The organism is Ruegeria sp. D6 (assembly GCF_056534365.1).
Window position 1 is genome coordinate 1 of record NZ_JBQFPH010000008.1, and the last position, 56717, is coordinate 56717.

At 55.2% G+C, this 56717-nt stretch carries 54 protein-coding genes and 1 tRNA gene (1 of these 55 running past the window's edge); 27 read left to right on the forward strand and 28 right to left on the reverse strand.

Annotated features, from left to right (window positions below; genetic code table 11):
- Nucleotides 1-472 precede the first annotated feature (472 nt).
- The 5 genes from ACR0A1_RS19355 (at nucleotide 473) to ACR0A1_RS19375 (ending at nucleotide 5392) form a co-directional block, all read left to right on the forward strand.
- The gene (locus ACR0A1_RS19355) at nucleotides 473-1222 is read left to right on the forward strand and encodes a 5-oxoprolinase subunit B family protein (RefSeq protein WP_480868869.1); all 750 of its coding nucleotides are present in this window, start codon (nucleotides 473-475) and stop codon (nucleotides 1220-1222) included.
- On the forward strand, nucleotides 1219-2214 hold the full coding sequence (locus ACR0A1_RS19360) for a 5-oxoprolinase subunit C family protein (RefSeq protein ID WP_480868871.1): 996 nt from the start codon (nucleotides 1219-1221) through the stop codon (nucleotides 2212-2214). The genes ACR0A1_RS19355 and ACR0A1_RS19360 overlap by 4 nt, the downstream gene beginning before the upstream one ends.
- A gap of 12 nt (nucleotides 2215-2226) precedes the next feature.
- Nucleotides 2227-2988: a 5-oxoprolinase subunit PxpA gene (locus tag ACR0A1_RS19365; RefSeq protein WP_170514124.1), complete on the forward strand. Its 762-nt coding sequence runs from the start codon at nucleotides 2227-2229 to the stop codon at nucleotides 2986-2988.
- 206 nt (nucleotides 2989-3194) lie between these two features.
- Nucleotides 3195-3980, forward strand: coding sequence for a hypothetical protein (locus tag ACR0A1_RS19370; RefSeq protein ID WP_480868874.1), 786 nt, complete (start codon nucleotides 3195-3197; stop codon nucleotides 3978-3980).
- Nucleotides 3981-4144: 164 nt separating this feature from the next.
- Nucleotides 4145-5392 carry a hypothetical protein gene (locus tag ACR0A1_RS19375; RefSeq protein WP_170408887.1) on the forward strand — a complete coding sequence of 416 codons (1248 nt, stop codon included), beginning with the start codon at nucleotides 4145-4147 and terminating at the stop codon, nucleotides 5390-5392.
- Nucleotides 5393-5458: 66 nt separating this feature from the next.
- Here ACR0A1_RS19375 and ACR0A1_RS19380 read toward each other — a convergent pair whose 3' ends face one another.
- Both ACR0A1_RS19380 and ACR0A1_RS19385 read right to left on the reverse strand, forming a co-directional pair.
- Nucleotides 5459-6829 carry a D-alanyl-D-alanine carboxypeptidase family protein gene (locus tag ACR0A1_RS19380; RefSeq protein WP_480868876.1) on the reverse strand — a complete coding sequence of 457 codons (1371 nt, stop codon included), beginning with the start codon at nucleotides 6827-6829 and terminating at the stop codon, nucleotides 5459-5461.
- A 281-nt stretch (nucleotides 6830-7110) separates the two neighbouring features.
- A complete protein-coding gene (locus tag ACR0A1_RS19385; RefSeq protein WP_170423897.1) occupies nucleotides 7111-7812 on the reverse strand; it encodes an HAD family hydrolase in 702 nt (233 codons plus the stop codon).
- Nucleotides 7813-7906: 94 nt separating this feature from the next.
- Between ACR0A1_RS19385 and clpS the strand changes: the two genes are divergently transcribed.
- Genes clpS through hemF form a run of 4 tightly spaced genes read left to right on the forward strand, consistent with a single transcriptional unit; the run spans nucleotide 7907 to nucleotide 10948 of the window.
- Nucleotides 7907-8248 carry an ATP-dependent Clp protease adapter ClpS gene (gene clpS / locus ACR0A1_RS19390; protein ID WP_170396046.1) on the forward strand — a complete coding sequence of 114 codons (342 nt, stop codon included), beginning with the start codon at nucleotides 7907-7909 and terminating at the stop codon, nucleotides 8246-8248.
- Nucleotides 8249-8257: 9 nt separating this feature from the next.
- Nucleotides 8258-9220, forward strand: a complete 963-nt coding sequence (locus ACR0A1_RS19395; RefSeq protein ID WP_480868878.1) for a class I SAM-dependent methyltransferase — start codon at nucleotides 8258-8260, stop codon at nucleotides 9218-9220.
- 37 nt (nucleotides 9221-9257) lie between these two features.
- Nucleotides 9258-10058, forward strand: a complete 801-nt coding sequence (locus ACR0A1_RS19400; RefSeq protein WP_170408883.1) for an SDR family NAD(P)-dependent oxidoreductase — start codon at nucleotides 9258-9260, stop codon at nucleotides 10056-10058.
- Nucleotides 10059-10063: 5 nt separating this feature from the next.
- On the forward strand, nucleotides 10064-10948 hold the full coding sequence (gene hemF, locus ACR0A1_RS19405; RefSeq protein ID WP_170664081.1) for an oxygen-dependent coproporphyrinogen oxidase: 885 nt from the start codon (nucleotides 10064-10066) through the stop codon (nucleotides 10946-10948).
- Between the two features lie 3 nt (nucleotides 10949-10951).
- Here hemF and ACR0A1_RS19410 read toward each other — a convergent pair whose 3' ends face one another.
- Complete coding sequence (locus ACR0A1_RS19410; protein ID WP_170627327.1) at nucleotides 10952-11368, reverse strand: hypothetical protein; 417 nt, start codon at nucleotides 11366-11368, stop codon at nucleotides 10952-10954.
- A gap of 188 nt (nucleotides 11369-11556) precedes the next feature.
- On the opposite strand from ACR0A1_RS19410, the gene ACR0A1_RS19415 reads away from it, so the two are divergent.
- Together ACR0A1_RS19415 and ACR0A1_RS19420 are read left to right on the forward strand one after the other, a co-directional pair.
- Nucleotides 11557-12069, forward strand: a complete 513-nt coding sequence (locus ACR0A1_RS19415) for a toxin-activating lysine-acyltransferase (RefSeq protein WP_480868881.1) — start codon at nucleotides 11557-11559, stop codon at nucleotides 12067-12069.
- A complete protein-coding gene (locus tag ACR0A1_RS19420) occupies nucleotides 12066-12989 on the forward strand; it encodes a Hint domain-containing protein (protein WP_480868883.1) in 924 nt (307 codons plus the stop codon). The genes ACR0A1_RS19415 and ACR0A1_RS19420 overlap by 4 nt, the downstream gene beginning before the upstream one ends.
- Nucleotides 12990-12992: 3 nt before the next feature.
- On the opposite strand, the gene modC is transcribed toward ACR0A1_RS19420, so the two are convergent.
- The 3 genes from modC to modA are packed head-to-tail and all read right to left on the reverse strand — an operon-like array spanning nucleotide 12993 to nucleotide 15542.
- The gene (modC, locus tag ACR0A1_RS19425; RefSeq protein WP_480868884.1) at nucleotides 12993-14084 is read right to left on the reverse strand and encodes a molybdenum ABC transporter ATP-binding protein; all 1092 of its coding nucleotides are present in this window, start codon (nucleotides 14082-14084) and stop codon (nucleotides 12993-12995) included.
- Nucleotides 14081-14773, reverse strand: coding sequence for a molybdate ABC transporter permease subunit (modB, locus tag ACR0A1_RS19430; RefSeq protein WP_170423885.1), 693 nt, complete (start codon nucleotides 14771-14773; stop codon nucleotides 14081-14083). Before modB ends, modC begins: the two co-directional genes overlap by 4 nt.
- 4 nt (nucleotides 14774-14777) lie before the next feature.
- Entirely contained in the window at nucleotides 14778-15542 is a 765-nt protein-coding gene (gene modA / locus ACR0A1_RS19435) for a molybdate ABC transporter substrate-binding protein (protein WP_170514106.1), read from the reverse strand.
- Nucleotides 15543-15950: 408 nt separating this feature from the next.
- Between modA and ACR0A1_RS19440 the strand changes: the two genes are divergently transcribed.
- The 3 genes from ACR0A1_RS19440 to ACR0A1_RS19450 all read left to right on the forward strand — a co-directional run bounded on the left by ACR0A1_RS19440 (nucleotide 15951) and on the right by ACR0A1_RS19450 (nucleotide 18298).
- Nucleotides 15951-16026: transfer RNA gene (locus ACR0A1_RS19440), tRNA-Val, on the forward strand.
- An 80-nt stretch (nucleotides 16027-16106) separates the two neighbouring features.
- Complete coding sequence (locus tag ACR0A1_RS19445; RefSeq protein ID WP_480868886.1) at nucleotides 16107-17699, forward strand: hypothetical protein; 1593 nt, start codon at nucleotides 16107-16109, stop codon at nucleotides 17697-17699.
- A gap of 314 nt (nucleotides 17700-18013) precedes the next feature.
- The gene (locus ACR0A1_RS19450) at nucleotides 18014-18298 is read left to right on the forward strand and encodes a hypothetical protein (RefSeq protein ID WP_480868888.1); all 285 of its coding nucleotides are present in this window, start codon (nucleotides 18014-18016) and stop codon (nucleotides 18296-18298) included.
- Between the two features lie 629 nt (nucleotides 18299-18927).
- Here the strand turns inward: ACR0A1_RS19450 and ACR0A1_RS19455 are convergent.
- Both ACR0A1_RS19455 and ACR0A1_RS19460 read right to left on the reverse strand, forming a co-directional pair.
- Nucleotides 18928-19647 carry a hypothetical protein gene (locus tag ACR0A1_RS19455; protein WP_480868890.1) on the reverse strand — a complete coding sequence of 240 codons (720 nt, stop codon included), beginning with the start codon at nucleotides 19645-19647 and terminating at the stop codon, nucleotides 18928-18930.
- A 347-nt stretch (nucleotides 19648-19994) separates the two neighbouring features.
- Nucleotides 19995-20174 (reverse strand): hypothetical protein, encoded by a 180-nt coding sequence (locus ACR0A1_RS19460; RefSeq protein ID WP_480868891.1) that lies wholly within the window; start codon nucleotides 20172-20174, stop codon nucleotides 19995-19997.
- A 185-nt stretch (nucleotides 20175-20359) separates the two neighbouring features.
- Here ACR0A1_RS19460 and ACR0A1_RS19465 point away from each other — a divergent pair, with 185 nt between their 5' ends.
- The 4 genes from ACR0A1_RS19465 (at nucleotide 20360) to ACR0A1_RS19480 (ending at nucleotide 23700) form a co-directional block, all read left to right on the forward strand.
- Nucleotides 20360-20560 (forward strand): hypothetical protein, encoded by a 201-nt coding sequence (locus ACR0A1_RS19465; protein ID WP_480868893.1) that lies wholly within the window; start codon nucleotides 20360-20362, stop codon nucleotides 20558-20560.
- A gap of 197 nt (nucleotides 20561-20757) precedes the next feature.
- Nucleotides 20758-21393, forward strand: coding sequence for a recombinase family protein (locus ACR0A1_RS19470; RefSeq protein WP_480868895.1), 636 nt, complete (start codon nucleotides 20758-20760; stop codon nucleotides 21391-21393).
- 133 nt (nucleotides 21394-21526) lie between these two features.
- The gene (locus ACR0A1_RS19475; RefSeq protein WP_480868896.1) at nucleotides 21527-22321 is read left to right on the forward strand and encodes a DUF4145 domain-containing protein; all 795 of its coding nucleotides are present in this window, start codon (nucleotides 21527-21529) and stop codon (nucleotides 22319-22321) included.
- A 32-nt stretch (nucleotides 22322-22353) separates the two neighbouring features.
- Nucleotides 22354-23700 carry a KAP family P-loop NTPase fold protein gene (locus ACR0A1_RS19480; protein ID WP_480868898.1) on the forward strand — a complete coding sequence of 449 codons (1347 nt, stop codon included), beginning with the start codon at nucleotides 22354-22356 and terminating at the stop codon, nucleotides 23698-23700.
- Between the two features lie 56 nt (nucleotides 23701-23756).
- Here ACR0A1_RS19480 and ACR0A1_RS19485 read toward each other — a convergent pair whose 3' ends face one another.
- From ACR0A1_RS19485 to ACR0A1_RS19500, 4 genes are all read right to left on the reverse strand, one after another.
- Nucleotides 23757-23957, reverse strand: a complete 201-nt coding sequence (locus ACR0A1_RS19485) for a hypothetical protein (RefSeq protein WP_480868900.1) — start codon at nucleotides 23955-23957, stop codon at nucleotides 23757-23759.
- An 18-nt stretch (nucleotides 23958-23975) separates the two neighbouring features.
- Nucleotides 23976-24335 (reverse strand): GIY-YIG nuclease family protein, encoded by a 360-nt coding sequence (locus ACR0A1_RS19490; RefSeq protein WP_480868902.1) that lies wholly within the window; start codon nucleotides 24333-24335, stop codon nucleotides 23976-23978.
- 136 nt (nucleotides 24336-24471) lie between these two features.
- Nucleotides 24472-25587, reverse strand: coding sequence for an FRG domain-containing protein (locus ACR0A1_RS19495; protein WP_480868904.1), 1116 nt, complete (start codon nucleotides 25585-25587; stop codon nucleotides 24472-24474).
- A gap of 805 nt (nucleotides 25588-26392) precedes the next feature.
- The gene (locus ACR0A1_RS19500; protein WP_170566497.1) at nucleotides 26393-26983 is read right to left on the reverse strand and encodes a TetR/AcrR family transcriptional regulator; all 591 of its coding nucleotides are present in this window, start codon (nucleotides 26981-26983) and stop codon (nucleotides 26393-26395) included.
- Between the two features lie 118 nt (nucleotides 26984-27101).
- Between ACR0A1_RS19500 and ACR0A1_RS19505 the strand changes: the two genes are divergently transcribed.
- Complete coding sequence (locus ACR0A1_RS19505) at nucleotides 27102-28046, forward strand: alpha/beta hydrolase (RefSeq protein ID WP_480868905.1); 945 nt, start codon at nucleotides 27102-27104, stop codon at nucleotides 28044-28046.
- Nucleotides 28047-28493: 447 nt separating this feature from the next.
- On the forward strand, nucleotides 28494-29378 hold the full coding sequence (locus tag ACR0A1_RS19510; RefSeq protein ID WP_480868907.1) for a hypothetical protein: 885 nt from the start codon (nucleotides 28494-28496) through the stop codon (nucleotides 29376-29378).
- A gap of 229 nt (nucleotides 29379-29607) precedes the next feature.
- Here the strand turns inward: ACR0A1_RS19510 and ACR0A1_RS19515 are convergent, their stop codons facing one another.
- Nucleotides 29608-30576, reverse strand: a complete 969-nt coding sequence (locus ACR0A1_RS19515; RefSeq protein WP_480544667.1) for a LysR family transcriptional regulator — start codon at nucleotides 30574-30576, stop codon at nucleotides 29608-29610.
- Nucleotides 30577-30673: 97 nt separating this feature from the next.
- Between ACR0A1_RS19515 and ACR0A1_RS19520 the strand changes: the two genes are divergently transcribed.
- Complete coding sequence (locus ACR0A1_RS19520) at nucleotides 30674-32197, forward strand: trimethylamine methyltransferase family protein (RefSeq protein WP_480754246.1); 1524 nt, start codon at nucleotides 30674-30676, stop codon at nucleotides 32195-32197.
- Here ACR0A1_RS19520 and ACR0A1_RS19525 read toward each other — a convergent pair.
- Complete coding sequence (locus ACR0A1_RS19525; protein ID WP_170396015.1) at nucleotides 32182-32934, reverse strand: sulfotransferase-like domain-containing protein; 753 nt, start codon at nucleotides 32932-32934, stop codon at nucleotides 32182-32184. The genes ACR0A1_RS19520 and ACR0A1_RS19525 overlap by 16 nt on opposite strands.
- Nucleotides 32935-32981: 47 nt before the next feature.
- On the opposite strand from ACR0A1_RS19525, the gene ACR0A1_RS19530 reads away from it, so the two are divergent.
- Genes ACR0A1_RS19530 through ACR0A1_RS19540 form a run of 3 tightly spaced genes read left to right on the forward strand, consistent with a single transcriptional unit; the run spans nucleotide 32982 to nucleotide 39054 of the window.
- Nucleotides 32982-35360, forward strand: coding sequence for a GcvT family protein (locus ACR0A1_RS19530; protein ID WP_480563026.1), 2379 nt, complete (start codon nucleotides 32982-32984; stop codon nucleotides 35358-35360).
- Nucleotides 35357-37738, forward strand: a complete 2382-nt coding sequence (locus ACR0A1_RS19535) for a GcvT family protein (RefSeq protein WP_480868909.1) — start codon at nucleotides 35357-35359, stop codon at nucleotides 37736-37738. The genes ACR0A1_RS19530 and ACR0A1_RS19535 overlap by 4 nt, the downstream gene beginning before the upstream one ends.
- Nucleotides 37735-39054, forward strand: a complete 1320-nt coding sequence (locus tag ACR0A1_RS19540; RefSeq protein ID WP_480754242.1) for an aspartate aminotransferase family protein — start codon at nucleotides 37735-37737, stop codon at nucleotides 39052-39054. The genes ACR0A1_RS19535 and ACR0A1_RS19540 overlap by 4 nt, the downstream gene beginning before the upstream one ends.
- 312 nt (nucleotides 39055-39366) lie before the next feature.
- Here ACR0A1_RS19540 and ACR0A1_RS19545 read toward each other — a convergent pair whose 3' ends face one another.
- The 9 genes from ACR0A1_RS19545 to ACR0A1_RS19585 form a co-directional block, all read right to left on the reverse strand.
- Nucleotides 39367-39645 (reverse strand): YdeI/OmpD-associated family protein, encoded by a 279-nt coding sequence (locus ACR0A1_RS19545; protein WP_480868911.1) that lies wholly within the window; start codon nucleotides 39643-39645, stop codon nucleotides 39367-39369.
- 21 nt (nucleotides 39646-39666) lie between these two features.
- Nucleotides 39667-41160: a cryptochrome/photolyase family protein gene (locus ACR0A1_RS19550; RefSeq protein WP_170396006.1), complete on the reverse strand. Its 1494-nt coding sequence runs from the start codon at nucleotides 41158-41160 to the stop codon at nucleotides 39667-39669.
- A gap of 9 nt (nucleotides 41161-41169) precedes the next feature.
- A complete protein-coding gene (locus ACR0A1_RS19555) occupies nucleotides 41170-42411 on the reverse strand; it encodes an FAD-binding domain-containing protein (RefSeq protein ID WP_480868913.1) in 1242 nt (413 codons plus the stop codon).
- Entirely contained in the window at nucleotides 42408-42506 is a 99-nt protein-coding gene (locus ACR0A1_RS19560; protein WP_480868965.1) for a DUF2256 domain-containing protein, read from the reverse strand. The genes ACR0A1_RS19555 and ACR0A1_RS19560 overlap by 4 nt, the downstream gene beginning before the upstream one ends.
- 34 nt (nucleotides 42507-42540) lie before the next feature.
- Nucleotides 42541-44055 carry an FAD-binding domain-containing protein gene (locus ACR0A1_RS19565; RefSeq protein ID WP_480868915.1) on the reverse strand — a complete coding sequence of 505 codons (1515 nt, stop codon included), beginning with the start codon at nucleotides 44053-44055 and terminating at the stop codon, nucleotides 42541-42543.
- 421 nt (nucleotides 44056-44476) lie between these two features.
- Complete coding sequence (locus ACR0A1_RS19570; RefSeq protein ID WP_480563032.1) at nucleotides 44477-45805, reverse strand: sensor histidine kinase; 1329 nt, start codon at nucleotides 45803-45805, stop codon at nucleotides 44477-44479.
- Nucleotides 45805-46464, reverse strand: a complete 660-nt coding sequence (locus ACR0A1_RS19575; protein ID WP_170395997.1) for a response regulator transcription factor — start codon at nucleotides 46462-46464, stop codon at nucleotides 45805-45807. Before ACR0A1_RS19575 ends, ACR0A1_RS19570 begins: the two co-directional genes overlap by 1 nt.
- A 38-nt stretch (nucleotides 46465-46502) precedes the next feature.
- Nucleotides 46503-47159 carry a PepSY domain-containing protein gene (locus ACR0A1_RS19580; protein WP_480868917.1) on the reverse strand — a complete coding sequence of 219 codons (657 nt, stop codon included), beginning with the start codon at nucleotides 47157-47159 and terminating at the stop codon, nucleotides 46503-46505.
- A 134-nt stretch (nucleotides 47160-47293) separates the two neighbouring features.
- The gene (locus tag ACR0A1_RS19585) at nucleotides 47294-47869 is read right to left on the reverse strand and encodes a hypothetical protein (protein ID WP_170566465.1); all 576 of its coding nucleotides are present in this window, start codon (nucleotides 47867-47869) and stop codon (nucleotides 47294-47296) included.
- Nucleotides 47870-47900: 31 nt separating this feature from the next.
- Here ACR0A1_RS19585 and ACR0A1_RS19590 point away from each other — a divergent pair, with 31 nt between their 5' ends.
- Nucleotides 47901-48464: a coiled-coil domain-containing protein gene (locus tag ACR0A1_RS19590; protein WP_170566463.1), complete on the forward strand. Its 564-nt coding sequence runs from the start codon at nucleotides 47901-47903 to the stop codon at nucleotides 48462-48464.
- A gap of 253 nt (nucleotides 48465-48717) precedes the next feature.
- On the opposite strand, the gene ACR0A1_RS19595 is transcribed toward ACR0A1_RS19590, so the two are convergent.
- Nucleotides 48718-48906 (reverse strand): hypothetical protein, encoded by a 189-nt coding sequence (locus ACR0A1_RS19595; protein WP_170424798.1) that lies wholly within the window; start codon nucleotides 48904-48906, stop codon nucleotides 48718-48720.
- Between the two features lie 329 nt (nucleotides 48907-49235).
- Here ACR0A1_RS19595 and ACR0A1_RS19600 point away from each other — a divergent pair, with 329 nt between their 5' ends.
- Nucleotides 49236-49622: an excinuclease ABC subunit A gene (locus tag ACR0A1_RS19600; protein ID WP_480868920.1), complete on the forward strand. Its 387-nt coding sequence runs from the start codon at nucleotides 49236-49238 to the stop codon at nucleotides 49620-49622.
- Between the two features lie 238 nt (nucleotides 49623-49860).
- Here the strand turns inward: ACR0A1_RS19600 and ACR0A1_RS19605 are convergent, their stop codons facing one another.
- Nucleotides 49861-51297 carry an arylsulfatase gene (locus tag ACR0A1_RS19605; RefSeq protein WP_480868921.1) on the reverse strand — a complete coding sequence of 479 codons (1437 nt, stop codon included), beginning with the start codon at nucleotides 51295-51297 and terminating at the stop codon, nucleotides 49861-49863.
- Nucleotides 51298-51651: 354 nt separating this feature from the next.
- On the opposite strand from ACR0A1_RS19605, the gene ACR0A1_RS19610 reads away from it, so the two are divergent.
- Nucleotides 51652-53496 carry a DUF3604 domain-containing protein gene (locus tag ACR0A1_RS19610; RefSeq protein ID WP_170818646.1) on the forward strand — a complete coding sequence of 615 codons (1845 nt, stop codon included), beginning with the start codon at nucleotides 51652-51654 and terminating at the stop codon, nucleotides 53494-53496.
- Nucleotides 53497-53693: 197 nt separating this feature from the next.
- Here the strand turns inward: ACR0A1_RS19610 and ACR0A1_RS19615 are convergent, their stop codons facing one another.
- The 3 genes in view from ACR0A1_RS19615 to ACR0A1_RS19625 are tightly spaced (at most 51 nt apart) and all read right to left on the reverse strand, a layout consistent with a single transcriptional unit that may run on beyond the window.
- Entirely contained in the window at nucleotides 53694-54935 is a 1242-nt protein-coding gene (locus tag ACR0A1_RS19615) for a dipeptidase (protein ID WP_170626120.1), read from the reverse strand.
- A 51-nt stretch (nucleotides 54936-54986) separates the two neighbouring features.
- Entirely contained in the window at nucleotides 54987-56165 is a 1179-nt protein-coding gene (locus ACR0A1_RS19620) for a carbohydrate porin (RefSeq protein WP_170408876.1), read from the reverse strand.
- On the reverse strand, nucleotides 56162-56717 hold the 3' portion of the coding sequence (locus tag ACR0A1_RS19625; protein WP_480772042.1) for a DUF3299 domain-containing protein. 209 nt of this gene lie beyond the right edge of the window; only the last 556 of its 765 coding nucleotides appear in the window; its start codon lies off the right edge, out of view — the gene reads right to left on this strand; the stop codon is at nucleotides 56162-56164. Before ACR0A1_RS19625 ends, ACR0A1_RS19620 begins: the two co-directional genes overlap by 4 nt.

Genomic DNA, 56717 nt, shown 5'->3' on the forward strand with positions numbered 1-56717 from the left:
AAAAACCTCAGATGCCCCCAGTCTCTCCCGAGCGTCTCCGCAGCTTCCACCGCGTCCCAGCACCTCAGCAGCGCCGGTGAAGGGCGTTCTATGCCTTACGCATTCAACGCGCAAGTGGAAAATTCAAGAATATCGCAAAAAACTTCAAATTCATTTTTTAAGCAATAGTTTCAAATAGTTGAGCGGCACTCACCTCATAGAAATCGGCGAAAATCATCCTTCAAGCACACCAGATATACCGCCTAGGTTTCAGTGCTTGTTGGTTCAAACCCAACATATAGTGAGAACACTACAGTCACCCACAAGACCATACCGACTCGACGGCAATCAGCGATTCATTTCCAATCCCGGAATCGCACCCGATATCGGCGCCGCCAGGCGCAATGCAAGTTGGCCTTACAGGGCCTTGCGCATTGTCTATGGATAGGCTCAGGTCTTTTCAAAGCAAACCCGATACGCCTGTGACCTTGATATGACGAATGACATTAAGTTTCCCTTGCTGCGAACCGTTGGATTTGACGGTCTCTTGGTGATCTTTGCGCAAACCATGTCCGAGCCGTCGAACCGCGCCGCCCTGGCGTTTCGGGGCGCAGTCGAGGCGCAGCAGATTGACGGCGTGCTTGAGACTTCGGCCTCGCTGGCATCTGCATTTATAAGGTTTGATCCATTAAGCCTGTCGCATCATGACATCGAAGAGTTACTGCGGGCTATGCTGGTCAGTCGCGATTGGTACGCTGCACCTTTGCCTGCGGGGCGACGATTCTGGAAAGTGCCGACGGTCTACGGTTCCGATCTTGCGCCACAGCTAGAAGACGCGGCATTGGCAGCAGGGTTGTCACCAGCGGACGCCATTGATCGTCTCAGCCAATCGCGTGTGCGGGTTTTAACCATCGGATTTGCGCCGGGCCAACCTTATCTCGGGCCACTCGGACCCGAATTCAACATTCCACGCCTGAAAGAGCTGACGCCGATGGTACCTGAAGGGGCGTTGGTTTTGGCAATTTCGCAATTTGTCCTGTTCTCGGGGCCAACCCCAACCGGATGGCGTCATGTTGGACAAACCACGTTTCGTTGCTTTCGTCCGGACATGGAGCAAAGTTTTGCCCTCAACCCCGGTGATGAGATGCAGTTCATCTCAGTCTCGCGCGAAGAGCTTGAGGATATCCGTACAACCTGCACTGATGGCTCTGGAAGTGCGAGTTGCGAGGAGATCAAGACATGACGCTGATCGTCCACCGCATCGGCCCGGCTTGCACGGTTCAGGATCAAGGGCGCACCGGGTATCTGGATCAAGGCCTGTCGCGTTCGGGTGCCGCAGATATAGTGGCACTTTATGAAGGGGCCGCGTTGCTTGGTAATACCCCAACGAGCGCCGCCCTCGAAATGGCGGGGATGGGTGGCGAGTTTGAGGCAACCGCACCAACCGCCATCGCGCTGACCGGCGCACCGATGCAGGCCAGTATCGATGGCAGCGCCGTCTTGTGGAATGCCTCGCATCAGATGGAGGCTGGGCAGCGGCTGGTAGTCGGGTCGGTGCTGCAGGGCAGTTACGGGTATCTGAATCTGGGTGGCGGGATCGGGACCGACATGACGCTCGGCTCACGCGCGGCCCATCTGACCGCAAGGATCGGGCGCGCCGTTCAAGCGGGTGATCACCTGCCTTCGACGGAAACCGGCAAGACCGGCCTGAAGCTGCGTTCGGAGGATCGGTTTTCGGGTGGGACGTTGCGGGTTGTGGCCAGCTTTCAAACTGCACTGTTCGATGACGAGACGCTGGCACGGTTTACGCAAACGACATTCCGCCGCGGCGCCCGAGCCAACCGGATGGGCATGCAGCTGGATAGTGAAGGTGACGGCTTCGCGGCCAAGGGTCAGTTGAACATACTGTCCGAAGTCATAACCCCCGGCGATATACAGATGACCGGCACCGGTGCGCCCTTCATCCTACTGCCCGAGTGCCAGACCACCGGAGGTTACCCGCGCATCGCAACCGTTCTGCCCTGTGATCTGCCCCGCGCTGCACAGACCCCGGCGGGAGGCGAGGTGCGCTTCGAATTCGTAACACTGGAACAAGCCATCGCGCTGCAAGCCGCATTTAAGGCCGACCTTGCCCGCCTGCCCGCCCGTGTTGAACCCTTGGTCCGCGATCCGCATGACATCCCGGACCTCCTGTCCTACCAACTGATCAGCGGAATGATCTCTGCCACCGAATAAGGAGTTATTGCGATGCCGAGCGTCGATCTGAATGCCGATATGGGCGAAAGCTTTGGCCCGTGGAAGATGGGTGACGATGAAAGCCTTCTGAAGATCATCACATCAGCCAATATCGCCTGTGGCTTTCATGCGGGTGACCCTGATGTGATGGCCAAGACCATGGCTCTGGCAGCCCAGAACGGTGTGGGCATCGGTGCGCATCCCGGTTTTCCTGATCTGCAGGGATTTGGGCGTCGAAACATGAAAGTGCCCCATGACAGTTTGCGCAATCTGGTACGCTATCAACTGGGATCGGCAATCGGCATGGCCAAGGCGGTGGGCACTGAAGTACGGCACCTGAAATTGCACGGGGCGCTGGCCAACATGTGTTCGGTCGATATCGATATGGCGCGGGCCTGTTATCAGGGTGCATTGGACGTGGACCCGGACATCATCATCATGGTGCTGGCGGTCACCAAACAAGAAGAAGCGGTGCGCGAGCTGGGCTGCAAATGGGTGGGCGAGATTTTTGCCGACCGTGCCTATAACGACGATGGCACTTTGGTGGATCGGTCACTGCCGGGAGCCGTGATCCATGATCCGGCGCTGGCCGGACCACGTATTCTGGAAATGGTGAAGGAAGGCGCCATCATCACCAAATCCGGCAAACGCCTTGAGACCTCAATCGATACGATCTGCCTGCATGGTGATGGCCCGACGGCAGTTCAGATCGCGCACTCGGTGCGCGAGAACCTGATCGCGGGCGGAGTCGAGGTCACAAAATTCATCCGTTAGAGCGTCATGTTATTTACCTGAAACTGCGCTTATCCTTGATCGATCATTCGCCTGCTCGGATATATCTCAGCTTCAATGGCCGTGTTTAGATGCACAAGCATGCTATTTCATTCAGAAAGTGCGTTCTTACTTGCCCCCGCGAACATGGCTACTAATGTTGACCAACATTCCCTGAATGTCCCGGATGCATTAAATCTTCGATCGAGGTGGCGGTGAAAACAGTTGGATTTCTGTGGCTTGGCAATGAACTGCCATGGTTCAACAAAGTCGCGATCAAAACATTTCAGGAAATCGGGCATCCCGTAGAACTGTTCTGCGAGGAGTCGCTGCGCGAAACCGAGAGCGACCTTCCGCTCCGAGACTATCGGGAGGTTTTGGATTCGCAGATTCTGACCAAGCTTGGCACGACTCCTCGTGTGGCATCCGACATATTCAGGCTCATTCTAATGCGGGACACTAATTATATCTGGGCAGATTGCGATTGCGTGGCGCTTCAGCCCCTGCCGGATACGGATATCATTCTTGCCAGGACGGACGCGGAATCGAAGCTATTGAACAACAATATTCTGCGAGTCCCCTCGGAGTCTCAGGAATTGTCAGAACTGCTTGAGATTGCTCTGGACCCCGAGGCTATTCCCGATTGGGTTCCACCGCGCCGCGCCAAAAAGGCAAGACAATTCTCTGGCCGCGAACGCCGCGAAATTGTGACCAGCAGACAGACTACATTCGGGCCCGATCTTCTTAATCATGTTTTCCAGAAATCCGATAATATCGATAAAGCCTTCAGCCACGAGGTTTTCAATCCGATTGGGAACACCAAAGGCTACATGCTTTTCTCTGAAGGGATATCGATAGGCGACGTATCGACTCCCAAAACCTGTGTGACGCATTTCTATCAGGCCAATGTGAGACGTTTCTTTCACGCAAACGGACCACAGAAAGGCACAGTTCTTGGCGACTTAGCCTTCAAGTACGGGATTACTGCCGATTAGGCGTGCCCGACCCGAAGTTCACATTCGCACGTGTAAACCAAGCATTCCATCTGATGCTTCTCTGAACAGGCTGTTGCCCAAGCAAAGCTTTGCGCCTAGCATCGCGGCAAGTGCATGATCTGACTACCACAAATCCAAGCAACGCGCCGCAAGGAGGTGAGCCTATGTCTTTTGATCTGATGTCCTACCAGCCAAGGGGCGACAAGAAGAACTCGGACTTCTTCACCGAATATCTTCCCAGGATTTACGAGCGCCGCATCAGCTCGGGCATTGCGGATCAGGTCGGTGCGATGCGGGCCATTGTCATTCAGGTCGAGACAGATGCGCTGTTTGACACGCTGGTCGAGCTTTATGTGATGACCCCCTATCGCCACACCGCAAGCTATTTGGGACAGACACACAAGTTCTCGGTGATGCATTCACATGCCGATTATCCGGCGCTGATCCTGATGGCTCCGCTCAGCCCGGCATTCGAGGATTTCATCCCGCGTATCAATCGTATGTACCCGCTGGCGCGCGGTAAGCCGCAGACGCGATATGTAGGTGAGATTTACGGTGCCACCGACCTGAAGGCGCTGACTGGATCGCTGGAGGATCAGAACATTCGGTTCGAATATTCTGGGGACACCGAAAATCCGTTCTACACGCTGGAAGGATACCGCTTTACGACGCCATCGGATTTCACGTGCAATCGCGTCGGCTATTCCACGCTGGATTTCAACGACACAGACAGTTTGGGGTTAGGCGACCGTGTTTTGCTGAGCGATGTGGAACAAGCCAAGCTGGATCAGGCCGCTGCGTTTGGGACGGATAGCAAAATCGCACCCCTGATGCTGGGGATCGACCATCTGGCGACACGCATTCTGGCCGGGGAACGTGAGGACGCGATCCTCGAATTTCTGACAATGGTGCCTTATTACTTCTGGGGGGCGTACAACATCTTCGACATGAACTCGTCGACCAATGTGAATCGCAATGCCAATGTGGACGACGACAAGAAATCCCCTGCCAAGGTCTTTACTGCTAACAACACGCCGTCGTTCGTGAACTCTTTCGAGCAATTACCGATGCCAACCGAGGATTTCGTGCGTAATTTCGGACGACGCTTGCACCACATGGCGGTTGAAATCCAGGACGGCGACCATGGCGCGGGTGAGAAAAATGTCGATTTCGTGGTCAACACTCTTAAAGACAAGGGCGTTCCGTTCCTGGCCCATGTGGTCGGGGAATGCAAAGATGATCCGAACCTGAAACAGATCTTCTCAAAGCACTCGAAACACACGCTGCTGATCACCGAATACATCGAACGTTGTCATCACTACGACGGTTTCTTCACCAAGGATAACGTTGCAGCCTTAACTGCGGCGGCCGGGCAAGATGAACAGTACAAGCACGGCCACGTCTTCGATTGATTTGCCAAAAAAAATAGGCTGCGAGGTCATCGCAGCCCAGGCCCATCCAGGAGAGAATGCCGGGTCTTATGACGGCCCGATCATGAAACACGTGACATTGCGCGCCTGTAACCGACGACAGGCCAGATCAGCCTGTTCGCGGGTCATGCCCTGAAATGTCGCGTCAAACCCACGCGAGCTTTGATTCACCTTACGCAAAGTGCCTTCCAAAGAGGTCATTTCCGACAGCGCAGTTTTCAACAGAACCTTCTCGGCCTCATACCGTGTGGTGTAGCGGCCAACATTGACGCCCCAAAGGTGACCGCCGGAAGTGGACAAGCGGGTCACAACTTCGGGTTCAGGCTCGGGCTGTTTGGCCGGTTCGACCGAGGCCAGCACCACGTTTTCGGAAGGCTTGGCGCCATCCGACGGTGCTATGTCTGCTGCTGCAATCGCAGCAGCGATTCCGTCCTGAATCCGGGTGTTGTCTTTTTCAGCCGTTGCGGCGACCGACCCCGCGACCTGAACCGTTTCGCTCGCCACTGGGCGCAACACCGGGCGCAGGCTCTTTTTCGGCGGGCCCGCTTGGGCGACCACTTGTGCACTACCAAGACCTGCATTCCCTGCATAGGCCGGGCGGGCGGGCTTACGGATTGGCGCACGCGAGGGGGCACGGCGGAAACCCATATCCAAAAGCTCGGCCACCCGGGCGTTGCGCGATGCACCTGATTTGCCACCGAAGACCGTCGCGATGATACGTTCATCCTTGCGCTTGGCCGAAGCAACCAGATTAAACCCTGCAGCGCGGGTATAGCCGGTCTTGATCCCATCGGCGCCCCGATAGGCTGCCAAAAGGCGGCGGTTGGTGTTCGGTACAGTCTTGATCCCGGCATTCGTCGATTGGCGCGAGAACAGGTTGTAGTACTGCGGGTAATCATACAGCAGGTGACGGCCCAGCGTGGTCATATCCCGCGCGGTCGACAAATGCCCCGACTCGGTCAGACCATGGGCATTCTTGAAGGTGGTCCGGCTCATCCCCATCGCTTTGGCGGTGCGGGTCATGCGACGAGCAAACGCCGCCTCGGACCCGCTGAGGGCGATGCCGATCGCGGTTGCCGCGTCATTGGCGGATTTCACCGCCGCCGCCCGGATCAGATAGCGAAACGCGATTCGCTGCCCAGTGCGCAAACCCAGCTTCGAGGGCGGCTCAGCCGCTGCCGCCTTGGTGATGCGCACCTGAGTGTCCAACGTGATCTCACCATTCCGCACGGCCTCAAACGCAATATACAGCGTCATCATCTTGGTCAGAGATGCCGGATGCAACCGCGTGTCGGCATTGCGGGAATGCAGCACTTCTCCGGTGCGTGCGTCGATCACCATGGCCGCGTAAGGGGCCGCCATGCCCTGAAGTGGTGCAAATGAAAGCAGCCACAGAAATGCTATAAGTAATAAGCCCATTCGGGCCGGAACTGTCCGCCGAATCTGCACGATCTTTGCCTCTGTCTGCCTCGCGCCGCCGGGTTTTCCCGGTCAGCAATTTTTATTTTGATATTCCTCAGGCTAACACAGGGACGGGTTTAAAGAAACTGAAAGCTGCGTTTGAGTGGATCATATGCACGATCAGATTCACGCTACATATGGTGTTTCATGCGCGCCCGGACACCATACCGGCGATTGTGCCGAATTTCAGGCAAGCCGTGTCATCGAATTTTTTGTGACTGATGTCAAACGGCAACAGGTCAGGAAATCTGATCAATCAAAGCTGAAAGATCACCCAAATCCTTCAACTCGCGGAACCGTGGGTTGGAAGTTGGGACCTCGGCCTGCTCGACCTCCCATACCAACCCGTGCGGGACATGCACGCCCCAGCACCCGGCTTCGATTGGGGCCACCACGTCAGAACGCATCGAGTTTCCGATCATCATCGAAGCGTCGGGTCCATCACCGTACTGGTCAAAAATCATCGCATAGGTCGCCGCCGTTTTTTCACTCACGATCTCGACGCCATCGAACAGCTCACCCAATCCGGATTGCGCCAGCTTACGCTCCTGATCGATCAGGTCGCCCTTGGTGATCAGCAGAACCTTATGCGTCTCGGCCACCGCCTCGATGGCCTCGCGCGCATGGGGGAGCAGTTCGATGGGATGTGCCAGCATCTCCTGCCCCGCTTCAACAAGTTGGCGGATGACGCGCGCCGGTACGCGATCTTCCGTCACCTCAATCGCTGTCTCGATCATCGACAGGGTAAAGCCCTTGATGCCATACCCATAGTGCTGGATGTTGCGCTTTTCGGCGGCAAGTAGACGTTCCATCAGGTGATCGTGATCGGCGTGATCGGCCAGCAATTCGGCAAAATATGCCTGAGTCAGCTGGAAGAAACGCTCGTTATGCCAAAGGGTATCGTCTGCATCGAACCCGATTGTTGTCAGCTTGTCCCGCATCGCATTTCCGTCCGGTTGCTCTTTTCTCTGGCCACCGTGACGTTATATAAGCCGGGAAACAATTCGTAGTGTTAATCGAGATTCTCTTACAGCAATGCGCAAACACCAGTGGATCATGTCTGAAAAGGACGACGAAGACGACGACACGTCGGTCCTGGTGCAAACGCGCCCCAAGACCAAGCGGCCGCCGCTGTATAAGGTGTTGTTGCTGAATGACGATTACACGCCGATGGAGTTCGTGGTGCATGTGCTGGAACGGTTCTTCGGCATGACCCATGCGCAAGCGTTTGAAATCATGCTGACCGTCCACAAGAAAGGTGTCGCCGTGGTTGGCGTGTTCAGCCATGAGATTGCCGAGACCAAGGTCGGGCAAGTCATGGATTTCGCGCGCAGGCATCAGCACCCGCTGCAATGCACCATGGAACGCGAAGAATAACGCGCGGCCATGTCCTCTCGCCTTGATCTAGCCTTGAACAGCGGGCTCAGCCTGTCGCAATCGCTGACTGTTTTGGCGCCTACCCCGGACCACGATTTGTCGGACCTTCCGCGCGAGGCGCAGATGGTGCAGCCGTTCAAACCGTTCCACGATCACTTTGCCACGCAGGGCTTTGTCGCAACGCCCAATAGTGACGCGCCTTGCCAGGATGCGGTCGTGTTTCTACCGCGCGCCAAGGCGCTGGCCCGGGCGCTGATCCATCAGGCCTGCAGCCGCGCCAGCGGGGTCATCGTGGTGGACGGGGCCAAAACCGATGGCGTCGACAGTTTGCTGAAAGACATCCGCAAGCGGGTCGCGATCGAGGGTCCAATCTCGAAGGCACATGGCAAGATTTTCTGGTTTCAGTCTGATGCGGACGCCTTTGCCGACTGGGCTGCGCCTGAAAACCAAATGGTTGACGGCTTCCATACCGCGCCCGGTGTGTTTTCCGCCGATGGTATCGATCCTGCCTCGGCCCTGCTGCTGAAGTCTCTGCCAACCAAGCGCGGCACGCGCATCGCTGATCTGGGTGCAGGTTGGGGCTTTCTGTCCGCAAAGCTGATCGACGACACCTTGCGCAGCCTGCATCTGGTTGAGGCCGACCACACCGCCCTTACTTGTGCCCGCGCCAACGTCACCGACCCCCGTGCGCAGTTCCACTGGGCCGACGCCACCAAATGGAGCACGCCCGAGCCGCTGGACATGGTGATCATGAATCCGCCCTTTCACACCTCGCGCAGCGCCGACCCGACATTGGGCCAGGGCTTTATCACCAGTGCTGCACGCAACCTCACCCGCAACGGTCAACTCTGGATGGTTGCAAATCGCCACCTGCCTTACGAGGCCACGCTGGCCGAGGCTTTCGCCCGTGTTGACGAAGTGGCAGGAGACAACCGCTTCAAGGTTTTCCATGCCTCTCGCCCTCGGGGCTGAGGCCCGCTAACCTGCGCCAGAACTCAGGAGGATTCGCATGTCCTTTTCCATCGCGGGCAAGACCGCAATCGTCACCGGGGGTGCCAACGGCATCGGACTGGCCATCGGACGGCACTTTGCCGATGCAGGCGCCAATGTCATGTTCGCCGATATGGATGAAAAGCGCCTGTCCGATGAGCTGGGCGAACAGGCGGATGACAGCAACATCCGTTATTTCGCCGGCGACCTGCGTGAAAAGCTGACCATCGCCAATCTGCTTTCGGCCACGCTGGATGCGTTTGATCAGGTTGATATCCTGATCAATGGTGCGCGGCAGGTGATCCCGTCGGACCCGCTGGACACCGATGACGATTCCGTGCGCACATTGCTGAACCAGAACCTGATGCCCGCGCTGCGACTGAGCCAACTAGTGGCTAAGCGATTTATCAAACAGGCTGATGGAGACGATGAGAACCCTGCCGGGTCAATCATCAACCTGTCCTCGATTGCCGCACGCCGCACCCATCCCGATCTGATGGCCTATTCCGTTTCGACCGCTGCGCTGGATCAGATGACCCGTTCGTTGGCGGTTGCACTTGCGCCCAGCCGTATTCGCGTAAACTCCATCGCGCTGGGATCGGTCATGAGCGCCTCATTGCAGTCAACGCTGAAGGAAAACCGAGATTTCCGGGACGACATCGAAAAACATACTCCGCTTTCCCGGATTGCCGCTCCGAACGAACTGGTCGAAACCGCGCAATTTCTCGCGTCGGACGCTGCGGGCTTCATGACAGGCCAAATTCTAACCATTGACGGAGGCCGCACCCTGCTGGACCCTGTCGCAGCCCCGGCCCACTGATCCCAATGTTCGATAAAGAAAAAGCCACCGCCGCTGCCTGGTTCCGCCAGTTGCGAGATGACATCGTAACCGCCTTCGAAGCGTTGGAAGACAGCCACACCTCAGGCCCCTTCTCGGATTCTCAGCCGGGAAGGTTCGAAGTCAAAGAAACTAAACGGCAGTCTGACGATGGCTCCGACGCGGGCGGCGGGCTGATGTCGGTGATGCGCGGGGGCCGCGTGTTCGAGAAGGTGGGCGTTAATGTCTCAACCGTCTTTGGTACGCTGGGTGAGCGCGCGCAAAACGCGATGGCCGCGCGCAAGGGTATTCCGGGGATGAAGGACGACCCCCGGTTCTGGGCTTCGGGCATCAGCCTTGTGGCCCATATGCAGAACCCGCATGTGCCTGCGGTCCATATGAACACCCGGATGTTCTGGACCCCACATGCCTGGTGGTTCGGCGGCGGCTCCGACCTGAATCCCTGCATCGAATATGACGACGACACCGCCCATTTCCACGCCACCCAAAAAGCGCATCTCGACCCGCACGGACCCGGCCACTACCCGCGCCTCAAAGATTGGGCTGACGAGTATTTTTATATCCCCCACCGAAAGCGCGCTCGGGGTGTCGGCGGGATCTTCATGGATGACTATTGCACCGGCGACTGGCAGGCGGATTTTGCGCTAACGCAGGACATCGGTCGCGCCTTCCTGCCCGCCTTTCTGCCTCTGGTCGAAAAACGCCGGGTGCAAAGCTTTGACGACGCGGACAAAAACACCCAGCTGGTGCATCGTGGGCTCTATGCCGAATACAATCTGGTCTATGACCGGGGCACCAAGTTTGGTCTGGAAACCGGGCACGACCCCGATGCTGTTCTGATGAGTCTGCCGCCCTTGGCCAAATGGGTCTGACCGCTAAAACCCCATATCGATAGAATTATCAAAGCAGTAGTTTTGCGCCGAAGCGGCGGACAGGTTCTCACCCACCCTGTTGACGGTCAAAGAATATCCCGGATTGGTATCCGCGCCGGGCGGTGGAGTTAGCGAAAACTGCACTGTGCGAACACCTTTCTCGTAAGCTTTGGAAACATAAATCCGCTGCGAGTTTGAAACTCCCAATGTGCGAACTGCATAATCCCCAATTCCACACCAATAGGTGACCGCAGCCGAGGACCCGCCGACAGGCTTCACTTCGTAGGTTCCATCCTTAAGCGGCGTGATCTGGGTTCTGAACTGCGGTCTAAGTTTGTATCCAAAACCAACGCCCTGGGGCTGCGCAATGGTGGGGGCCAGTATGATGGCTGTCAAAGAGAGGCATGTAAGAAAACGCATATAAAACACCCTATGAAAAACGCGATCACGGCTGAGACGACGTGAGACCAACCAGCCTATACGAATCAATATAGTCAAACCGGGCCTCAGGTCTAACTCAACCCGTAACACATCAGCTTGAGTGAAAATTCTTTCTTTGAATATGTGGTGCGCTATGATCTCAGCATCAGCAGTTTCCAGAGTGGCCCGTGGAAAAGTCATTTCCCAAAGACTGGTTCGATCTTTCCGGTGAAAAATACGCCGACTTCGGTGCGTTATTTTATCTGGCTGCCCTGACCAAAACGCATCGTAACCGCAGTTTGGCACAGGTTCTCTATGCGTTCGAAACGCCGCTGAGATTGGGCCAGTATCACATCTTCCGCCAAAACGGCTTTCCGCGCGGATTCGTGACATTTGCCGGTCTCAGCTCGGAAGCCGAATATCGCTATGCGGTGAAGGAAGAGCCGCTGAGAGATGTCGATTTCGCCAGTGGCTCATCCTTCTGGATCATCGATATGGTGGCACCCTTCGGCCAAACTCGTCAGATCGTCGACATGCTGAAACGGGACATCCCGCACCCACGCGTGCGCACCAATCGCCTCAGCAGCGACCTATCCACAAAACGTATCGTCGAATGGACACGCGATGACCAGCAACAGGTGCATATGCGCCTTTACCGCGATGCCGAATTTGCCAGAACGCTTGAGCAGGAAAACGGATGACTTCGGTTGTAACCATATCGGGCGATATCACGGGCGACGTGACCGGCTTTCCCCCTAATGTTGCTTCGGGTGACCTCGATGTCACCGCAACATCGGATTTCGGAACCTTCACCGGGGCCACCTGGGCAATCTCCGATCAACCGGATTTCGGCACCGCCTCAATAGATGCGAACGGTACGTGGACCTATACCGTCGACCCGGCCTTCTTCGATAGCCTCGATGACGGAGAAATCCAATTGGACTCGTTCGAGGTGACGGTCACCGCCAATTTCGCCAATGGTTTCTTCACCTTCAGTGGAACCCAGACCCAGATCATTGATATCACTATCGAAGGCGTTTGCTTTACCTCAGGTACTCTGATCGAAACGGCGGAAGGCCAGCGCGCCATTGAGACCCTGCGCGTGGATGACGACGTGTTGACTGCCGATCACGGAATACAGCCGATCCGCTGGATCGAAAGCAGCACCATGTCGCCCGAGCGGTTGCGCGCAAATCCTGCGATGCGCCCGGTGCGTTTGACCGCAGGCAGTCTGGGACCCGGTGTTCCATCCCGCGATTTGCTGGTGTCTCAACAGCATCGCCTCCTGATCCACGGCCCCAAGGTCGAGATTCTGTTTGGCGCGCCCGAAGTGTTGGTCGCCGCCAAACATCTGTGCTCGTGGCCGGGAATAGATATTGATACCGGTGATGAGCCGGTCGAATACCTGCATATCCTGCTGGACAGGCACGAGATTTTGTTTGCCGAAGGGGCTCAGGCCGAAAGCCTGTTTCTGGGTGAAGAAACCCTCCACACGCTGTCTTCTGACGCGCTGCAGGAACTCGCCGAGATATTCCCCGAGCGCGCCTCGGACGAACATATCGGCTTCGGCCTTGCTGCGCGGCTGATCCTGCGCGAACATGAGGCGCGTGCGCTTGCCTAGGTCCTAGACAACCCGCCCCCCGACATCCTGCGGAGCCAGCGCGACGGTCTTGATCACCGCACAGCATGTACTGCCCTGCTGCAAACCCAGCGCCGCGACCGAGCGTCGGGTCACGCGCGCCAGCACAACACCCGCAGTTGTTTTGACCGACACGATTGCACCGGGCCCCTCACCTGCCCGGATCGCCTCGACCTGCCCCGACAACACATTCAAGGCTGAAAGACCCTCGGGTGGTCTATTGGACAGGATCACCTCTTGCGCCGGAATACGAATACGCAGCTCTTCGCCGATTTGATGGGCAATCCGAGGCAGGTAAAGACGAGCGCCACCGGCATCAAGTTCGGATAGGCCATCGTCGTGATGCGCCGTAACACGGACCCGCAGAACGGCCCCCACCGCGCGCACGCCTGCAGGGGCCACGGATGGGTCCGACAGAACATCGGACGCGGGACCATGCCGCACGACACGCCCGTCCTGCAGCGCGACCACGGACGTTGCAAGCCGGGCAACCTCGGCCGCCGAATGGGTCACATAGAGTATCGGGACCGATACCTCGTCCCGCAACCGTTCGAAATAGGGCAGGATTTCAGCCTTTCGCGCGTCGTCGAGCGCGGCCAGAGGCTCATCCGCAAGGATCAGGCGCGGGCTGGCCAGCAGGGCGCGGCCAATGGCGACGCGCTGTTTCTCACCCCCCGATAGCATCGCTGGGCGGCGGTCCAGCAGATGGCCAACACCCAACATCTCGATCACCCGATCCGGGTTTTCGCGTCGTGCCCCGCGCGGTGCAAACCAGCGACCATAATTCAGGTTCTGGCGTACGGTCAGATGCGGGAACAGACGGCCTTCCTGAAAGATATAGCCCAAGCGCCGTCTATGTGGCGGCAGCCACGCACCGCGATCCGTGTCGAACAACACCCAATCGCCAACCGCGACCCGCCCGGCCTCGGGTCTCAGTAGCCCCGCGACTGCATTCACCACCGTCGTCTTTCCCGAACCAGAACGCCCAAACAGAACCGTTACACCGGAAGGTGCGTCGAAATCGAGGTCCAGCTTCATCCCGGGCAGCTGGTGTTGCAGGCGGACGGACAGGCTCATGATCCGGCCACGCGTTTGGCCACACGACGGCCCACATATTCCGACAGCAAAAGCGCGCCCATAGCGACGATGATCGAGATGATCACCAACCGAGTCGCCGCCGCCTCACCCCCTGGAACCTGCAAAAACGCATAGACTGCCGAGGGCAACGTCTGCGTCTGACCGGGTATGTTCGAAACAAATGTGATCGTGGCCCCGAACTCTCCCATCGCCTTGGCAAACGCCAGGATCGCGCCCGCAATGACCCCAGGCAGGATCATCGGCAGCGTCACCGTTCCAAAGACCAGCAGACGCGACGCCCCCAAAGTGGCGCCTGCCTGTTCCAGTTTTGGGTCTACTGCCTCGATCGACAGCCGGATCGCGCGCACCATCAGCGGAAAAGCCATGATCCCGGCAGCCAGCGCAGCGCCGGTCCATCGGAAAGCAAAAACGATCCCAAGCTCGGCCAAAGGCGCGCCCAACGGCCCCTGAATCCCAAAGGTCAGCAGCAGCAGATAGCCGGTCACCACCGGCGGCAGGATCAGAGGCAGATGAACCAGACCATTCAGCAATTGGCGCCCCGGAAACCGCCAGCGCGCAAGCGCATAGGCAATGAAAATCCCAAAGGGCAACGTGATCAGCGTTGCCCAGAACGATACGCGCAGCGACAGGCGCAATGCCTCCATCTCTGCCGGGCCCAACCATCCCATCGTACTACCCTTCGGGCAGGGAGAACCCCTGCCTCATAAATTCGGCCCGTGCGGAATTGCCTTGCAAATAAGTCAAAAGCGCTTGCGCCGAAGGTTCTGCAGTAGAAGTCAGGGCTGCCGGATACACAATTTTCGGATGGACATCCGCAGGGATGACACCGATGACCCCGACCCGCTCATCAGCCACAGCGTCCGAGCGATAGACGATCCCCAAAGGCGCCGCCCCCGTCGCAACCAGCGCCAGCGCGGCACGAACATTGTCCGTCTGGGCAATCCGGTCCTGAACATCGCCCCAGAGTCCCAGACCCTGTAACGCGGCCTTGCCATAGATGCCCGCAGGCACCGCATCGACCAAAGCCATGGCCAGATACCCACTGCCTAGACGGGTGCTCAGGTCAAACCCCGCCTCAATCTCGGCCGTGTCAGCCCCCGGCGCACCAATCAAAACCAGACCGTTACCCAGCAACTCAATACGTGAAGCGGTATCGATCAGGCCCTCATCCTGCAGCACGTCCATCCAATCCTCGTTGGCCGAAATGAACAGATCGGCGGGCGCCCCCGCTTGTATCTGCCGCGCCAGCACCGAGGAGGCCGCGTACGACACCGTCACCTCTTGCCCGGTCTCAGCCTCATAACTTCTGGCAATCCCGTCCAGTGCGGTCTTGAGGCTGGCGGCGGCAAATACCAGCACGCCCTCGGCCCGAACCGGGGCAGCGAGTATCGCGCAGAAGGCCAAAGCTGCGATCAGACTGCGACAGGCGCCCGTCATTCTTTGCCTCCGGATCAGAGGGTTGCAATCCCTCTGGGCATATCGGAGGCAACACATGGCAGGCAAGGCCCTTTGGCCTTACAACCAAAGCTACGGCCCATATTGAACTCAGAATTCGATGGAAAACGAGAATCGCCCAACCCAAGATCAATATGCTGTCGCGCTTCTCTAAAACCGGAAACTCCCGAGGTAGAGCGCTCAATCGCTAAACAACGTGTCTGATCCGCCTCGCCTGAACAGCGATATCCGCATTTCGCTATTCAACCACGATATGACACTTGAGTTTGCTCGATTGGCAACCGCGCCCAGTTGCCTAAACGCTGATCTGAAACCTTGCGCAATTTTGCAAAAGAAATTGTGCCATACCCTCTTGCACCCACGCACGGGCTTAGCTACATGAGCCCTCACGGGTGATTAGCTCAGTTGGTAGAGCGCTTCGTTTACACCGAAGATGTCGGGAGTTCGAGTCTCTCATCACCCACCATCAAACAGCCCTTGTTTTACTGGCGTCCTTTAAAATAAGGATGATCCGCTGCCGCTCGGAGTACATTGCGGGAGTACATCATGGGTCGTTTAGTTATGCCAAATCCAACACTGATCAAAGGCTCGTACTACTGCCGAGTCGCTGTCCCTGCCGATCTCAAAGGTAAAGCTAAGGGGACTTTCGTTACCGCGACGATCAATGGACAGATCATCAATCGCAAGGTCGGGACACACGCGAAGCTGCCCCTCGGCACCTCAGACCTGAAAATCGCGCGACAAAGGTTCCCTTCCGCATTAGCTGGCGTGGAAGCCCACTGGGAAAGCTTGAGACAGGGGCCGGTAGAACTCACCCACAAGCAATCCTTGGCCTTAGCAGGTGAGGTCAGAGCGGACTTCGTGCGGATATTGGACGGAAACCCCGGCGACAGTGAGATGTGGGCGAACGTGTTGAAGCAGAACGAGTTGGCGCGGACTGGCCGAACCAACGAGCTGCAGGTCGATGACCCTGACAAAGAACAGGGTCTGATGGAAAAGAGGTTTGGCGGTTTTGCTGATGCTATTCTCAACCGCCATCACTTGCGCGTCACGGCAGCTTCACGGCTCAAACTAATCGGCCATCTGTACAATTCGATGTACGACGCGGCTAAGATCAACCAAGCCAAAGCGCTCGGCGACTACTCTGACAGCGGCGAGACAAACAAATACCCAGCCTTCGAGATCGTTGCGCCGACAGAAGAACCCGTTAGCAGCGCCCGCCTCACCTTCGCAGCCGTGATCGACAAAGAGGTGCAACGGCGGGCCTCTGGGCGTGGTGGAGCGCCGCTGCGAGAGCATTCAGAGAAGAAGTACAGGCAAGCTGTTGCTGAGTTCGACGCATCAAGAGGCGATGATGACACTCTGACCATCGACGCAAAGCAAGCCGACCAATGGTTGAACGAGCTTCTTGATGCAGGAAAGCTCAAAATCAAAACTGTCCGAGACCGCTTCAAGAACGTGAAGACAGTTATCGAATGGGCGCGAGAGCAAGGGCTGGGCGAGGTCTTTCCTGACAGGAACCCGTTGGACGTGGTTAAGCCGCCCAAAGCGGAGGCGACTGACAGCGCAGCGCGTACACTCAGCTTGGACGAAGCACGGGCTATCCTGAAAGCAGCGCGTGAGGAGAGCAAGCCAGAGCTTAGGTGGCTACCATGGATGTGTGCGTATTCAGGTGCGCGTATCGGCGAGGTGGCTCAACTGAGGCCAGACGACTTCTTTCGCGTCGGTGAAGACTGGTTCTACAAGCTCACGACAGAAGGCGACAGGCGGCTCAAGGGTGGGTACAGCATCAGGCGCGTTCCCATACACCCTGCGTTGATTGACGAGGGGTTGCTCAGCTTTGTTGAAGACAGTCGAGAGCGCGGCGTCAAACGCTTGTTCCCGAACAGATCGCAAGGCAACATCCGTGACTGGGTCAGAGATGAGCTCGGTTTAACACGCGACACAATGGCACCGAACCACGGCTGGCGACACCTGTTTGAAGACAAAGCCCTACTGGCTCAGATGACAGACTCGGCCAAGCTCTACATCACGGGGCGGTCACGCGGGTCTTCGGCTGAGGGGTACGGCAAAAGCGAGGCAATGCTCCCCGGCTTGGCAGCTCAGATGCGAAAGGTTCAGCCGTACGCAGTGGATTAAGCGTATGGGGTTCCGCCACAGACAACCACAGCAACATCCCGCGAGCAGATGTGGGTCAAATACAGCGCCGCATCTTTTTGTGCAGCGTCGTCCGCAACGTCTGCAAACTGCTTACACAACGGCCCCTGCCCCTTCGGCGGGCCGCACATCTATTCCAGCTCCATTCATTAAGTTCCACCATCGCATAACACCCGAAACGCTCGGGCCTCACGATAGACAAACGGAAAGGAAATCCCTTGAAATCAAAATCACTTGTAAGCCGCTTCAGCACCGCCATCGTTAGCTTCTCTCTGGGAACACGAGGCGAGTCCAAAATGGCCACCCGCATGTTTCTCGAAATCGCAGAGGAAGAACTCTGCACGTCGCAATACCTGCAGGACCGGCTTGACGTCGTACAAGCCACAGTTAGCCGAACCACCCGCCAGCTGGGCGCTCGGAGAAATGGCAAGACAGCTTATCCTCATCTTGTGCAGAGTTTCCCAGATGCGGAAGACCCCAAAAAGTACCGCTACTGCTTGACCGAACGCGGGCGTGAAAAACTCAATGAGCTTTTGGTCATCTTGGAGGGGGAAACAGAGCCTTCCACATCGACCGGCTGACGAGCCCTCGTCCCACACAGCATCTCAGCTTTCGCCTCCACTGCCCTGCTCGGCACTGGGGGTTTTTTATTATGCCCGGTTCAAAAAACAACCGCGCCGACCAAACCATGACAAAGGAAACCAATGACTAATATTCAATTTGACGAGAACGGGAAACTAATCCGCCCCGGTCAACAACAAGCTGCACTGGCCCCAGCTGCAACCACCACAACAAAACGGGGCCTCTCGCTTAACGGCGGGGGGCCTCTTGGCACGGCGAAATCGACATCTCAATGGACCTGCTGGCCACGGGGGCAACTCCAGATTTGGTCACCGAAGCAGCCCGAAATCAGCACCGAGACAGCCTGATCTGGGCGTGAATTTCTGGTCCGCGAATATTAAGCAATATCAACGTCTTAGAATTAGGTTCCACCATTGATAAATGCCCCCGCTACACTATAGCTATGCTAACGCTTTGAGTGTAGCTACCTGTGGCTACTCCCCTCCCCCGTTATATCCCATAGTCATAGTTCCTATTGCTACAGCCATTGGGGATGACCCAGCCTCCTTGGCTGTGTTTTGACATGTAGCTACAGCCCCCCAACGTATTTTCGTTGGGGGGTTTTTTGTTTTAAGGCATCTACACTTGGTTAGGGGTCGTTCTCTAAAATGGCGATTGATCGAGGGTTGTGTTGGTTCTCGGGCAACTTGGCCAAGATGATATCCCAATCACTTTCAAAGTCATCAAACCTGATGATGGGGCGTTGTTCAATGGTTGTGAAACCCGCTTCATCACGGGTCATGAGTGTCAAGATTACTTCCCCACCTATACCTATTCTCTCCGAACGCGGGCGAGCGCGATCCTCGTTCTTTTGCTGTGCAACGAACCCAACGAATTCTTCAAGGCTACTAAGTTCGGGCACTTCTCCTGAATTTGGGGCGGGTTTGACAGCCATCCCGTTTGACAATGAATGAGATGCAAAATCATGAGTTGAACGGTATGCGTAGCCGACAAACGCGCTCTCCCTTTCGCACCAGCCATAGGTGTAGACGGTACTCGTCGCTCCGCTCATATCAACATTTTGACAGTCCGGTTGATTGAGCAGCTCCAACCAGATTGATCGGAGAATACCGGGCGCGTATTCATCGAGGTGTGCTATATCGCTGAAAACACAGTTGCTGTTAGCGTGGGCAAAGAACTGTTGAACCAGAGGCTGCGCTCCCGTACCTGCAATGCACAGACCTGCATGGGGCAACGCAAAGACCTTTGTCGCCATAAAACCGGGTCTGCGATCTTCATAGTGTAACGCCAAAGTATCACTTAAAATAAGGACGTGCTCAGGCGAGAGTTGCCAATTCAATGCGGTCATAAATGCGCCTCCATCAACCATGTTGAAATTCAATGACCAAACTATTGCTATAGTAGCAGTGAAGCAGCGCCTATCGGAGGTCAAGCAGCCCAATGAGAATTGGGAAGGCGATTGAGCGCCACGTTCTTTGCCCGCCAATTTTGGTTCAAAAATCTGAGCGCTTTACTATCTATACGTAGGGGAAGCGTTCCCCCCTTCACCTCCGCGCCGTTGGTGTGGCTGGAAGAAAAAGCCGGGGGGTGGGTGTCGCGTAAACTGCGCTGACCGTTGCGAAGCCGTGCAAAGTGCTGGCTATGGCTGGCTAATGGTCAAGGGTCGCTGCCGCCCCTCCCAGTAGCTTGAGAGCGTCACACGTGACGCTGATAGGACGACCAACGTGACAGGTGCAGCTTCACCTTCCCAGCGCAAAGCGTCAGCTCTCCGGCGCTTGAACGATCCAGCTGTGGGCGACAGAACGGCAGCAGAGATCCGTTGTTCTCAAGCGTGATTGCGCCAATGAATGGGAGTGCGACAGTGTAAGTTTTCATGGGTCTTCTTTCGTTCGAGTTCGATTGAACCGGACGCTACGCCGCGCATTCCAGAACTGCACTGAGTCAGTTTGACTCACCTGTCGGAAATTAAGTTCCACCAATGATCTGGCACGGGCTTTTCAATTCGAAGCCCCCGCGCTGCTGGATGCTATCCCCTCATCAATCAAGAATTGGAAATGAACATGAAACGCTGGCAAGCAACCATCAAGTATCGCTCAGAGGCTGGTTCGGTCAAAGAAACACACGAGGTGGAAGAACTCCACGAAATCCACGACATTGTAGAAGCAGGCTATCACTGGGACTGTCTGATCTACATGCGCGTCGAACGTATCAATCACTCGGTCAGTCCGACGCTTACAATCGAAGCTGCAGCGCAGCTGTAGCAAAAACAGATTTGCAACTTCGCTGCGGAGGGCGGCAGCTCTCCCCGGTGGCTTTGTATGACCGCACTTCTTTTTGTCCGCAAGGGTATACTTCCACGTACACTGCCGGCACTGCGCGAAGGGCTGTCCGTTAGGGTTGACTTCCGCCAACGTACACCTTTATCAGCGTACAGAACCTATACGGACACGAGGACGACATGAGCAAGACCATCCTGTACGCACGAGTTTCGACTGCTGACCAGACGCTTGACCATCAGCGGGCGCAAGCTGAGACTGCTGGATTTGAGATTGACGAGGTGGTATCCGACCACGGGGTTTCAGGTATCAGCACCACTCTGCAGGAAAGGCCCGAGGGAAAGCGGCTGTATGATAAGCTGCGCCACGGTGACACGCTGGTTGTTCGCTGGGTGGATCGCTTGGGCCGTAACTACCAAGACGTAACCGACACGATCAGGCACTTTATGAGACAGGGTGTCGTCGTGCGGACGGTGATCAACAACCTCAACTTTGACGGGGCAACAACAGACCCCATGCAGGAAGCCGTGAGAGACGCACTGATAGCCTTTATGGCTGCTACCTCACAAGCACAGGCAGAGGCCACTAAAGAGGCCCAGAAGGCGGGCATAGAGGCCGCACGGCAGGATGAAACCAAGTACCGTGGAAAGAAGCCGAGCTATGACAGGGAAACGCTAACAAACGTCATAGACATGCTGGCTAAGGGCGCAGGCGCGTCAGAGATCGCGAAGGCAACCACGCTAACACGGCAGACTGTGCTTCGGATCAGAAATGACCCAGCTGCAGCACAGGCATCATTAGCCAAGTGGGGTCTTTGATCTTACTTCTTTCTTTTGATTTGTTCTTTTTTCCAGCCCGACGAAAGCCACGACGGATGTATGAATACGCAACCGTTGCGCTACCAATGAGAGAAAGCTATTGCTGTCGAGAAGACAATAAGTTGAGCTACTTATGCAAACTGTACCAGCCTCCACGCAACATGCCACCTTCACATGCCCAAACCCAGACTGCACCGCGCTTTCCCCACAGAAATGGCACTCGGCTCTCGGAGTAGAGCGGGATGCTCCGCCCCATGACGAAGATATTCAACGCTTACCGGGTGCCCGCAGCGACAACATCCAAAAGCTGACCGATCTTTTTTCTGGGGTTTATTTGCCCGACCTTGGCATGTCCGCTCCAGACAACGACACCTACGAAGCCAGACGAATACAACGGCTGTGGATAGCCGAATGCTTCGCTTGCAAAAAGCTGTCGATATGGGTCGATAAAGAGCTGGTGTATCCGCTCACAGGCACTGCAGACATGCCAAACGAAGACCTGCCACCGGACATCAAAAACGACTTTCTTGAAGCTCGAGCCATCGAGGCTTTGTCACCGCGCGGCGCGGGTGCATTACTTCGCCTCGCTCTTCAGAAGCTGTGCGTCGAACTGGGGCAACCCGGCAAGAATTTGAACGCCGACATTGGGGCGCTTGTCGCCAAGGGTATGAGTGTCAAAGTGCAGCAAGCTTTCGATGTTATTCGGCTGGCAGGTAATGGGATGGTCCACCCGGACAAGGACGGGCTGGGCGACACGAGGGAAACGGCCTCAATGCTCTTTGGTCTCATCAACTTGATTGCTCATGAGATGATTTCGGAACCGAAACGCTTAAACGAATTCTATCTTTCGCTCCCGGAAGACAAGCGCAAGCAAGTCGAGGATAGAAACGCGAAAGCTATTCGAAGAGCCGCTCAAGAACAGAATTGAGCCCGTTCAAATCATTGATTTAGAGACGCCTTATGAAGATATTCCCACCGGAACATGACATCTCAATTTATGAAGTTGGATTTGAGGGAAACGATCTACTTGAACGGACGAATGATAGTAAACGCCTCTCCGAACTTGTTGAAAAGATAGAGGACCCACTGGTTGTTGCGCTCGACGGCGATTGGGGAACTGGAAAAAGCCACTTCCTAAAGTGCTGGGTCGGGGCACATTCTCTCGAGAATGATGGTGATGCTCTCACGATATATGTTGATGCGTTCGAGAGTGATTTTCTGGATGACCTTTTGGTCGCACTTACCTGTGCCTTGCAAAAACGGTTCGATAGCACAGGCGACCCGCCGTCTGGGTGGAATAAAGCAAAGAGAGCAGGAGCGCTGCTCTTTCGTCCGGCGTTGAAGATAGGCGTTGCTGCCCTGACTGCAGGTATCGTTTCTCGGGCTGACGATGTTGTTGACGCCGCCGTGAACCAAGCTGCCGAACAAACCAATGATCGGATTGACAAATTTTGGGCACAAGAGGCCAACAAGCTACAAGCGATCAAAGATTTCAAGGAAGCGCTGAACGAAGTGACAAGTGCCACCGCGTCCGACGAAAACGCAAAACGACTGGTTCTCGTCGTGGATGAACTTGATCGCTGCCGTCCTGATTATGCCCTCGCTATGCTTGAGGTTATTAAGCACTTTTTTGCGGTGCCGAATGTGCATTTTGTCTTGGGTGTAAACTTGAACGAGCTACAGAACAGCGTAAGGGCAAGGTACGGAGCAAAGATCGACGCACGAAAGTACCTCCAGAAATTCGTCACTCTTTCCTTTCATTTGAACAGCTACCTGTCGGACCCGAACCAAACAGCGGTGGCGCATTCCTACTTCAACCAAATGGCAGAACAAATGGGCATTCCTAAAGGTCGGGTAAGCTTGGCAAATCGATACCGACCTTGGGTAAGTTCAGATCAGGACGTTTCTATTCGCGACTGCCAGCGGGTTCTGTCCGCGTTGGCCATGATGCCGGAGATTGAAAAGAAAGTGGATGGCATTGGGGTGTTGGCGACTGGCCTTGTAATCCTCAAACAATTCCACCCCGTTGTTTACCGGGCAGCTATCAACGGCACAGCAACATTGAAGGACATATGTGCTTGCCTTGGGATGGTCTTTCCAACCGAAGACACAGACATCTACGAAGTGGATACCTATCTGGCGTATGTCTGGGGGAAGGCCTTGGGACACGTGCTACCGGATCAATTCAGTGAGAGAGATTACGGGTATCCCTTTGGACATCACGGGATCAGGCACGAGGATTTGGTGCAACGGATCAACCGAGACTATGTCGGTAAGTTTACCCTTGAAACTACTGGAGCATCGTAGTTGTCCAATCGACCTCAACAAGCGGCAACGTTCTGGCCTTTCGACGCGAACTATAGTTAGGCCGCAGGTTGTTCTGGTGCGTCGCCCAATGCCAACAGCAAAAGGGCGGCCAGTATTGGCGATCCGACAAGACCGATTAGAAACCAGACCAGACCAGACCGGTTGCGCCGTCCTGCCATAGTGATCGGGAGAATGTAGAGCCAGATCACAAAAACCACGCCGATTAAAAAGCCAATCAGAATGAATGCGTTTTCCATAAATCGTTACCCTCCAGTTCAATTGTCCGCATTCAGCGGCGGACGATGGGTGTAGCGCAAGAACGCTTCCAACATCTCACGACCGTCACGGCGCGACAGATCAACTGGTTGCCCGTCCAGCATAGCGCTTGTGATGACACTGACAGTGCCACTTTTGGCCCGCAACGCATCGAACAGCCTTGGGTTGGTATTGCGCTGTTTCCAGTGACGATAGCGAGACATACGCACTCGCAGATTAATCGATTGACCGATGTAGGCCTGACCGTCTGGCCACGCGAACAAGTACACACCACTCACGGAACCCATACGCGGAAAAACCGGCTTCCCGTCGTATGTGATCTTCCCCACTTCGGACCATGAATTTACTGCCAGCAGCATGGTTTTCCTATCGCTATACCCAAACCTTTAAGGCGTCTTTCTACCCTGTTCCTGCAGAGCAGTTTCTGCACGAAAACCAGCCATCCTATTGAGATAGTTCTAAATTAAGAGAGCGGCATTGCGTAGCGGCTCTTTCTCAATTGCCGTAGCCAAAGTGCCTGTCCCGATACTCTCGGCAGACCCCTTCAATACCGGGGAACAACGAACCCGGAGAAATCCCCATAAGCCCCAGCTGTTGAAGCACGGCAGCTCGCTCTTCTACCGACAGGTCGAATACTTTGAGGTACTTTTTGTCATTCTCTCTTTCGCGGTGCTGGATGTACAACTCTATATCGTCGAGATTCGTTATCGCCGCAATCGACTGTTGTGGAAGCGCCCTGTCATTTCCCAAAGCCAAAGGCTCCATTAACGAGAAATGTGGTGGACAATGGGTCATGTGGAGAATTTGGATGTGATCCTCCATCCACTGCTTCTTGTCGAACATGAAAACACGGACAGGTTTCGATGGATGTAAAGTAGGGTTGGCTGAAGCGAATGCAAAATACGCGGCAATGTATGGTGAGTATGTCCAGTCCAGCATGGGTGTCGGATACCCGTGATGCTGTAGCAAGTGCAGAAACGCGGCGTTGTGTTCGCCAGAATTCGAGTCAAATACATACCGAGTTTTACCCACACTCGCGTGTCGTATTCTTGGAATATCGTTATCCCAATAGCGAACGAGGTCTTTTCGTTTTGTCCGATGGAATGATGTCTGCAAACGCCATGGTTCGGACTGCCCTCTAAAGATGTACCGATAAGGTTCTTTGGCGAGATTTGCGACTACTTGCTGAAAGGCAACCCAATTGGTCACTCCAGCTTCGCCAGTATAACCCGAAGGTTCACTTGCATTACCTTTGAAAAGATTGACACTCCCACTCTTATTGTTGTCCGAGGACCAACTTCCAGTCAGCTGACCTTCGTTAAGCGTAAGGTTGCATTGTAGCAAACCGGGAAAATCGACGCCTTCCAACCGACTGCGATCCACCAGATACGGCGCATCAATTTCGACAGCATGTGCAGGGACAGCAAAATCAAGCTGACTACCTTCAGGTATCGCATTCACGGGGCAAAAGGCATTGAAATTGTCTGGATCAGCATCGAAGGCATGGAGAGAACCCTCCAACCACCCGTCGTGCTCCTCTAAATCCAGAACAGCAAGTCCTGTTTCTGCGCCATCAAAGCCTCCGATCCACTGCCCTGCAAATTCACTCACTGCTCGTCTCCGGGTTCGTTACGCCCAAAGTATTCAGTCAGGAAAGCAGGAAGTACAACCATGGAACTCTCGTGTGAGCGCTGAGTTGATGCTTTCCAGTCATTAGGGTTCTTCGTAAGAAACAGTTACAGATCGCCACATGCCATCGATCCATTGACCGCGAGTACACTAATGGAGTACATCAAGGTAAAGGCGGCGGCTGCAATGCGCCATAAAAACAAGGGCCTCGCGGTGAAGTCGTGGGAGTTCGAGTCTCTCATCACCCACCATTCCCTTCATTTTCAATGGTTTACTCAGGGTCTTGTAACGAGAACTTGGAGACTATTTGAGGATGAATGCACGGGAATCGAAACTTCAAAACCGTGTTGGACTACCCAGAGGATTGTTCCTTAGAGGTAAAGGGTACGCACTTAACTGCCTTGGAGGAAACAGCTTCTTTGGATCGGTCCAATGGAAAATCAAAATGATTTCCTCGGGAGAGACCTTTGGGAATGAGATTAGGCTATACTGGATTGATCACACCGACCGATCTATGGGCTTTCGGCTGCTCGGTCTTTGGAGCACCTCACCGAACTTTGCGGTTACAGCAACCTGCAACCTCTTTGGAAGCGGGACACCCTAGCAAAGGGCGGGGCGTAAGCCTCGCCCGTGCGGGCTAGAACCTGTTTTCTTTGCACAAGGCTGGTTGCGAATTTGCTCAACCCGCACCGATATCGAGTATTCAAGGAAAAAGGCGAAGCCGACATTCCCTTAGCTTATGCCGAACGTCAGTCCTGCGGACTTTCCTGCTCTTCGTGATGGCCGTTTAAACGTCCGCTTTGTAGTGCTTTAGAAACATCGCGACACAATCGTCCAGTACGTCTTTCGGCGTTGGGTTCTCACCAAGGAAGAACTCTGGCCAGAAGAAGAAGTTTTTTACAAGCGCCAGAAGCTGGTTGGTCGCAAGAACCGGATCAGCCTTTCGGATCACGCCTGCATCCATGGCTTCGCTGATCAGCCTCGTTATTGGGTAATCATGTGTTGCTGTTTCAGTGAAGAATTGCCGGGAACGTTCAAGGTCACGGATCAATTCTGAGATGACCATCCGGTTCAATCCGATGGCGGTCTCATCGGTGATCACCCCAATGTAGCGCCACAAGGCGTTCTTCAGTTGCTCAACGAAGTCTCGATCCGGATCATAAGGCACTGGCTCCATGCTCCGGTTCTGCTCCAGCATGATCTGTGAGATCGCCTCAAAGAGAGCCTCCTTGCTCTCGAAGTGATTGTAGAGCGTGCGACTCGATACGTTCGCTTTTTTCGCGATTGAAGTGGTCTTTGCCCCCAGAAACCCCTGCTCTTTGAACTCATCGATGGCCGCATCGATGATATCTTTTCGTTTCTTTTCAGTGCGTTTCACGAATTCAGCCCCAAAAGTAAAAAGAAGTGTTTACAAAAACACTTGCCTCACCATAAGTAAACTCAACGATTTACTTTAGCAAGGCGCAATGCTGCCTGATCCCGAAAGGACCAAGACCATGACAACTCAAAATCTCACAGCGGGCAAAAACGAAGTCACCTTCAAATCCTTTGGCGTGGATTTGGCGGGCGATCTCTACCTGCCCGAAGGCTTTGATGAGACCAAGACCTACAAGGCCATCGTGGGGGCCAGCCCGTTCCCTCAGGTCAAAGATCAGATCCCGGCTACTTACGGGCCGGAAATGGCCGCGCGGGGTTTCATCTACCTCGGTTTCGATTACCTCGGCATGGGCTCGTCCCCTGCGCTGCCCGGTGAGCACAAGCAATCCCGCTACATGTTCCGGCTCATCGAAAACACCTGGGACGCTGTTTCATACCTGGGCACGCTTCCTTTCGTTGACGAGATTTACGGTCTGGGCGTATGCCAAGGCGGCTCGATCATCGCATCGGCGGCAGTCACCGACCATCGCATCAAGAAAATTGCAATGGTGTCGGGCATGATGGCGGCAGATGGTTTTCAATGGACCGACCGCAACATGGTCAATCAGCAAATCGCGGCCTCGAACGCCTCGATGCAGAAGATGTATGAAACCGGCGAGCCGGAATACGTTGCACCATTCGGGCTGAATGATGAGCAAACCCGAGAAGAATTTGTTGGATCGGGTGTCAACCCGATGGCCGGAGAATCCTATGACTACTACGGGCGCGATGGAGTCAAAGGCCCGGTCGCGGTTCCGACATACACCAACATGCATATCGGCGATCAGGGCATGCAGTCTCTGATTTCCATTGGAGAAGCTTACGCCGACAAGATCGTGCAGCCATCCCTGACAATTTACAGCAGCACGGCCTTCACAGCCCCTTGCTCAACGCAGTTCGTTGAGAAGCTGACGAATGAACATGAGGAATTGGCGTTTGATGAGTTCTCTCATGTGGACTTCTACTACAAGCCCGAGGCAGTAGAGGCGTCGACGGACGCTGTAGCAGAGTTCTTCAATAGATGAAGTGATGAGGCAGAGGTCATACAGTGGTCTCTGCCTCCTTGCCGACAAGCGGAAGTTAGATCGAGGTTCAGCAATGGCCGCTTAGGGCTCAAAGCAGACATCAGGCTAAGACGCAGCATTGGCTGTTAAAGGCAGAAAAGCGGTCTTTCGCAGCGAAATGAGCCTACGTCGGCTAGTCGCAGTGTTTTGGCAGCTGCTATACTCTTCAAGCCAACCTTGGTTAGCTAGATGCACCTAAGCAGGGACAGCAAAAACTAGGCCAACTTTACACATTTCGAAAGTTGTCAGAAATGGCCAATTTGAGCCCGCGCACTCAAGCAGACAGGCCGCATGATTTTGATCCGAAAACCCTCAAGACTCTCACTTGTGATGCGCTCAGAGCCTAACGCGTTTGTGCACACAGCCATATATTTTGTACACTCTTAGGAATAACCTTTCAGGATTGACATGAATTTACATCGAAGCAACCGGGTCAAGGCACTAGTGCTGGCAAGCTTTGCAAGTATGGCGTTCGGGATTGGCGCTGCGGCCTCTGAGCGGCTACCGGCGCTACGCGTCGTACAATCAGGTCATAGCCTCACCGATGGCGTCATCGGTCCGCTTGAGATCATGGTGCGTGTAACCAGTATGCGTGGCGGCAAACTGGACAAGGCTACAATTCCGGGCAGTCCGATGGAGTGGCGATGGGAAAATGCGAGTAACCCGGATATCCGTCAGCCTGAGGTGATGGCCCGTTACGACGTTCTAGCAATCACCGAACGTGTCGCACTGACAAACACAATGGAACATCATGACAGCAAACACTGGGCTTTGCATTGGGCGAGCCATGCGTGGGAGCATGGCGCGAATGGTGATGGCGCTCGGTCCGTGCTCTATGCAAGCTGGGTCGATATCGAAAGCGGTCCGGGTTTTGAAAATCGCCACAACGACCCTGAAGCTCATTTGACATTTCGCGAACGACTGCCGTTGGAGATGGTGCGGTGGCAAAGCATTCTTGATCACGTCAACGCAAACCGGCCCGATGGGATGCCTGAAATGGACATGATCCCTGGCCCTCTGATTATGGCTCGCGCTTATGACGAAATTGCATCAGGCACAGCCCCGGGGCTCAATGATATTCACGACCTTTTTTCAGATAGCATTCACCCCAACAAGATGGGTAACTATCTCATCGCACTGGCACATTTCGCGGTGATCTACGACGGCGATCCACGTGGCTTGCCGCCAACGATGCTGACGCAGGGCGGGCCGGACAAGGTGCAGGCGGCATGGATGCAAGAAATTGTCTGGGACGTGCTTAACGAATACGCAGAAACATCAGGCGGCCCCTAATGAGCCCTGTGTAGGTCGGCTTACGCCGTTCACGCGCACCCTGGTCCGGTTTGGGCCTTCGCTCCTGCTGGGTCCAAAACAGCGAACGGAAGCAATGTCCGCAAAGTGGACGTACAAGCAAGTCGCCGAAAACGATCGCAATTCGGACAAACCCGATCTCCAACTTTGCGGACGGAATGTCTGCTTCTGTTATTTTGTCTTGAAGTCAGGCGATTTAGCCAACCGCCATTCAACTATAGACTGAGCTACTAGACCGCTCGAGCTCCACACTGTTAACTCCGATATTACCCATGTGGAGAGTTATTCGCTCTGCTAGCCTTTGTTTGCACAACTCCGCTACGGCCGCTGGCAAGCCTTGCAACTCCTCTTTCCTCGCAACGACCGTCAACGTGCGCGACAAACCCGAAACAGGCAATTCTTGCAATCGCAAAGCCATGTTTTCAACGAGACCATCGATCAACAGCGTCGGGGTCAAAAGGCTAAAACCCTGTCCTGTCGAAACGCAGGAAGTCACCATGCTGGAGCGATCTGCCTGTATGACTTTGTCAGGCTCGAAGCGCAGTCGTCGCAGGTGCTGGGCAATCTGGCGTCCTGCATTGGTCGTATCCCCGAAACGTACAAGAGGCAGCCTTGTCTGGATTGCTTCCAGGCTTTCAGTTGGCCCGTTGTATGCTTCAGGAAGAACCAAGAGGTATTTTTCGGTCAAAATGTGATGCCGTTCTAGCCCGTCCATGTCCAAAAAAGGGTTTGATGTAATTGCCAGGTCCGCCTGCTTGGTGCGCAAGAGATGCTCATGGTTACCGCTTTGCCCGGCGTGCAATGTGATATCTTCGACGTTGAACATCTTTTGCGCAAGATCGATCAATGGCGGTGTAAGGGTTGTTGCAACGGAGGCTTGAATGCCCACCCTTAGCAGCGTCAGGGACTGGCCACCGACATGGCGCAACTCGGTTTCCATATCCGACAAAGCATCAAGTATCTTTTGCGCTTTGCCGTGCAGTCGTGCACCAGCGTATGTCAGTTTTGCGGGTCGCGTGCTGCGGTCCAGTAGCGTCGTGCCGAACGCCTTTTCCAACGCGGAAATGTGCTGAGATGCGGCGGGTTGTGACAGACTCAGCAGGCTCGCTCCAGCCCGCATTTGACCTGTTTCTGCTACCGCAAGGAACACCTCAAGCGAGCGCATAAGACTGGGTGACATTTTATAGCGATCAAGCACGGCTCATCCTTAGTATAAGAATCTCTAATGCTATTTAGATTTTCTTGGGTTTGGTCAATCGCTGCGGCATCGTTATCACATGTCTCGCATACGCACCTCTCGCCGCAAAAAAACGGCAAAGCAACGCTCACCGAACGACGCGCGTGCGCCATTCATTTTGCGCAAGCTTTCAACCTTCGGTGTCCTCAGCGATGCCGGGCTTGAGCAGATTGAGGCAAATGCCGACACCATCCTTTCTGAGACGGGTATGGAATTTCAAGACGATCCTGAGATCCTCCTGATTTTTGCGGATGCAGGGTGCGATGTAGACGGCACACGGGTACGGTTCGCGCCCGGCTTTTGCCGCCGGACCATCATGGCAACCGCGCCAAGCCAGTTCATACAGCATGCCCGCAACCCCAAAAACACTGTCCAGCTTGGCGGCGATGCGACGGTTTTGTGCCCGTCCTGGGGTCCGCCTTTTGTGCATGATCTGGATCGCGGCCGGCGTTATGCGAGCCATGAAGACTTCAACAATCTGGTAAAGCTACACCACACACTGCCATGGCTGCATCATTCGGGCGGTGTGGTTTGTGAACCTGTTGATCTGCCCGCCAACAAGCGCCATCTGGATATGCTCTACGCTCATATCCGCCACTCTGACCGCGCGTTTATGGGTGCCTTTATCGGTGCTGAACGGGCGGGCCATGCAATTGACATGGCACGCATTGTTTTTGGCGACATCTCAGAGAAGCCCGCGTTATACTGCGTGTCTAACACCAATGCGCCTTTGGTGATGGACAGCCATATGTCTGGCGCGCTGAAAACCTATGCCCGCGCGGGCCAGCCCGTCGCCTGCACGCCCTGGGTGCTGACTGGGGCGATGTCACCCGCGACCGTGGCCGGCACGCTTGCGCAAGTGCTGGCCGAATCCATGGCGACAATGACGTTAACCCAACTGGTGAACCCCGGCACGCCTTGTCTGATGGGCAGCTTCGCCTCGACCATGTCGATGAAATCCGGCGCGCCAACTTTTGGCACACCTGAGGCCGGGTTGATGGTTCTCGCCGCGGGGCAACTTGCGCGCAGGCTCGGGGTGCCCCTGCACACTGTTGGCACACTAAGTTCGTCCAAACTGTCCGATGCGCAGAGCCAGCAAGAGGCCGCGTGGGGTCTGATGATGTCGATGTTTGCCGGTGCCAACTTGATCAACCATGCGACCGGCTGGCTCGAAGGGGGGTTGGTGACCTCGTTCGAAAAAACCGTGATTGATCATGATCTGTGCGGCAAGATCGGACGCTTTTTTGACGGGATCGATATGAGCGAAAATGCTCAGGCGATGGAGGCTATTGCCACAACAGGGCCGGGGCAACATTTCCTTGGGTCTGAACATACGCAAGCCAACTTCATGACTGCGCTCTTTCGCCCGTGGACACCCGACGATAACTCGTTCGAGCAATGGCACGCGGCAGGTGAACAGGATGCGGCCGTGCGGGCCAACGTCATTTGGAAGGAACGACTAGCAGGGTATGAGGACCCCGGCCTCGACCGAGACATTGATGCAGCTCTCAAGGACTACATCGCCGCCCGCAAAGCCGAAAAACCAGATCAGGAATACTTCTGATGGGCCTGGCTTTCTGCAATCTCACACATCCGCTCGTAGAACGGTACGTGATGCGCAGCTATGTCGGTATAGGGTTCTCCGAGCTGGTGAAGCTCTGCTTGGAAGTCGACCGCTTCAGGCGCCTTGATCGCCCCGCTTTGCAGCACTTCGGTATGCCAGCTTTGAACCGAACCCCATCCATCCGGCACAGCATCGTTCCACGTGAACGCATGGTCCAGAAACGTAAGCCCCACATGTGCCCAGTAGCGGCGCAACGTGGTCTGCGGATCATTGCGCAACTGATCTGCAGTAATCACCAACGGGCTATGGCCCAGCTCGGTCAACGCGCTGTAAAGCCTGCATTGCGCCTCATGTCCCAACTCCAACTGCGTAAACTCAGGATCGCGCTTTGCGTAGGAAAGCGCGGCTTCGATGGGATTGCGCACCAAAAAGGCGTGGGTCATTTCGCCCGCAAACCCTGCATCGCGGGGCAGTCTGTCGGCGACGTAGTATGCCATGTCCTTGAAGAAAACCAGACCACCCTGCGCGGTCTTGCGGATCATGGCGCGAATTTCATCGTAGGTCACCGGATGTCCCGGTTCCGGAGTGAAACCCGGAAAAAGCCGATCCTTGGTCGTAAGGTAGTGGTGGTACATGAACGGTTCGTGCAGGACCGACAGATCACCACGCTCGCGCATGATCCGTTCAAACGCCGTCGAAACCGAGCGTGGGTGGCACCACAAAGCATGTATAGTCATGTGGTTAGCCTAGTGGTGCTGAAAAGCTTGCGTCAACAGGGGTTTGCATGAGCCGCATTTTGATCATTGGCGGCGGCGCAATTGGCCTTAGCGTAGCCTATCATCTTGGGAAACGCGGCGCAGATGATGTCACGTTGCTGGAGCGCAACCAGTTGACGTCGGGCACCTCCTGGCATGCGGCGGGGATTGTTGGCCCTTTGCGCGCGACGCCCAATATGACGGTACTTGCCTCTGCCGCGCTTGAGGTCTTTCCGGCGCTGGAGCAAGAGACAGGCATGTCCACCGGATATCGACGCACCGGGGGTTATTGGCTGGCGCGCGAACCGGCGCGCATGGACGAATTTCACCGGATTGCTGACCTCGGCGCGACGCAAGGGTTAACGCCAGCGGTGATCGCTGCGCGCGATGTTCCGCTGCCCGCGCTCGATCTTTCAAAACATGTCGGCGCATTGCATGTGCCGGAAGACGCCAATGTGAACCCGGTCGACCTATGTATGGCCTATGCTCGTGCCGCCAAGACCCTCGGTGTAACGATCCGTGAAGGCGTCGAGGTCGAAAGACTGATCACCGAAAACAGGAAAGCAAAGGGCGTGGCATTTGCTGACGGCACCACTATGGAAGCGGACCAGGTGGTCATCGCGACAGGAGCCTGGTCGCGAGAGCTGGCTGCGACTGCCGGGGTCGCGCTACCGCTCCAAGCGGTTGAGCATATGTACGTTGTGACCGAACCCTTCCCCGATCTGCCCGACCCTTTCCCAGTGATCCGCGATCTGGATCGAGGCATCTATATCAAGGGCGATGCCGGAAAATTGGTGATTGGCGGATTTGAACCCAATGCCAAATGCTGGAACCCATACGGGCCAGAAGGCAACCGACCTTTCCTTGAGATGGCAGAAGACTGGGATCAGTTTGCCCCTTTTATGGAAGCGGCTTTGGAGCTTTGCCCCGCGTTGGAGCACTTAGGCGTGCAGCATTTCATGAACGGCCCCGAGAGCTTTACCGCCGACACACGCCCACTAGTCGGGGAAACTGACGTTGATCGTCTGTTTGTCGGCGCAGGCATGAACTCGGTGGGCGTTATGTCCTCGGCCGGGATCGGACGCGCCTTGGCCGATTGGATGGTCGATGGCCAACCGCCAATGAACATGTGGGAGGTGGATGTCGCCCGGGTCGACCCACTTACGGCAACGCCCGCGCATTTGGAAGCACGGATGGAAGAGGCCGTCGCGGACCTCTTCAACCTGCATTGGCCTTACAAACAGCCCAAGGCCGGGCGCGGGATGCTTAGGTCCGCACTGCATGATCGATGGGCTGCCCTTGGGGCGCAGTTTGGACAAACCGCCGGGTGGGAGCGAGGGCTTTGGTATGGCGAGGCGCAGGCGTATTCTATTGGCGCTCAAGGATGGTGGCCGATTACCCAAAACGAAGCTGCGTCTATGGCCAAGGGCACGGCCCTGATCGACCTCAGCCCCTTTACCAAGATAGACGTCACGGGGCCGCGTGTTCTTGACGCGCTGAACCAGCTTTGTACCGCGCAGATGGACGTCGCTATCGGCAAAGCAGTTTACACCCAAATCCTGAACGACCGTGGCGGGATCGAGATGGATATCACCGTCTCTCGTCTCGCCGACAGCCGTTTCCATATCACATCGGGTGCCGCGACCCGTGCTCGTGACTTTGCGTTCCTGCGACGCAATCTGGCCGATGGCGTGACGCTAACGGATGTGACCGAGGAGTTTTGCACACTTGGTGTCATGGGCGCAGGCAGTGGCCCGGTGCTGCAGAAACTGGATGCCGGGGTCGCATGGGCAAATGCGCCAATGGGTCAGGTGTGCGAATTTAAGGTCGAAGGCCAAAGTGCGCGCGCCACCCGCGTAAGCTTTGTCGGTGAATACGGCTGGGAGTTAACCCTTCCCAATGCTGTCGCAGTGCGCGTTTTCGACGCGCTCATCGCTGCAGGCGCTGCGCCGCTTGGGCACTATGCGCTTGATGGCTGCCGGATCGAAAAGGGCTTCAAACACTGGGGCCATGACATTGATCCGACCGTCACACCTTTGGAAGCGGGGCTTGGCTTTACCATCGACTGGAATAAGGACTTCACCGGCAAGGCAGCTTTGCAGGAACAAAAGGAACAGGGCACCCGCAAACGTCTTGTCCTGATGCAAATCGAAGGTTCGGCGTTGATTCTGCACGATGAACCCATCTTTGAAGAAGGTCGACATGTCGGGTTCACAACCTCCGGCGCGCGTGGACCTCGCACCGGGCTGAACCTTTGCTTTGCTCTTGTGTCCACCGACCCAAGTGAGGCGAAAGCTCAAACTTGCGCACGTAGTTTCACGGTAAAGGTCGCTGGCAAAGACTATGCTGCCACCCCGTTGCAGCGCCCGCCCTTTGACCCGAAAAATGAAAGGATGCGTGGACAATGAGCACCGTGACCAAGGCACAGGTTGTCATCATCGGCGGCGGCGCGATGGGCGTCTCGCTGATGTATCATCTGGTCAAAGTGGGTTGGACGGATGTGCTGCTGGTGGAGAAGAACGACCTCACCCATGGCTCAACCTGGCATGCAGCGGGCCTGTGTACCCATTTCGCGCACAATCCGACGATTCAGGAACTGCGTGCCACGTCCGTGCGACTCTATCGGGATATTCTGCCACAGGAGACGGGCCGTGACTGCGGGTTTCACACCACTGGCGCAATGCGGATCACGCGCAACCCGGACCGGATGGATGAGTTTCGCCATGTCGCAGGCCTGTCGGATTTCACGGGCTATCCGCTGGAAGTCCTGACACCCGAACGCATCGCCGAGTTGCATCCGCTGGCAAGACTCGACGGTCTGTTGGGCGGAATCTATGAACCCGATGACGGCCACGTCGATCCCACGCTTGCCACCAACGCCATGGCCGAGGTGGCGCGCCAGGGCGGCGCGCAGATCTGGCGCAACTGCCCAGTAACCGCGATCCGGCGCGATGGCGACCATTGGTTGCTCGACACGCCCAAAGGCACGGTTGAGGCGGTACATGTAGTCAACGCGGCTGGCACTTGGGGATGGGAAATCGGCCAAATGATGGGGCTGAACATCCCCACTGTCCCGGTGCTACACCAATATCTGGTAACCGATACTGTACAGGTCGTGGAAGACCGGATTACTCAGGGGCTGCCTGAACTGCCGATCATCCGCGACCCCGAAGAAAGCTGGTATGTCCGGCAAGAACGCGATGGGCTGATCCTTGGACCTTACGAAAAAGAGGCACAGGTCTGGTCCGTGGATGGCGTCCCGCCCGAATTTGGTGCGGACTTGCTGCCGCCTGACCTAGACCGGGTAGAAGATATCATCGAGGCGGCCATGGCAAGCATTCCAGCGCTGGAAACTGGGGGCATCAAATCGGTCATCAACGGCCCCATCACCTTTACCCCCGACGCCAACCCGCTGATTGGTCCGGCGCATGGGTTGCAAAACGCGTGGTTGCTGACCGGCTCGTCCATGGGTGTGATGGAGGGCGGCGGCGCAGGCTGGTTCCTCGCGCATTGGATGACCCATGGCGCGCCGCCTATGGATGCGCTGGCAGTGGATAGTCGCCGCTTCGGGTCCTGGGCAGATCGCGACTATCGCGTGGCCAAAGCCATTGAGTGTTTCGGCTTACAATTTGGTGTCCACTATCCCCACGAGGAACGACCTGCAGGTCGTGGCCTGCGTCTGTCTCAATTGCATGAGCTGATGGTCGAACGGGGCGCGGTAATGGGAGCGGCCCATGGCTGGGAACGGCCAAACTGGTTCACCGATACACCCGGCGCAGAGGCGATTGAAACCTTCCGCCGCGCCAATTGGTTCGATGCAGTGGCCGCCGAGGTCGATGCCGCCACCAATCGCGTTGCGATGGCCGATCTTTCGGTGTTCTCGAAATTCGATGTCACCGGGCCGGATGTGGCGGCGTTCCTTGAGGCGCTCGGATCCAACCGCGCGCCAGAACCGGGGCGCATCTGCCTGACCCATATGCTAACACCAGCAGGTGGGGTATTGTCAGAGCTCACCGTCACCAGATTGGCCGAGGATCATGCCTACCTGACCTGCGCGGCTGCGGCCGAGGAAATCGACTTGGATCAGTTGATCAAGGCAGCGGCGGCGTTCGAGGTCACCGTTACCAACCGCTGCGAAGATCTGGCCGTGATCGGTGTCATGGGCCCGAAATCACCCGATGTGTTGCCCGAACTCACCAGCATGCCGTGGCTCACCGCGCAGGCAACCGAGATCGCTGGTATCCCCGTGCGAGCCCTGCGCGTGTCCTACCTTGGGGAATGCGGGTGGGAGCTGCATGTTACGCGCGATCAGGCCGTTGCGCTTTTCACCAAACTGGAAGAGACCGCCCAACCCCATGGCCTTGGCTTTTATGGCGCCTATGCCGCCAACTCGATGCGGCTGGAAAAGGGCTATCGCGCTTGGGGAAGCGACCTGACAACGGAACGCAGCCCGCTAGAAGCCGGACTTACACCCTTTGTCCGCAAAGACTTGCGCAACACCCTACGTCAAGAATGGGACATGGTTCTGCTGGAGATTGAGGCAGGCGAAGTCGATCCGTTCTATGCCCACACGCTTTGGCATCGGGAGCACCCGGTTGGGATCATCACCTCCGGTGCTTATGGCCATCGCACCGGCAAGGTGCTCGCACTGGCGTACCTGCGCGACCCAACCGCACGCGAAAACTTGACCGTTTCCATCCTAGGGCAGCACAGGCGGGCAACCATTCTGCCGCGTCCTCCATATGACCCTGACAATACCCGTTTGAAAGCTGGAGCCGCCAAATGATCGAACATCCCCTGCATACCGAGTGGAACTTTGACAGCACCGCCGCGCGGCGTGATCGGTTCTATGCGGCCTCACTGACCCGTTTCACACCGTTCCAGGAACCAATCGTATTTCAGAAGGGGCAAGGTCAGTATCTGTGGGATACGGACGGGCGGAAATACACGGACCTTCTGGGAATGAACGTCTGCATCTCTGTCGGCCATTCGCATCCCCGGGTCGTCGCCGCAGCGATGGAACAGGCGCAAGAACTCACCCATTGTACGACCATGTTCTATCACCCGACGCCTGCGCATTTGGCAGAGGAACTTGCTGCCACAATGCCAAAAGGTCATGACTGGGTGGTGCATCTTACCAATTCGGGGTCTGAGGCCATCGACCTGGCCATGACAATGGCGCGGACCTTCACCGGCAATCTTGATTTGCTCGCTTTGAGGACCGCCTATCATGGACCGACCGCTGCAGCGCAATCAGTCACGGGTATTTCTGGGTGGCGGCACCCGGGCATGCCCGGCAACGTGGCCTTTGTCGCTGATCCGAACCAGTATCGCGGCATTTTTGGCCCCGGCACTGCGCCTTATCTTGATGAGATCACCCACACGATCAATGCCGCTACATCCGGCCAGGTGGCCGGGATTTTGGTTGAGAGTGTGCAAGGTTATGGCGGTATCCACCAGATGCCGCCGGGATACATGTCGGGGGCGGCGGAACGAGTACGCGCAGCAGGTGGGCTCTATATCGCGGATGAGGTTCAATCCGGTTTCGGCCGCACTGGCGATCACTTCTGGGGGTTTGAGGCGGACGGCGTGGTTCCCGATATAATTGTTATGGCTAAAGGTTTGGGCAATGGCTTTCCTATCGGCGCCGTTGTGGCCAAGAAACATATCGCAGAGCCAATGGCCGAGAAGTTCATGTTCCACACCTATGGAGCGAACCCGACCTCTGCTGCCGCCGCGCGTGCCGTCCTTGCGGTAATGCGCGATGAGGGTTTGCAAGAGAACGCAAAGACCGTTGGTGCAAAGCTGTTGGAGCGCCTGAACGATCTGAAAGCCAAGCATAAGGCCATCGGAGATGTTCGAGGCCACGGTCTGATGCTGGCACTGGAATTCGTGATCGACCGCGACAGCAAAACACCTGACAAGACGATGACGTCCGAGGTCTTCGAGGCTTGCCGCGCACAAGGAATTATCTTATCGAAATCCGGTCCGTTCCAGCAATGCCTACGCATGGTGCCCCCGCTTTGCCTGTCTATGGAGGATGTGGATCAAGTCACAACGAGTCTTGATCAGGCGCTAGGCGATGCGGCGATTCAGGTATGAACAGCACCAAAAAGTGTAGTGTTCATGACGCGGCCAGGTAACAGCGTGAACAAGCCAGTTACCACAAGCGCCAAAGCAAATAGGGATATCATAAGCACCTTGTGACGGTTGATGTCTCCCTGACGTGCCGCCTTGCTCGCCAGAAAAAGGCTAACAAGTGTAACCGGAATCAACAGGTGGATGGGAGAGTAGCTCCCCCATAACCGTGTCTGGTGCATGAAAACTGCGGTAAACGCCGTTCCCGCCATAAGTAAGGCCCAAGCATATCCGAACAGCCGAAGACAGTGGTTCACCTGATAGGTGCATGATGCCTTAATGACTGAGACGCGCGGCACGATCTTTGTAGCTTTTGGACCAAGCTTGCTGCCAGCGCGGGCTGATGAGTTGTGCCCTCCTTTTTTCGTCGACTTTGAGCCTTCGGCCATTGATCGGCCCATGTACAACCAGCGCACCCGATACCTCTTCGCAGCTGATATATTTATCGGGATGTGCTGCTTTCCAGGTGATCAATCGGGCGCTTTCGTTTTGGGCATTGTTCTTTGCCAACCAGTGCCAAAGCTGATCTTTGGATGTGATCACGATCTCATCCATGGTGCCCCAGGTAGATCATGTTCAGGTTATCCGCTGCAGAAAGGCTTCGGCGGTCGTGACGTGCTTGTCTTTGACATCCGAGGACATGCGCTCAGCCGTGCGGCACATCATTGCCCATCTTGGATTGCTGGCAAGCGTGCCCGCGTGTTTCAGGATGAAGCGCCAATACAGACCATCCCATATGTCGGCCCACGGCCCTTTGCCCCAATGGCTCATTTTGCGGATGTAGTTTGAGCCGGAAAAATAGGGCTTCGTTGTGATCAGCCCGCCGTCAGCATGCTGGCTCATGGCATAGGCGTTGGGAACCATGACCCAATCATAGCTGTCCACGAACATCTCCATGAACCAGCGGTAAACATCGTCAGGATCGATCTCGCAAAGGAACATGAAGCCACCCAGAACCATAAGCCGCTCGATGTGGTGGCAATACCCGGTTTTAAGCACCCTGCGGATCGTGTCGTCCAGCGGATCGATCCCTGTGCTGGCGTCGTAGAATGCGACTGGCATAGTGCGGCGATGGTTCCAGTGATTTGTGGTCCGCATCTTTACGCCTAGGTCATCATAGGTCGCCCGCATAAATTCACGCCATCCGATGATCTGGCGGATGAACCCTTCCACCGAATTCAGCGGAACATTTCTGCGATAGGCATGGGCGAGCGTTGTATTCAAGACTTGTTTCGGCGTCAAAAGTCCAATGTTCAATGCGGGCGTCAGGACAGCGTGCCAAAGCCAGCTTTCGCCTTCGACAATGGCATCCTCATAATCGCCAAACCGATCAAAGCGCCGTTCCAAAAACTGATTTAGCCAGTCGGCAGCTTCTTTGTGGAATGTTGGGTAATAAAGACGATCCAGTGTCCCCAGAGCGTCCGGAAACTCGGCAAGAACGCTGTCTTTTGCCGTTTGATCAATTGCATCATGGGTCGGCCAATCAATCCAAGGCAGGCTCTTGAGCAGCGCTTTGGGGACTTTCTTTCGATTGTCTTCGTCATAGCTCCACTGACCGCCCACCGGTTGATCGCCATTCATCAGCACGTTCAAACGGCGGCGTTGGCTTTTGTAGAACTCCGCCATGAACCAGCGCTTTCTGCCGGTCGACCAAGCCAGGTTATAGTCTTGTGTGTTCAAGAAGCCTGGGGACGGCTGTAAGTTGATTGTGATGTTTGTAATACCCGCCGCCGCACTTAGGCGTTTTTCGGCGATAAAATCGACAGGATCGACCATGTTCACTTGATCGACGCCGAGTTCTTGCAGGTTCTGAAATAACCGCAAACACGAACCCGCCTCCCGTTCATAGGGCCAGATCGTCGCGTCGAAACCCTGCCTAATCAGATCGTCGCGATATCGGGCCATCGATGACCGGTGCAGCCAAAGCTTTTGCTTGTGCATGTTGGCGGGATAGATCGGGTCGCCAAAGAATAGAGGGTCTTCAAAGAGCACCACTTTGTCCGGCTGGGGAGTCAGACTGGGATGTTGGGCAAACAGTTGGTTAGGGAGCAGCAGGGCAGCGGTTGACAAACTGAGATCTCACTTCGTTACAGCGACAAAATTCAACTGGCTCAGAACGTTCGGTATCTTTTTCTTTAGTCCGAAAAATCCCGCCTTCGCGTGGGGCCATGAGACAGCGTCATAAGGGCGAATTAACCGTTCCAGCGTCAGGCCTGCTTCACGCAAAATAGGCTCAGCACGATCTAACCTGGACCGTACCGGACCTATTGGCGCATAAGCAGTCGCAATTCTTCTTACTCCGGCACTTTGCGCAGCTTCAATTATTGGCAGACTCCAATCATCGGCAGATTGCGCACGCACTTCATGGTCTGACAAAACGCTGTTCATTGCTTCTTTTGCAAAATTCACCGGGATAAATCCAACCGGATTAGGGGAGCGACCGTGGGTTGCCAAAAGTCCTACCACTGCAACGGGCGGTACGGGCATGATGGATGCACCGGTCATGTCATCCTCGCTTACTAGCAATAGAAATGGCTCTTTCGGCTGCATTTGAAGGATTGGAAAAGAAACACGTGGGTGTTCTACCGGTTCGGTCAGCGGTTCTGCGAACTTGGCCAACCCAGTGGGGCGAAATCGGCCTTCGGTATATTTGGCGATGTTGTCAGGTCGGGCGAGGTAGGTCTTGCCTTTCGTGTGCAAGCCCGCGACCCATCGCCAGCTCAATGTGTTCGACGCCGGATCACCATCAATCAGATGTCGCAAAAACAAGTCAGCGCCCAACTGCCAAGGCAGACGCAAGGTGAATATCCAGATTGAGGCAAACCAAATCCGCGCATGGTTACGCAGATAACCGGTGCCCACGAGTTCTTTTGCCCAATGATCAAAGCAGTCTATGCCGGTATTGCCTGACACTGCATCAGTATGGCGGCTTGCCAATGACGTGTCGTTATCAAGTGAGTTAAGCGCGTCCATCAGGTCGCGTTGATAGTGTGACCAGACGCTTGGTCTTTGTTCCAGCCAACCTTTGAAGTAAGCCCGCCAAAAAACTTCTTGTACAAACTTCTCAGCAGTGTCGGGACTGTGCGACGCCAATACCCGTGTAAGCACCTCCTCTTCGGTCAACAAGCGATGGCGGAGCCATGGTGACAAGACTGATACATTGTTGCACCGCTCGGTCCCAAAATCGTAGCTCCGCGTGCGAGCATAGTCCTGTCCAGCACGCGTCACGAATTTCTCTAGCCGTTTGAGGCCACCCGCGCGCGTCGGGCTGAAATCGACGGTCTCGGGTAAAGTAATAAGTTCCGGGAACAGTTCAGTCATGCGGCGGATCTGCATTTTTTTGAGCAGTACTTAACCTCATCCCAGACCTTTTCCCATTTCTTGCGCCAAACAACGGACGCTGACAGACTAAGCAGATTTTCTGTGGTAGATTCGCTTTTTTTCGCATCTTCATTCGGCGTCTCCGCGTGGTAGACTGAGCTGTGCTAGATCCTCTGTCGATCCTGTGCGTTTAAGTGTTCTTTTACCGGATTTTCTGCTGGTGTGTTTTGACATGATCTTTTTGGATCCATCGCGGAATTCATCGCCTCTGCGGACCCCCCAGACCCTTTCGCGCGCGGCTTTGACGGCCGCCAAATGATCAAAGACGCGTGCAGGATAGGCAAAGCCTATGATCTGCCCTGCGTTCGGTGCCGTCCAAGGTTCATGGATGTACGGGTCAGAGATCGGTGCCAATTCGGGCACCCATTTTCGAATGAACTGCTCATGCGGGTCCTGATCGCACCCCTGTTTCACTGGATTGTAGGTGCGCACCGTATTGATGCCCGTGGTTCCCGATTGCATCTGCACTTGGCTACAATGAATACCCGGCTCGTAATCCGAAAGCATCCGCGTCAAATGCAAACCCCGAGCCCACCAATCAAGCCAGAGGTGATAGCTAGCCGTGGCCGTCACCATTGCCCGCATCCGAAAATTCAGCCACCCAGTCGCTGAAAATGACCGCATGCAGGCATCAAAAAACGGATACCCCGTTTCCCCCCTTGACCATGTGGAACGTAAATCCGCGTGGGGCTCCCGAGGACGAAGACCATCGTAGAGCGGATTTAAATTCTCCGACTCCATCCGCGGTTCGTCCTCAAGCTTTTGAATAAAGTGGCAATGCCAATGGAGCCGGCTGGAATATGATCGGAGAGATTTGCGCCAATTTCTGGCATTCGCAGGCATTGAACGACGCTGTCGATCCGTCGCTTGCTTCACTTCACGCATCGAAAACGCACCCCATGCAAGATAAGGCGAAATGCGCGAGCACGCGACTGAGCCCTCAATAGGGCTCGACATTTCGCGCCGATATCGTTTGCCGCGGCTGATCAGATAACTATCCAAGGAATCAAGTCCCGCACGGCGGCCACCAAATTGGCGGTGGGCGCATGGATCATCCGCCAGGTTAAGGTCACACCGGATCGGCGTGGGGCCGAGCTCTATGTCTAAAGGGGTAAGTTGCGTTGACGAAGACACGGGCCGCTCCATAAACTCTGTCCAACGGGCCGCCCAGCCATCGCGGGATTTAAGCGGGCGAAACACACCATGGTTCTGAACCTGGGTCCAAGGATTACCTCTCTGCCCGCACCACGCGCTAACTTCACGATCCCGCCGATAGGTCCAATCATTTCCCTTTTCATCATGTGACCAAAGGGCTTCGATCAGTCGGCAGGTCGCCAAATCAGACAGCACCTGTGTCACCCGCCCCATACGTACGATGAGCAGTTGGCCCAAGTCCGCTAAATCTCCACGCAATTCAGCAAGTGTTTCGGCAACAAAGTCCCAATGTCGCGCCGCGGCATCGGGTTGCTGCCAAAGCTCGGGCTCAACCACATAAAGCAGCAAAACCGGACCGTTACGAGACGCCTGCGCCAGCGCCTCATGATCATCGACCCGGAGATCGCGTTTGAACCATACAACCTGCACGTAATCTCCTTTTTGATAGAATACGTGAAAGCTCTTACGTTGGATCTGCCGTCCGACAAGTCACCTACCAGTGTCAGACTTGAGCACAATGAACTCTGGCAAACCGCACTCAAACAAGAACTCGAATGTCCACAAATTTTTCGGTTCGATACTGCTCCGATTTCGCGTTTGCACCGAATTTCCATTCTTAGGAGCTACGTAGCCGGGTATCTAAAGGTAACTGGAAAGCAAGTTTGGGTCGTTCGTTTATGGCTCAATGTCAGCTCTGGGCGCATCGGTGCGTTTGGGGTGAGGCGCAGCATTTGGGAGATTGGGCACGAAGCAGTCGTTGTTTGAATTCAACTCAATGTCTGCTCTACGGACAAAGCCGCCTTTTGATTGCTTGCGATCAACGACTATTTCTAACCAGATGCGGCCACCTTTAGCTTGATATAAGTACTCGGCAGGCCAAGCCGCCAAGGTCCGCTGATTTCTCCAGTTTCAGTTTGCCACCATAAGCGTTCATCAGATCAACACAGATTGCCAAACCCAATCCTGTGCCGCTGACAGAGGTATCCAACCGACCTCCGGATCGAACTACTCCGTCAAGTGCATCCTCCGGAATTCCTTGTCCGTCATCCTCAATGCAAATCTCAATGCCGCCGTCTACACGCTTTGCGGCGATGTGAATTGTTGTCCGACACCACTTGAGCGCGTTGTCGAGAAGGTTTCCAATCACCTCTTCGATGTCCTGAGTATCCATTCGAACCTGAATCCCATCCTCGCAATCTGTCGTCAGAGATTTTCCTTCGCGTTCCGCCATGACCGAAAACAGTCTGGATAACCTGTTGACGGAATTGGTAAGGTCAGTTCGTGAATGCGTAAGTTCTGCGGTGTTCGACGCACGCATACGCGCAAGTGAGCGCTTTAGCTGAGCATCAATTCGATTTAACGCGTCATCTGCAGGTTCGATATCTGCACCCGCGTCCGACAAAATCGCCAGTTCATTTCTGAGAATTGCCGTCGGTGTTTTGAGCGCATGTGCCAGATCCGCAGCTTGTCGCCGAGAACCAGACACAATTTCACGATTCCTGTGAAGCAATTTATTTAGGTCCTCAACAAGCGGCGAAACCTCTTCTGGGTAGTCTTCCGGAATCAAGTCATCTCCCTTGTCCCAGCGATGCGCCACATCTGCACGCAACTTCCTGAGGGGGCCGATAATTGCTGACATCAACAACAACGAACCGGCAACTCCAATCAAACCAACCAATCCAAAAACCGGTAGCAAGTTGTTTTGCGCGGCTCTGCGTTCGCTTATCAGCTCTCGCCTGCTTTCGGCGACCGTTACGCCCCACTCGGTTCCGTCTTCGAATGTGATTCTCTGATATGCGCTACGAACGGCTTCGCTGTCCGGACCTGTGGTGTTCCAAACGATTGCCTCTTCGCTCACACGTACAGGTTCGGAAATTGTCTCGTCAAAGAGCGAGGCTGATGTGAATGTAGCCCCGTTTCCATCGGTAACCTGCCAGTATCTGCCTGAATACGGCGTTCCATAGGCTGGATCGAATATCAGTTCGCGCAATGCCTCAGGGTTATGCGTCGTTGCGCTCAAACCGACAACGAGTTGGGTGTGCCGGTCACGTAGCGTCTGGTCGAATTGTTCCAGAACACGTGTGTTGATGTACGAAAACACAATCAACGTTCCGACGCCGACAGAAAGCGCGCCTGTCGCAAGGCCGCCAAGCAAAGCGCGTTGGCGCAGCGATAACATCAGGCCGTATCGATCATATAGCCGCGTCCTCTGACCGTTGTAATAAGGTCAGAGCCCAGTTTCTTTCGCAGCCGGGTTATGAAGACGGCAATGGTGTTCGAATCCCTGTCACCGTCATATTCATAGATATGCTCTGACAACTCGGTACGTGACACCATGCGTCCGATGTTGTGGGCAAGGTATGTCAGAACTGCGATCTCTTGCGCCGTCAGATCAACAGGAATGCCGCCCACGCTGACGCGACCGTTTCGTGTATCGAGCATAACGTCCCCCATTTCGATAACCGGGTTTAACTGACCGCTTTGTCGGCGCAGGATGGCCCGTACACGAGCGGCCAGCTCGGGCATGTGAAATGGCTTGGTCATATAGTCATCAGCACCTGCATCAAGACCATCCACGCGCTCGCTCCACCCATCGCGGGCGGTGAGGATCAACACGGGTGTCTTGACGCCCGCGCTGCGCCATTCGCGCAGGACAGAAATACCGTCGCGTTCCGGCAACCCGATGTCGAGGATGATCATGTCGTAAGGTTCGGTCGCACCTAGGTGCAGGGCGTCAGTACCATTCTTGGCCACATCTACCACGCGGCCTTCTGCGCTAAGAAGTTTCTTAATCTGCTCGCATAGCTGCGGTTCATCTTCGGCCAGAAGTACTCTCATATTCAAAAACTACAGTCACAACTGCTTTGGTTTAAGCCCTATTTTTTACCGTTGCCCTTGCCGTTCCCGCCAGAGTTGCCGTCGCCGTTTCCACCGCTGTTTCCGCCACCATTGCCGCTGCCGTTACCACCGCTATTACCTCCTCCGTTTCCACCACCATTTCCACCTCCATTGCCGCCGCCGTTGCCATTGCCGCCGCCGTTGCCGTTGCCGCCGCCATTGCCACCGCCGTTGCCATTGCCGCCGCCGTTTCCACCAGCATTGCTATTGCCACCGCTTTTGCCGTTGTTTCCACGGCTCGCAGAAGCTCCACGATTGCTGTTGGTGTCGCGGCTGTTGTTGGCGTTGGCGGGGTTCGAACGGGCTGCTTTCGATATTTGACGCCCAACACTGGATCGATTGGAAACGACTGTACCGGTCTGTGCATCCACAATGACACTGACAATTTTTCCATCGGGCTTTTTGACTAGAATACGATAGTAAATTTGATCAGCCTGAAACGCGCGCGCATCGACAGGGGTGCCGCCATAGGCTTTTTCGACACCTTTGATAACCCGTTTCAAACGAATGGTGTCCCCGGTCAGGGTCGCTTTGCGCAGTTCACCTTGCTTGAGCTCGCGTGTCTGGGCAGCCGCTTCCCCAACAGGCAAAGCAACAATCAGGCTTGCTACCACCAAGATCACCTTCGCGCGCATGAAAGTCCTCGTATTTCGCGGCTAGAGACTACGTCTTTCGACATGAACCGATGATGAACAAGCAGTTAGCCCTGCGTTCAAGCACCCTCAAGTTAAATGGCAAGAAGCATTGGGGATTCGTGCGTGAATCGAGACTATTGAACATAGCGAGTTGTTTCAGAAAACTGATACCCGCTGATTTCCACCGAGGAGGTCGATATGAAAATCACCAGTTTGAGACTGCTAAAAGCATCGACCCTGGCAATCGCGTTGTTGGGATCTACAGCCATCGTAGCTACCGTTGCGGTGCCGGATATTGCATTTGCAAAGGAGGGCAAAGGCAATAGCGGTGGAAAGGGTAACGGTGGAGGCAACGGCAAAGGCGGCGATAAAGGAAACGGTGGAGGCAACGGCGGCGGAAAAGGCAATAGCGGTGGCAAAGGGAACTCCGCCAGCGGAGATCGTGGTGACCACAGTTTCGCCGGTAACAAAGGCGGAAAGAAAGGTGCCGACAAAAGTTTTGGTGGCCGAAACACCGGGAAATCCAAGACAAAATCTTCGCGCTCTGCTTTGGGCAAGGGCGGTCGTTTTTCCTTGAAGGATATCTTTAGCGGCAAAGGCAAGTCGAGAACGGTTGCCACATCTGGAAAACGCTCGACCACCAGCGGTAGCAAACAAAAGCCCAGGACGTACAAGAAGCCTTCGAAAACAGTAATTGTCGAAGAGTCCATTCGCCCAGCGGTCAGGGAAAAGGGGAACAAGATGGCGGCACTTCTTGGTGCCCACCCGTCTGAGTTAGGGGCGCTCAATGCCGCCAACGCCAGCGCAACTGCATTAGAAAATGCAGCGCCCAATTCCCGCGTAGGCCGAATTGCCAATTATCGAGATACTGTGTTGGCCGGAGAACCCTTGCGCGAAGAGCTTGAGGAACAATTGGAAGAGCTCGCTGGCTTGGAGCCGCCGGAGCGGACTGTTCCTGAGATTGAAGAAGACCTCGAAGCCGCGTTGGGTGAAGTCCAGGAAAACCAGGAACGCGTCGAGGATCTCGAACAAGCGCTGGAAGACGCAGGCGGAACGGACCCAGAGATTGAGGAGCAATTGGATGAAGCCCGCGCTGATTTGGACTCTTCGATCGAAGCAGCGCAGGAGCTGAACGATGAACGTCAGGCTGCCGTCGAATACGAAGAAGCGACTGAACAGGTGCAAGAACTGGCTGACCAGGTCGAGGAACAGGAATTGACCGAACGGGAAGCACTGGAAGCCGCCGCAAACAAGCCCGTGACCGACGCCGTTGAACATGAGGTAAAGGCGCTGTTGGGTCTGTAACGAAAGACAACGGCTCTCTGCGTCAATCAACCCGCAGTACTGACCACTCACGGAAGTACTAAAGCCCGGGTCAGCCAAAGGCTTCACAGGATGGGTAGCGGCTGGCCGGATACTTTTGCAAATCAAGGGCTACGCCCTTTTTCCCAAAGGCATAATAAAGAAACCCCGCCCCATAACTGGAGCGGGATTTAGTTTTCAATTCCAATATCTAGGACGAATACCGGGAATTGTGTGGGGGTCTGCTGAACTGCCTTCAGACGTTGTTATGTGCCTCGGAAAGCCGCTTGTTTTTGACGATCTGTGTTAATGCATTTTCGATAGGAGGGAAGCGACCACTGCTCGATTTGGTCGTGGTTGGCAAACGTTCTTCGGCGATTTTGCCGGAGGTTTGCATCACAGCTGTTGTGCTGGACTCTTCAGTCACAAAGGCAGACTTGATCATGCGTTTCCCCTTGTCAGCGATCAAACGGAACAACGTCCCGTATGATCTAACACCGTCACTATGCCTGAGACTGTTTGAACACTCTGAGAATACATTGTTCACGTTCAGTTAATGTTGTTCGCGAAATAAAGACAAACGAATAGGCGGGCGACCAGGTGGAGGAAGAACATCCCGTTTTGATGCTTTAGTTGAATTTGCGATGACAATCGCAGCCGATGATTTCAGCTCGTGAACAAACTGCTGCATCGGAAAGCGACTCTTCGCTTATGAACTCGCCAAGGCCCATTCAAGATCATATCTAGGCTAAGAAGCTGAAAAAGGCGCTGGGAATGAAAAAGATTGTTGGGATTCTGGCGGTGGCACTGACCATGCAAGGCGCGTCATTTGCGAACGCCAGTGTCAGCTTGTGGAGCCTTAGCACGGGGCACGTTAGCGGAACCGGCGCTACCTCGCCGATCCATGTGAAATCCAAATCCGGACATTGTCCGCCGGGCTTGGCAAAAAAGGCAATCCCGTGCGTACCGCCTGGACAGGCAAAGAAATATCGACGTGGCGATTACATCCATGATGGGTATGTCCGCATTGATGATCCCAGCCGTTGGGGACTACGGCGCAACGGATATTACGTGCGTGCCGGAGATTATGTTTACGAAGTAAACCGTGAAACACATGAAGTGCTGAACCTGATAGGGGCAATCGCCGACATTCTGAATTGAGAGCCGGTATCGCTCACCACCTTGAAGCACTGTTTGCGGCCATTCGGTTGGATTGCGGCAGTCGAAAGTATGGACTCGCTGCGGCCATTCACTGTGGTGCGCTTGGACTGGTGGTGAGAGCCCTGAGCGGACCTTGATCGCCGTTTAGGGTTTCGCTCTTGCAGCAAGTCGCGAACTGCAAAAAAAGGTCGTTAGACCTAATGACGACTAAAGGCGAGTGTGCAGACAAAGACGCCGTTCAGTTTTTGGGTGGTTCGTAGGGATCGGGCGTTCCCGGTGGAATCGGAGGGTATTCCTCGAAGGTAGCGATGTGCTCTTGCAGCTGCGGAAGCGCCTTTTCGACCGCCCACGTGTAAGGGAAAAGTACACTTTCGCGCTCGTGTGGATCGTTCAATAGATTGTAGACCCTTGGTGTGTCGAAAGACTCCGTTGCACCAAAAGCCGTCGTATTCTCTTTGAAAAGAACTTTCCAATCCTTCCATTTTACGCCGAATATTTGCTCTCCCATGTAAACGATCACGCCTTCTCGGTTTGAATTTGGCTGGACACCAAGAAAGAACTTCGACTGGTCGATACCATCAAAGGCCCTGTCATCAGGCACCTTGCCGCCTGCAAATGCCGCAAGTGTCGGATAGAGGTCCATCGAATGGACAACATCGTTGCTTGCTGAACCCGCGGGAATCTTACCCGGCCACTTGATCGCAAAAGGCACCCGCATGCTTCCTTCGAGGCTGGTGAACAGAGTGCCACGCCAGGGCCCGGCGGTGCCATGTACCGCTGGCACGGGCGAGACATTTGCGTTTCCAACCGGAAGAGCTTCGGGGCCATTGTCAGCAGTAAATATCACCACAGTGTCGTCGGAAACACCTGCCGCCTCGATCGCATCAACGATGCGCCCGACATAGGTATCCGTTTGAAGCAGAATATCGGCCCAAACACCATTACCGGTGGCGCCATCAAATTCCTCGGACGCGATATTTGGATAGTGAGTCTGAGTATAGGCAAGATAGATAAAAAACGGCGCTTCTTCGGCACTCTTCGCTTTGATAAACTCGATAGCCTTTTTCGTCAGGTCGCCGTCTATCTCGCCGCGATAGTCGAGATCGTAGTCCCGCGCGATGGTTGCTGGCTCACCTGCAACACCCTGCATCACAACAGGCTCTTCCAAGTTGGCTTCAGCAAATCCCGGAAGCGTGCGCCAGACTGTAACGTCAGTGGTCTCAACTCCGAAAAATTCGTCGAATCCTTGATTCGTTGGATATCGTCCTTCGGTCCAGCCAAGGTGCCACTTGCCGTACATGGCCGTGTTGTATCCCACATCCTTTAGCATCTCGGCCATCGTGAGTTCCCACTGAGTCAGGCCGTAGACACCGCCGCCTAGTGGGACCGTGTGGTTGCCGCTCCGGATGCCATATCGTCCCGTCATGGTCGCTGCGCGGGACGGCGTGCACTGGCTTTCCACGTTGAAGTTCGTGAGTCGCAGTCCCTCCGCAGCGAGGGCATCCATCTCGGGGGTCGCTGTACCTCGGATTATGCCACCTCCATTGAACCCGGGTTCACCCCAACCAAAATTATCGAGAAATATGAATACGATGTTTGGTTTATCTTGAGCTGAAGCGCCCGTGGCAAATAGAAGGGATAAGGCCAGTAGGAATGTTCGCGACAACCATTTCATAACAACGCCTCCAATCAAGATCACAGGTTCAAGTCTGACGATCCAGGCCACCAGTCGTCAAGAACACCCACTCGTTGCGGTATTTTCTCACAACGGCTGAGCGTTAAAGAATTGGGCGAAGCTGCGATCCGATTTTGGTCGAACTTCCCCCGGGGTCCTTGTGCAAAACTAAGAAAAACTGTTGTTTTCCTTGACGAACAGCCAGCTCAGATGTTGCCATGGGCTAGCATTCAGCTCGGCTGGGAGGTTCAAATGAAGTTTTTTCTGACGACATCAACAGCAATAGTTTCCGCAGCATTCATAACAAGCTCTTCACATGCTCAAGAGGCCGCTCAAGGTGGGCAAGTTGGAGAGATGACCATATCAGTTGATGATATGCGTGAACCCGCGCCTGCTGATTTCTCACCTTATGCAGGTCGAAACTTTCCTACACGACCTCTGTGGGGTGACACTCACCTGCACACGTCAAATTCGCTCGACGCGCGGGGGTTTGGCGTCATCCTGAGCCCAGACGATGCTTATAGATTTGCACGCGGTGAGGAAGTCACTACGTCGCACGGCCTTCGGGTGCAGTTATCGCGTCCCCTCGACTGGCTTGTCGTATCCGATCACTCGGACGCCATGGGCGCCATGAATGAGATCGTCGCAGGGAATTCTACGCTGATGCGCGATCCAACACTTCGAGACTGGAACGAACGTCTTAATGCCGGTGGAGATGTTGCTCTCGGCGCAACAATGGAGGTCATAGAAACCTTTGCGGGTATAACCGGTGATGCTCTTCCCGAGGCTGTTTCAGATCGCAGGTTCGTACAATCCGTTTGGGACGAATTCACGCAAACTGCGGATCATCACAACGACCCCGGCGCATTCACTGCGTTCATCGGGTACGAATGGACGTCCACTGAAGGAGGCAACAACCTCCACCGCAACGTGATCTACCGAGATGATGCCATTCGCGCACGGCAGATGCTGCCATTCACAACCGCAGAAACTTTTAATCCCGAACGTTTGTGGGACTGGATGGAAACTTATGAACTAGAGACCGGCGGCCGTGTGCTTGCCCTTGCCCACAACGGTAACGTCTCCAATGGCCTGATGTTTCCTGTCGAGACCAACCCTGAAACGGGTGAACCATTGACAGAAGATTACGCAGAGCGGCGTGCCAAGTGGGAGCCGATGTATGAGATCACCCAGATCAAGGGCGATGGAGAAACCCACCCGTTTCTCAGCCCGAACGATGAGTTCGCGGACTATGAAACCTGGGATAAGTCAAATCTGGGTCCGACACCCAAAGAAGACTGGATGCTTCAGTACGAATACGCGCGTGAGGCTTTGAAGAATGGTCTTAAACTAGAGGCTCAACTCGGCACCAATCCATACAAGTTCGGAGTAGTGGGCTCGACCGACAGCCATACGGCTTTGGCAACGGCGGAAGAAGACAATTTCTTTGGCAAACACTCCGGTGTCGAACCGGAACCTGGCCGTTGGCAGCATGTCGTTGGCGAGTTCGATACGACAAGGATTCTTGGGTGGGAAATGGCAGCCTCAGGTTACGCTGCAGTCTGGGCAGAAGATAACACGCGCGAAGCAATATTCGATGCCATGGAGAGGAAAGAAGTATATGGGACGACTGGTAGTCGCATCGCGGTTCGCTTCTTTGGTGGCTGGGACTTTACTGAAGCTGATGCAAAATCTCGTTTGCCCGCCGACGTCGGATATGAAAAAGGCGTTCCGATGGGTGGGGACCTCGCAACCGCTACAGAAGGCGCGGACGCCCCGACATTCCTGGTTGCTGCCCTGAAAGACCCGTTTTCCGGCAATCTCGACCGTATTCAGATTGTGAAAGGCTGGTTAAATGCCAACGGCGACACTGAAGAGCGGGTTTATGACGTGGCATGGTCGGGAGACCGCGAACCTGATGCGGACGGCAACCTACCGGCGGTGGGGAATACCGTGGATGTTGCAACGGGTACGTTTACCAATTCGATAGGATCCCCGGAGCTGATCACTGTTTGGACAGACCCCGAATTCGATCCTTCTGTGCGGGCTTTCTACTACGCCCGCGTCCTGGAAATTCCCACACCGAGGTGGACAATTTACGATGCCGTTCGGTTCGGAGACGAATTGCCTGCTGAAGTGCCGACCTCAACACAGGAACGCGCTTACACTTCGCCAATTTGGTATACTCCCGGGGGGTGAAATATACCAAATACCTACGTCGTTGCTGTAAAAGCCCGGCGGTTCAGGTCGCCGCAACATTAGGCTAATCCGTTCATGCGAACGTCCGCTAAGAGCTAAACTCGGTCATTCGCAACCGATCGTAAAAACGTCCGCTTTGGGACCGGACGAGAATTTACGGCACATTTTTTGGGAGGGTAGAGGCAAGCTCCAGACGGTTACCGTGAATAGAATCCATCACGAAGTTCTTGCCTCAGGCGCAAACGCTCAGGGTATTCTTTCATGAATTGTTCGGGTGGTTTGCCTTCCCAAACTTGCGCATAAACCCGCATCTTGTTGCCGCCATAGATCTTTGCAAGGTCCTCGTTTGAATAGCCCCGCGCCCAAAGGTCATCGGTTATCGCCGCAAGGATTTTGGCGAGTTCGCCGTTGCCGGTAGCCCCTTTGTTGAACGCGTCGATCATGTAGCCGCCATCATCGTACATACTCGCATTGTCAGTCGCCCACTGCACGACGAGTTCAAGTGAGAACATGTCATCCGTTGCGATTCCGACATGGTCAACTCCTACAAGTCGGACGTAATAGTCGATCATGTCAGCGGCCTGCTTGGGTGAGATATCTTCAGGCCAGACGCCGTCCATCATCCATTCAGTGAAGGTCGGAGAAATGTAGCCGCCCGATTTGGCCGCGCGCAGCGCCTCGTCGTCGGGAATGGCACGATAACACCCGCGTAGCGTCGCATTCGGTTCATTCGCGTAAAGACCAGCAGGGACAGAGTGCGTGTAAACATAAGGCACACCGGGATAGGTCTCATCCATGTAGTCCATTGCGTCATTGGCCGTTTTTGAGCCAGTATGGCTCAGGTCCAGCAGGATACCGAACCTCACCATTTCATCGATGACCGACTTCCCCCAAGGGGTCAGACCAATATCGCGCCCGTTGTAGGCCGCCAATTGTCCTGAACCTGTGCGGAAGATGTCATTGTAGGCCAGGATCATACTCTTGATCCCCATATCCTTGAGCACCGCCATCTTCTTAAGGTCGCCGTCCAGGATCGTAGCCGTTTGGCTGTTCCAGATGACCGCCGTTTTGCCTTGTAAATGGGCAGCTTCGATATCGCGGGTTTCATTCACAATCAGGTAGTTTTCCGGTTGCTGCGCCATGGCCGCACGGAAGTGGTAATGCTGATCCAGAAAGGTTTCGAAAGACATATCTGCAGCAGCCAGCGTCATTTCGTGCCCTGTGATACCGTTCTCGCGAGCACGCTCAAAGTATGTGTGAAGCTGCTCGTCTTCGGTCCAGCCGGTGCCGTGGGGGCTGGCCAACATGCCAAGGACAATTGCGTCCTGCACAAATTGCTTCGCCTCATCTGACGCTTCCCAAGTCTTGCTTTCCTCGCTGGCGTTCAATGCGCCCCCAATAGCAATCGCTATGGCACCTAGGGCTAACAAGGTCTTCATGTCCGAACCTCCCAATCTACTTTGCTTTTTGGTTGTCACTCTCGAACCATCTCAGAAAACGATCCGAGTTCTTAGACCGAACAGCATAATGCTATCCTGCGTGGGGTTCAGCAGCGGGTCAGAAATGAACTGCAGTGATGGCGTGATCTGCAGCCCGGGTGATATTGAAAAACGATAGAATGCTTCGAGCGTGAACTGATCACCGTCTATGCCCCTTGCCTCGGCCCAGTTCAGTCCCAGCCCGGCCAGATCGGTATTGCGACCGTAATATCCCAGACCCGCAGAAACGGACCGATCATAAAGCGCCGCTGTCCCTTTTGAGGCCCCTGCCCTGAAGAATGGCATCCATTTATTGCCAACAAACCAAGCCGCTGAGAAGGCAGCCCCATAATCTTCAGGGCGGCTGCCATCGTCGGCTGCATCCGCGTGCCAAAGGGTCAGGTGGATATTGTCAAAGTAGATGCGATCAAAGCCGGAGGTGTAACCAAGCTCGAGTGACTTGAAGAGATTGCCATCGCTAAACACATCAAAGTTTGGATCAGACGGGTCGGCGTTTGCGTCTGAGATGCTCGCAACAGCGTAGAAGTTTTCGCTCAGCTTTACTCCACCGGCAATGCCAAGGCCTTGATTGGGTGTGTTAATAGTCGGGTTGGTATTGAAAGACAGGTTCTGGAAACCGCTGTATGGGCTGACCAACCCATAAATGTCCACAAAGTCCGTTACATCAATCTGCCCGACTTGCAGTGTCCACGCGCCGTTCTCGGCCCTTTGCGTCCAGAACAGATTGGTCAGCAGCAAACCATTATCGTTGAAGGCTGTCCCAGTGATCGAAAGTGCTCCGCCATCCAGCCCAAGGAATTGCGGGGCAACATCGGTGTAACTGTGCCGGTCTTCGATCTTGAATGTCAAAGAGCCGCGTTCAGTTGCCTGCCAACTGCCGTAAAAACGCGCAATACCGCTTGCCGCTTCGCCGGTTCCCAGATCAGCATTCGTGGATTGGCCCAATGCCAGGTAATCAATATTGAAGCGAAAACCGTCCTCGGCCAGTCGGTCTTTCCACTGAAACCAACCTGGTGCGATGTTGCGTGGAAAATCGGAACGGTATTGCGGATCGGTTAGCCCATCGCCGGGCTCTAGATCAGCTTCGACCGAAGATGGCCCTGACAGTCCTTGGGCCGACGCTGCGCCAGCAAAGGCAATACTTAATGCGGCAAACAGAAGTCTTATCATTCAGATGCCCTTGCCCCGCTGGTCTTGCGATCTCCCGCCGCCCGGATGCGATCGGCGGCGCGCTGCTTCCATTCCAGCCTGTCTGCTTCAGTTTCCAGAGTTTCGACGCGTTCCGTCTCCAACTGGAAAGTCGCATTCATAGGCATGAGGCCGTCCACAACCATCATATTCTGAACAGAAGGATCGATAGTCAGCGTGCCCGTCAGCCGAACGGGTTCGTGGAAATAGCTGGGCGTCCAGTCGCCGTTCAGCCGTACACGGATCATTTGGTTGGGCGGAGGTGGAGGCATGTGACTGCACATCCCGCGTTCCGGCACCAGATACGCGACAGGTCGCCCGTCCGGATCACTCGGAGCGGGAATGGCAAAGCCCGCGAGTGTGATTGTTTGACCGTCGAATTGCGGATTTCCGTTTGTACCAGCCTTTCTTCGACGTTCTGTTACGACCTCTCGCTGATCGAGTAGCCAGTCGACATCAATACCATCTGCCACCAAGGCATCCTCAGTCTCGGTCAGAAGCTCTTGCCATTTCTGCCTTTCTTCATCGCTACCA

Excerpts from the sequence above, each read along its gene's own strand:
- ACR0A1_RS19355 (WP_480868869.1), top strand. The coding sequence starts at position 473 with ATGACGAATGACATTAAGTTTCCCTTGCTGCGAACCGTTGGATTTGAC.
- ACR0A1_RS19360 (WP_480868871.1), top strand. The coding sequence starts at position 1,219 with ATGACGCTGATCGTCCACCGCATCGGCCCGGCTTGCACGGTTCAGGAT.
- ACR0A1_RS19365 (WP_170514124.1), top strand. The coding sequence starts at position 2,227 with ATGCCGAGCGTCGATCTGAATGCCGATATGGGCGAAAGCTTTGGCCCG.
- ACR0A1_RS19375 (WP_170408887.1), top strand. The coding sequence starts at position 4,145 with ATGTCTTTTGATCTGATGTCCTACCAGCCAAGGGGCGACAAGAAGAAC.
- ACR0A1_RS19380 (WP_480868876.1), bottom strand. The coding sequence starts at position 6,829 with ATGGGCTTATTACTTATAGCATTTCTGTGGCTGCTTTCATTTGCACCA.
- ACR0A1_RS19385 (WP_170423897.1), bottom strand. The coding sequence starts at position 7,812 with ATGCGGGACAAGCTGACAACAATCGGGTTCGATGCAGACGATACCCTT.
- clpS (WP_170396046.1), top strand. The coding sequence starts at position 7,907 with ATGCGCAAACACCAGTGGATCATGTCTGAAAAGGACGACGAAGACGAC.
- ACR0A1_RS19395 (WP_480868878.1), top strand. The coding sequence starts at position 8,258 with ATGTCCTCTCGCCTTGATCTAGCCTTGAACAGCGGGCTCAGCCTGTCG.
- ACR0A1_RS19400 (WP_170408883.1), top strand. The coding sequence starts at position 9,258 with ATGTCCTTTTCCATCGCGGGCAAGACCGCAATCGTCACCGGGGGTGCC.
- hemF (WP_170664081.1), top strand. The coding sequence starts at position 10,064 with ATGTTCGATAAAGAAAAAGCCACCGCCGCTGCCTGGTTCCGCCAGTTG.
- ACR0A1_RS19410 (WP_170627327.1), bottom strand. The coding sequence starts at position 11,368 with ATGCGTTTTCTTACATGCCTCTCTTTGACAGCCATCATACTGGCCCCC.
- ACR0A1_RS19420 (WP_480868883.1), top strand. The coding sequence starts at position 12,066 with ATGACTTCGGTTGTAACCATATCGGGCGATATCACGGGCGACGTGACC.
- modC (WP_480868884.1), bottom strand. The coding sequence starts at position 14,084 with ATGAGCCTGTCCGTCCGCCTGCAACACCAGCTGCCCGGGATGAAGCTG.
- modB (WP_170423885.1), bottom strand. The coding sequence starts at position 14,773 with ATGGGATGGTTGGGCCCGGCAGAGATGGAGGCATTGCGCCTGTCGCTG.
- modA (WP_170514106.1), bottom strand. The coding sequence starts at position 15,542 with ATGACGGGCGCCTGTCGCAGTCTGATCGCAGCTTTGGCCTTCTGCGCG.
- ACR0A1_RS19445 (WP_480868886.1), top strand. The coding sequence starts at position 16,107 with ATGGGTCGTTTAGTTATGCCAAATCCAACACTGATCAAAGGCTCGTAC.
- ACR0A1_RS19450 (WP_480868888.1), top strand. The coding sequence starts at position 18,014 with ATGGCCACCCGCATGTTTCTCGAAATCGCAGAGGAAGAACTCTGCACG.
- ACR0A1_RS19455 (WP_480868890.1), bottom strand. The coding sequence starts at position 19,647 with ATGACCGCATTGAATTGGCAACTCTCGCCTGAGCACGTCCTTATTTTA.
- ACR0A1_RS19460 (WP_480868891.1), bottom strand. The coding sequence starts at position 20,174 with ATGAAAACTTACACTGTCGCACTCCCATTCATTGGCGCAATCACGCTT.
- ACR0A1_RS19465 (WP_480868893.1), top strand. The coding sequence starts at position 20,360 with ATGAAACGCTGGCAAGCAACCATCAAGTATCGCTCAGAGGCTGGTTCG.
- ACR0A1_RS19470 (WP_480868895.1), top strand. The coding sequence starts at position 20,758 with ATGAGCAAGACCATCCTGTACGCACGAGTTTCGACTGCTGACCAGACG.
- ACR0A1_RS19475 (WP_480868896.1), top strand. The coding sequence starts at position 21,527 with ATGCAAACTGTACCAGCCTCCACGCAACATGCCACCTTCACATGCCCA.
- ACR0A1_RS19480 (WP_480868898.1), top strand. The coding sequence starts at position 22,354 with ATGAAGATATTCCCACCGGAACATGACATCTCAATTTATGAAGTTGGA.
- ACR0A1_RS19485 (WP_480868900.1), bottom strand. The coding sequence starts at position 23,957 with ATGGAAAACGCATTCATTCTGATTGGCTTTTTAATCGGCGTGGTTTTT.
- ACR0A1_RS19490 (WP_480868902.1), bottom strand. The coding sequence starts at position 24,335 with ATGCTGCTGGCAGTAAATTCATGGTCCGAAGTGGGGAAGATCACATAC.
- ACR0A1_RS19505 (WP_480868905.1), top strand. The coding sequence starts at position 27,102 with ATGACAACTCAAAATCTCACAGCGGGCAAAAACGAAGTCACCTTCAAA.
- ACR0A1_RS19510 (WP_480868907.1), top strand. The coding sequence starts at position 28,494 with ATGAATTTACATCGAAGCAACCGGGTCAAGGCACTAGTGCTGGCAAGC.
- ACR0A1_RS19515 (WP_480544667.1), bottom strand. The coding sequence starts at position 30,576 with ATGTCACCCAGTCTTATGCGCTCGCTTGAGGTGTTCCTTGCGGTAGCA.
- ACR0A1_RS19520 (WP_480754246.1), top strand. The coding sequence starts at position 30,674 with ATGTCTCGCATACGCACCTCTCGCCGCAAAAAAACGGCAAAGCAACGC.
- ACR0A1_RS19525 (WP_170396015.1), bottom strand. The coding sequence starts at position 32,934 with ATGACTATACATGCTTTGTGGTGCCACCCACGCTCGGTTTCGACGGCG.
- ACR0A1_RS19530 (WP_480563026.1), top strand. The coding sequence starts at position 32,982 with ATGAGCCGCATTTTGATCATTGGCGGCGGCGCAATTGGCCTTAGCGTA.
- ACR0A1_RS19535 (WP_480868909.1), top strand. The coding sequence starts at position 35,357 with ATGAGCACCGTGACCAAGGCACAGGTTGTCATCATCGGCGGCGGCGCG.
- ACR0A1_RS19540 (WP_480754242.1), top strand. The coding sequence starts at position 37,735 with ATGATCGAACATCCCCTGCATACCGAGTGGAACTTTGACAGCACCGCC.
- ACR0A1_RS19545 (WP_480868911.1), bottom strand. The coding sequence starts at position 39,645 with ATGGATGAGATCGTGATCACATCCAAAGATCAGCTTTGGCACTGGTTG.
- ACR0A1_RS19555 (WP_480868913.1), bottom strand. The coding sequence starts at position 42,411 with ATGACTGAACTGTTCCCGGAACTTATTACTTTACCCGAGACCGTCGAT.
- ACR0A1_RS19570 (WP_480563032.1), bottom strand. The coding sequence starts at position 45,805 with ATGTTATCGCTGCGCCAACGCGCTTTGCTTGGCGGCCTTGCGACAGGC.
- ACR0A1_RS19575 (WP_170395997.1), bottom strand. The coding sequence starts at position 46,464 with ATGAGAGTACTTCTGGCCGAAGATGAACCGCAGCTATGCGAGCAGATT.
- ACR0A1_RS19580 (WP_480868917.1), bottom strand. The coding sequence starts at position 47,159 with ATGCGCGCGAAGGTGATCTTGGTGGTAGCAAGCCTGATTGTTGCTTTG.
- ACR0A1_RS19585 (WP_170566465.1), bottom strand. The coding sequence starts at position 47,869 with ATGGACTCTTCGACAATTACTGTTTTCGAAGGCTTCTTGTACGTCCTG.
- ACR0A1_RS19590 (WP_170566463.1), top strand. The coding sequence starts at position 47,901 with ATGGCGGCACTTCTTGGTGCCCACCCGTCTGAGTTAGGGGCGCTCAAT.
- ACR0A1_RS19595 (WP_170424798.1), bottom strand. The coding sequence starts at position 48,906 with ATGATCAAGTCTGCCTTTGTGACTGAAGAGTCCAGCACAACAGCTGTG.
- ACR0A1_RS19600 (WP_480868920.1), top strand. The coding sequence starts at position 49,236 with ATGAAAAAGATTGTTGGGATTCTGGCGGTGGCACTGACCATGCAAGGC.
- ACR0A1_RS19605 (WP_480868921.1), bottom strand. The coding sequence starts at position 51,297 with ATGAAATGGTTGTCGCGAACATTCCTACTGGCCTTATCCCTTCTATTT.
- ACR0A1_RS19610 (WP_170818646.1), top strand. The coding sequence starts at position 51,652 with ATGACCATATCAGTTGATGATATGCGTGAACCCGCGCCTGCTGATTTC.
- ACR0A1_RS19615 (WP_170626120.1), bottom strand. The coding sequence starts at position 54,935 with ATGAAGACCTTGTTAGCCCTAGGTGCCATAGCGATTGCTATTGGGGGC.
- ACR0A1_RS19620 (WP_170408876.1), bottom strand. The coding sequence starts at position 56,165 with ATGATAAGACTTCTGTTTGCCGCATTAAGTATTGCCTTTGCTGGCGCA.